The sequence below is a fragment of the Streptomyces sp. NPDC001351 genome (genome assembly GCF_042896045.1).
Taxonomy (GTDB): domain Bacteria; phylum Actinomycetota; class Actinomycetes; order Streptomycetales; family Streptomycetaceae; genus Streptomyces.
Genome location: NZ_JBIAWS010000024.1, coordinates 57672 through 108838, shown reverse-complemented (window position 1 = coordinate 108838; position 51167 = coordinate 57672). Strand labels below are relative to the sequence as shown.

At 69.6% G+C, this 51167-nt stretch carries 45 protein-coding genes and 5 pseudogenes (1 of these 50 only partly in view); 25 read left to right on the top strand and 25 right to left on the bottom strand.

Annotation, left to right across the window (positions count from 1 at the left end; all coding sequences use genetic code 11):
• Window positions 1-129: 129 nt before the first annotated feature.
• Both ACFY1U_RS48460 and ACFY1U_RS48455 read right to left on the bottom strand, forming a co-directional pair.
• Window positions 130-3144 (bottom strand): hypothetical protein, encoded by a 3015-nt coding sequence (locus ACFY1U_RS48460; protein ID WP_390700492.1) that lies wholly within the window; start codon window positions 3142-3144, stop codon window positions 130-132.
• A gap of 682 nt (window positions 3145-3826) precedes the next feature.
• Window positions 3827-4876, bottom strand: coding sequence for a sigma-70 family RNA polymerase sigma factor (locus ACFY1U_RS48455; RefSeq protein ID WP_390700491.1), 1050 nt, complete (start codon window positions 4874-4876; stop codon window positions 3827-3829).
• A 55-nt stretch (window positions 4877-4931) separates the two neighbouring features.
• Between ACFY1U_RS48455 and ACFY1U_RS48450 the strand changes: the two genes are divergently transcribed.
• Both ACFY1U_RS48450 and ACFY1U_RS48445 read left to right on the top strand, forming a co-directional pair.
• Window positions 4932-5273: a VOC family protein gene (locus ACFY1U_RS48450; RefSeq protein ID WP_390700490.1), complete on the top strand. Its 342-nt coding sequence runs from the start codon at window positions 4932-4934 to the stop codon at window positions 5271-5273.
• Window positions 5274-5318: 45 nt separating this feature from the next.
• Window positions 5319-5966: a maleylpyruvate isomerase family mycothiol-dependent enzyme gene (locus ACFY1U_RS48445; protein ID WP_390700489.1), complete on the top strand. Its 648-nt coding sequence runs from the start codon at window positions 5319-5321 to the stop codon at window positions 5964-5966.
• Between the two features lie 89 nt (window positions 5967-6055).
• Here ACFY1U_RS48445 and ACFY1U_RS48440 read toward each other — a convergent pair.
• Window positions 6056-6403, bottom strand: a pseudogene (locus tag ACFY1U_RS48440) (transposase); the annotation flags it as partial.
• 179 nt (window positions 6404-6582) lie between these two features.
• Window positions 6583-7671 (bottom strand): hypothetical protein, encoded by a 1089-nt coding sequence (locus ACFY1U_RS48435; RefSeq protein WP_390700488.1) that lies wholly within the window; start codon window positions 7669-7671, stop codon window positions 6583-6585.
• Window positions 7672-8201: 530 nt separating this feature from the next.
• On the opposite strand from ACFY1U_RS48435, the gene ACFY1U_RS48430 reads away from it, so the two are divergent.
• The 6 genes and pseudogenes from ACFY1U_RS48430 to ACFY1U_RS48405 all read left to right on the top strand — a co-directional run bounded on the left by ACFY1U_RS48430 (window position 8202) and on the right by ACFY1U_RS48405 (window position 14959).
• Window positions 8202-10643 (top strand): glycosyltransferase family 39 protein, encoded by a 2442-nt coding sequence (locus tag ACFY1U_RS48430; protein ID WP_390700487.1) that lies wholly within the window; start codon window positions 8202-8204, stop codon window positions 10641-10643.
• A complete protein-coding gene (locus tag ACFY1U_RS48425) occupies window positions 10594-11019 on the top strand; it encodes a hypothetical protein (RefSeq protein WP_390700486.1) in 426 nt (141 codons plus the stop codon). The genes ACFY1U_RS48430 and ACFY1U_RS48425 overlap by 50 nt, the downstream gene beginning before the upstream one ends.
• A gap of 321 nt (window positions 11020-11340) precedes the next feature.
• Complete coding sequence (locus tag ACFY1U_RS48420) at window positions 11341-11799, top strand: hypothetical protein (RefSeq protein WP_390700485.1); 459 nt, start codon at window positions 11341-11343, stop codon at window positions 11797-11799.
• A 324-nt stretch (window positions 11800-12123) separates the two neighbouring features.
• A pseudogene (locus tag ACFY1U_RS48415) lies at window positions 12124-12342 on the top strand (hypothetical protein); the annotation flags it as partial.
• A gap of 170 nt (window positions 12343-12512) precedes the next feature.
• Window positions 12513-13634 carry a DUF5937 family protein gene (locus ACFY1U_RS48410; RefSeq protein WP_390700484.1) on the top strand — a complete coding sequence of 374 codons (1122 nt, stop codon included), beginning with the start codon at window positions 12513-12515 and terminating at the stop codon, window positions 13632-13634.
• A 56-nt stretch (window positions 13635-13690) separates the two neighbouring features.
• Entirely contained in the window at window positions 13691-14959 is a 1269-nt protein-coding gene (locus ACFY1U_RS48405) for an MFS transporter (protein ID WP_390700483.1), read from the top strand.
• A gap of 618 nt (window positions 14960-15577) precedes the next feature.
• On the opposite strand, the gene ACFY1U_RS48400 is transcribed toward ACFY1U_RS48405, so the two are convergent.
• The 4 genes from ACFY1U_RS48400 to ACFY1U_RS48385 all read right to left on the bottom strand — a co-directional run bounded on the left by ACFY1U_RS48400 (window position 15578) and on the right by ACFY1U_RS48385 (window position 19023).
• Window positions 15578-16756: an NAD(P)/FAD-dependent oxidoreductase gene (locus ACFY1U_RS48400; RefSeq protein WP_390700482.1), complete on the bottom strand. Its 1179-nt coding sequence runs from the start codon at window positions 16754-16756 to the stop codon at window positions 15578-15580.
• Window positions 16753-16950, bottom strand: coding sequence for a ferredoxin (locus tag ACFY1U_RS48395; protein ID WP_390700481.1), 198 nt, complete (start codon window positions 16948-16950; stop codon window positions 16753-16755). The genes ACFY1U_RS48400 and ACFY1U_RS48395 overlap by 4 nt, the downstream gene beginning before the upstream one ends.
• A 42-nt stretch (window positions 16951-16992) precedes the next feature.
• Window positions 16993-18177: a cytochrome P450 gene (locus ACFY1U_RS48390; RefSeq protein WP_390700480.1), complete on the bottom strand. Its 1185-nt coding sequence runs from the start codon at window positions 18175-18177 to the stop codon at window positions 16993-16995.
• A gap of 564 nt (window positions 18178-18741) precedes the next feature.
• Entirely contained in the window at window positions 18742-19023 is a 282-nt protein-coding gene (locus ACFY1U_RS48385) for a hypothetical protein (RefSeq protein WP_390700479.1), read from the bottom strand.
• Between the two features lie 60 nt (window positions 19024-19083).
• Between ACFY1U_RS48385 and ACFY1U_RS48380 the strand changes: the two are divergent.
• Window positions 19084-19182 (top strand): annotated as a pseudogene (locus ACFY1U_RS48380) (IS5/IS1182 family transposase); the annotation flags it as partial.
• 537 nt (window positions 19183-19719) lie between these two features.
• On the opposite strand, the gene ACFY1U_RS48375 reads toward ACFY1U_RS48380, so the two are convergent.
• Window positions 19720-20712: a PhnD/SsuA/transferrin family substrate-binding protein gene (locus ACFY1U_RS48375; RefSeq protein ID WP_390700478.1), complete on the bottom strand. Its 993-nt coding sequence runs from the start codon at window positions 20710-20712 to the stop codon at window positions 19720-19722.
• Between the two features lie 124 nt (window positions 20713-20836).
• Here ACFY1U_RS48375 and ACFY1U_RS48370 point away from each other — a divergent pair, with 124 nt between their 5' ends.
• Window positions 20837-21454: a TetR/AcrR family transcriptional regulator gene (locus tag ACFY1U_RS48370; protein WP_390700477.1), complete on the top strand. Its 618-nt coding sequence runs from the start codon at window positions 20837-20839 to the stop codon at window positions 21452-21454.
• A gap of 482 nt (window positions 21455-21936) precedes the next feature.
• Here the strand turns inward: ACFY1U_RS48370 and ACFY1U_RS48365 are convergent, their stop codons facing one another.
• The 8 genes and pseudogenes from ACFY1U_RS48365 to ACFY1U_RS48330 form a co-directional block, all read right to left on the bottom strand.
• Complete coding sequence (locus tag ACFY1U_RS48365) at window positions 21937-22077, bottom strand: hypothetical protein (protein ID WP_390700476.1); 141 nt, start codon at window positions 22075-22077, stop codon at window positions 21937-21939.
• A gap of 393 nt (window positions 22078-22470) precedes the next feature.
• Window positions 22471-23667, bottom strand: coding sequence for a MalY/PatB family protein (locus ACFY1U_RS48360; RefSeq protein WP_390700475.1), 1197 nt, complete (start codon window positions 23665-23667; stop codon window positions 22471-22473).
• Entirely contained in the window at window positions 23664-24131 is a 468-nt protein-coding gene (locus ACFY1U_RS48355; protein ID WP_390700474.1) for a DinB family protein, read from the bottom strand. Before ACFY1U_RS48355 ends, ACFY1U_RS48360 begins: the two co-directional genes overlap by 4 nt.
• Window positions 24132-24736: 605 nt before the next feature.
• Complete coding sequence (locus ACFY1U_RS48350; protein WP_390700473.1) at window positions 24737-25306, bottom strand: CGNR zinc finger domain-containing protein; 570 nt, start codon at window positions 25304-25306, stop codon at window positions 24737-24739.
• Between the two features lie 296 nt (window positions 25307-25602).
• Window positions 25603-25701 (bottom strand): annotated as a pseudogene (locus tag ACFY1U_RS48345) (PQQ-binding-like beta-propeller repeat protein); the annotation flags it as partial.
• A gap of 200 nt (window positions 25702-25901) precedes the next feature.
• Window positions 25902-27377 carry a glycosyltransferase family 39 protein gene (locus ACFY1U_RS48340; RefSeq protein WP_390700472.1) on the bottom strand — a complete coding sequence of 492 codons (1476 nt, stop codon included), beginning with the start codon at window positions 27375-27377 and terminating at the stop codon, window positions 25902-25904.
• Window positions 27378-27880: 503 nt separating this feature from the next.
• A complete protein-coding gene (locus tag ACFY1U_RS48335; protein ID WP_390700471.1) occupies window positions 27881-28219 on the bottom strand; it encodes a DUF664 domain-containing protein in 339 nt (112 codons plus the stop codon).
• Between the two features lie 56 nt (window positions 28220-28275).
• On the bottom strand, window positions 28276-28710 hold the full coding sequence (locus tag ACFY1U_RS48330) for an Rrf2 family transcriptional regulator (protein WP_390700470.1): 435 nt from the start codon (window positions 28708-28710) through the stop codon (window positions 28276-28278).
• A 129-nt stretch (window positions 28711-28839) separates the two neighbouring features.
• Between ACFY1U_RS48330 and ACFY1U_RS48325 the strand changes: the two genes are divergently transcribed.
• The 3 genes from ACFY1U_RS48325 (at window position 28840) to ACFY1U_RS48315 (ending at window position 30437) form a co-directional block, all read left to right on the top strand.
• Window positions 28840-29595, top strand: a complete 756-nt coding sequence (locus tag ACFY1U_RS48325) for an SDR family NAD(P)-dependent oxidoreductase (protein WP_390700469.1) — start codon at window positions 28840-28842, stop codon at window positions 29593-29595.
• 189 nt (window positions 29596-29784) lie between these two features.
• Window positions 29785-29955, top strand: a complete 171-nt coding sequence (locus tag ACFY1U_RS48320; RefSeq protein ID WP_390700468.1) for a DUF1737 domain-containing protein — start codon at window positions 29785-29787, stop codon at window positions 29953-29955.
• A gap of 359 nt (window positions 29956-30314) precedes the next feature.
• A complete protein-coding gene (locus ACFY1U_RS48315; RefSeq protein ID WP_390700467.1) occupies window positions 30315-30437 on the top strand; it encodes a hypothetical protein in 123 nt (40 codons plus the stop codon).
• A gap of 64 nt (window positions 30438-30501) precedes the next feature.
• Here ACFY1U_RS48315 and ACFY1U_RS48310 read toward each other — a convergent pair whose 3' ends face one another.
• Complete coding sequence (locus ACFY1U_RS48310; protein ID WP_390700466.1) at window positions 30502-32079, bottom strand: peptidase S53; 1578 nt, start codon at window positions 32077-32079, stop codon at window positions 30502-30504.
• A gap of 78 nt (window positions 32080-32157) precedes the next feature.
• The gene (locus ACFY1U_RS48305) at window positions 32158-33492 is read right to left on the bottom strand and encodes an alkaline phosphatase family protein (RefSeq protein ID WP_390700465.1); all 1335 of its coding nucleotides are present in this window, start codon (window positions 33490-33492) and stop codon (window positions 32158-32160) included.
• Between the two features lie 434 nt (window positions 33493-33926).
• Here ACFY1U_RS48305 and ACFY1U_RS48300 point away from each other — a divergent pair.
• Window positions 33927-34176, top strand: a pseudogene (locus ACFY1U_RS48300) (decarboxylase); the annotation flags it as partial.
• 104 nt (window positions 34177-34280) lie between these two features.
• On the opposite strand, the gene ACFY1U_RS48295 reads toward ACFY1U_RS48300, so the two are convergent.
• On the bottom strand, window positions 34281-35411 hold the full coding sequence (locus ACFY1U_RS48295) for an FAD-dependent oxidoreductase (RefSeq protein WP_390700464.1): 1131 nt from the start codon (window positions 35409-35411) through the stop codon (window positions 34281-34283).
• Between the two features lie 121 nt (window positions 35412-35532).
• Between ACFY1U_RS48295 and ACFY1U_RS48290 the strand changes: the two genes are divergently transcribed.
• Window positions 35533-36147, top strand: a complete 615-nt coding sequence (locus ACFY1U_RS48290) for a TetR family transcriptional regulator (protein WP_390700463.1) — start codon at window positions 35533-35535, stop codon at window positions 36145-36147.
• A 301-nt stretch (window positions 36148-36448) separates the two neighbouring features.
• Here the strand turns inward: ACFY1U_RS48290 and ACFY1U_RS48285 are convergent, their stop codons facing one another.
• Together ACFY1U_RS48285 and ACFY1U_RS48280 are read right to left on the bottom strand one after the other, a co-directional pair.
• A complete protein-coding gene (locus tag ACFY1U_RS48285) occupies window positions 36449-37648 on the bottom strand; it encodes an RNA-guided endonuclease InsQ/TnpB family protein (RefSeq protein ID WP_390700497.1) in 1200 nt (399 codons plus the stop codon).
• A 179-nt stretch (window positions 37649-37827) separates the two neighbouring features.
• Entirely contained in the window at window positions 37828-38703 is an 876-nt protein-coding gene (locus ACFY1U_RS48280) for a LysR family transcriptional regulator (protein ID WP_390700462.1), read from the bottom strand.
• A 122-nt stretch (window positions 38704-38825) separates the two neighbouring features.
• Here ACFY1U_RS48280 and ACFY1U_RS48275 point away from each other — a divergent pair, with 122 nt between their 5' ends.
• Window positions 38826-39824, top strand: coding sequence for an NADP-dependent oxidoreductase (locus ACFY1U_RS48275; protein ID WP_390700461.1), 999 nt, complete (start codon window positions 38826-38828; stop codon window positions 39822-39824).
• Window positions 39821-40222: a nuclear transport factor 2 family protein gene (locus ACFY1U_RS48270; RefSeq protein WP_390700460.1), complete on the top strand. Its 402-nt coding sequence runs from the start codon at window positions 39821-39823 to the stop codon at window positions 40220-40222. The genes ACFY1U_RS48275 and ACFY1U_RS48270 overlap by 4 nt, the downstream gene beginning before the upstream one ends.
• 161 nt (window positions 40223-40383) lie before the next feature.
• On the opposite strand, the gene ACFY1U_RS48265 is transcribed toward ACFY1U_RS48270, so the two are convergent.
• The 3 genes from ACFY1U_RS48265 to ACFY1U_RS48255 form a co-directional block, all read right to left on the bottom strand.
• A complete protein-coding gene (locus tag ACFY1U_RS48265; protein ID WP_390700459.1) occupies window positions 40384-41025 on the bottom strand; it encodes a Rid family hydrolase in 642 nt (213 codons plus the stop codon).
• Window positions 41022-42632 (bottom strand): flavin monoamine oxidase family protein, encoded by a 1611-nt coding sequence (locus ACFY1U_RS48260; protein WP_390700458.1) that lies wholly within the window; start codon window positions 42630-42632, stop codon window positions 41022-41024. The genes ACFY1U_RS48265 and ACFY1U_RS48260 overlap by 4 nt, the downstream gene beginning before the upstream one ends.
• A gap of 589 nt (window positions 42633-43221) precedes the next feature.
• Window positions 43222-43860: a helix-turn-helix domain-containing protein gene (locus ACFY1U_RS48255; RefSeq protein WP_390700457.1), complete on the bottom strand. Its 639-nt coding sequence runs from the start codon at window positions 43858-43860 to the stop codon at window positions 43222-43224.
• 137 nt (window positions 43861-43997) lie between these two features.
• On the opposite strand from ACFY1U_RS48255, the gene ACFY1U_RS48250 reads away from it, so the two are divergent.
• From ACFY1U_RS48250 to ACFY1U_RS48215, 8 genes are all read left to right on the top strand, one after another.
• A complete protein-coding gene (locus ACFY1U_RS48250; RefSeq protein ID WP_390700456.1) occupies window positions 43998-44519 on the top strand; it encodes a flavin reductase family protein in 522 nt (173 codons plus the stop codon).
• Window positions 44516-45400 (top strand): MBL fold metallo-hydrolase, encoded by an 885-nt coding sequence (locus ACFY1U_RS48245; protein WP_390700455.1) that lies wholly within the window; start codon window positions 44516-44518, stop codon window positions 45398-45400. Before ACFY1U_RS48250 ends, ACFY1U_RS48245 begins: the two co-directional genes overlap by 4 nt.
• 1 nt (window position 45401) lies before the next feature.
• Window positions 45402-46607 (top strand): amidohydrolase family protein, encoded by a 1206-nt coding sequence (locus tag ACFY1U_RS48240; protein WP_390700454.1) that lies wholly within the window; start codon window positions 45402-45404, stop codon window positions 46605-46607.
• 120 nt (window positions 46608-46727) lie between these two features.
• Entirely contained in the window at window positions 46728-47486 is a 759-nt protein-coding gene (locus ACFY1U_RS48235; RefSeq protein WP_390700453.1) for an ABC transporter ATP-binding protein, read from the top strand.
• Window positions 47483-48358 (top strand): ABC transporter permease, encoded by an 876-nt coding sequence (locus ACFY1U_RS48230; RefSeq protein ID WP_390700452.1) that lies wholly within the window; start codon window positions 47483-47485, stop codon window positions 48356-48358. The genes ACFY1U_RS48235 and ACFY1U_RS48230 overlap by 4 nt, the downstream gene beginning before the upstream one ends.
• A 53-nt stretch (window positions 48359-48411) precedes the next feature.
• Window positions 48412-49587 carry a hypothetical protein gene (locus tag ACFY1U_RS48225; RefSeq protein WP_390700451.1) on the top strand — a complete coding sequence of 392 codons (1176 nt, stop codon included), beginning with the start codon at window positions 48412-48414 and terminating at the stop codon, window positions 49585-49587.
• Entirely contained in the window at window positions 49584-50969 is a 1386-nt protein-coding gene (locus ACFY1U_RS48220; RefSeq protein ID WP_390700450.1) for an FAD-binding oxidoreductase, read from the top strand. Before ACFY1U_RS48225 ends, ACFY1U_RS48220 begins: the two co-directional genes overlap by 4 nt.
• On the top strand, window positions 50966-51167 hold the start of the coding sequence (locus ACFY1U_RS48215) for a creatininase family protein (RefSeq protein WP_390700449.1). The gene runs 584 nt beyond the window's last position; 202 of the gene's 786 nt are visible here — the first part of the coding sequence; it begins with the start codon at window positions 50966-50968; its stop codon lies off the right edge, out of view. The genes ACFY1U_RS48220 and ACFY1U_RS48215 overlap by 4 nt, the downstream gene beginning before the upstream one ends.

The window sequence follows — 51167 nt, the reverse complement described above, 5'->3', positions numbered from 1 at the left end:
GCGGGGGGGGGGCCCCCCCGCGGCCGCCCCCCCCCCCCCCCCGGGGGGGGGCCCGGGGGGGGGGGGGCGCCGGGGGCGGGGGGGGGCCCGGCCGGGGGCGCCCCGCGGCGCCCGGTGGCCGCCGCGTGGTCACCCCACGTCGAACCGGTCGATCACCAGAAAGCTGCCTCCTGTCTTGGTGAGGGTGAGGGTGTGCCGTCCGGCCGGCAGCCCGCTCACGGAGTACACGGTCTGCTGGGCCTGGCGGCCCGCGGAGGACGCGTCGACGGTGCCCTTGGAGGCGCCGTCCAGGGAGACCGCGATGGTGCCCTCGTCGGAGTTGGTCTCGGTGACGAGGTTGATTGCGGTGCCGGTGAAGGTGACGGTGGCCGAGTCGCCGTTCGTGGTGGCGGCGTGGACGTCGTCCTGGTAGTCGCCCAGACCCCGGTTGGGGTAGTAGTGCCAGGACCCGCCGGTGTAAGCGATGGAGACGGCGGTGTCGTTGGCGGCGCGGGTCACCTCGAAGCCGTCCAGAGTGGCCCAGGTACCACTGCGCTTGACGAACTGGACGGTGTGGCTGCCCGCGCTCAGTCCGCTGGTGCTGTAGATGACCACCTGGGCCCGGCGGGTGGTGGCGCTGGTGTCGACCAGGCCCTTGGAGGTGCCGTCGATGAAGACTTCGACCTGTCCCTGGTCGGTGTTCTTCTCGCCGACGACCGAGACACCGGTGCCGGTGAACGTCAGCGAGGCGGTGTCGCCGTTGGTCTTCGTGGCGTGCACGGCGTCCTCGTAGTCGCCCACGCCGCGGTTGCCGTTCGCCGTCCAGCTGCCGGTGTAGGAGATCGCGGTGTCGTCGTCGTCGATCCAGCCGGTCAGCGGCTGGTGCGCGGCGTCGGGGCCGGCCGCCGCGATGATGTCCCGGGCGGCGGAGGGCCAGGCGCCGCCGGAGACGATCGTGGCCTGGTTGAAGGTGATGTTGGTGCCGCTGTTCCTGTAGTTGGTGGTGTCGGAGTAGTTGTCGTGGATGTTGATGTCGTGGATGGTCGGCGTCCACATGCCGATCCAGTTGCCGCCGACGATGCGGGAGACGTTGTCGTGGGTGTTCCAGTACGAGCTGCCCTCGTCCTGGTACAGCATGTTGTTGGTGTGGTTGCCGACCTCGACGAGGTTGCCCGCGAGCACGGACGTGGTGGAGCCGTCGCCGTTGCCCTGGCCGCCGTTGGTGTAGATGGGGCCGCCGTCATAGAGGACGTTCATCACGTCGTGCACGTGGTTGTTCAGGACCTGGTTGCCGCCTGCGTAGATGGTGCCGTGTGCGCAGGTGTGCAGGCCCTGGGCGGACTGCATGGAGCACGGTGAGGCGTAGCCCCAGCCCCAGCCGACCGACATGCCGGAGTAGGAGGTGTGGCCGATGTCGTTGTGCGAGATGGTGAGGCCGCGCGTGTAGCCCGCCCAGATGCCGACCGCGTCGGAGTAATCCCGGCCGACGTCGGAGATCCCGTTCTGGGTGACGGTGTCGCCGGTGGTCATGCGGTGGGTGTCGGTGAGGTAGTAGTCGTCCACCTCGCCCACGGAGACGCCGCCACCGGAGGTGTCGTGGATGAAATTCCCGGTGATCGTGGAGTCCTGGGTGCCGTCGGCGAGGTCGATGCCGGTGCCGCCGGTGTGCGCTATCTCGTCGCCGGTGAAGGTGATGTCGGATCCGCGGTGGACCTGGACTGCGGCGGGGATGCGGATGGGGGCGTTGTTGCTGCTGGGGTCCCACAGCACGCCGGCCTGGTTGTCGATGTAGCCGGCCGTGGAGGGCAGCGTCCAGGTGGTGTAGGCGAAAGTCAGGCCCTGGAACGTGATGTCGTGCGCGGGCGTGATCGCGTCCGGCACCACGGTGAAGCCGTCCAGGAGCATCGACGTCCCGCCCGTCTTGACCAGCTTGATGGTGTGCCGGCCCTTGGCGAGGCCGCTGACGGAGGCGACGACCTGCTGGGCGAGCCGCGAGGAGCCGGAGGCGGACACGCTCTGGACCTTGGCGCCGTCGACGTTGACGTCGATGCCGCCCTCGTCGCTGTTGGTCTCCGAGAGCACGTCGATCCCGGTCCCGGTGAAGGTGTAGCTCACCGAGTCGCCGTTGGTCGTGGTGGCGTGTACGTCGTTGGAGAGGTCACCCAGGTTGCGCCCGCTGGAGGAGCTCCAGGAGCCGGTGTAGGTGATGGCCGGGTCCGTGTCGTTGACCGGGGCGAGGTGGCCGGGAGCGCCGCTGACGTTCAGCAGCGTTTCGGTGGTGGGCAGTTCCACGTCGGCGGTGCTGAGGTCCTCACCGCTGCGCGGCTTGTAGTACAGGAAGCCCGCCGAGCCGTCGAGGTAGAACTCGCCCGGGGCATCGAGCAGTTGGTAGGCGTTCTCCACATAGGTGATCGAGCTCAGCTTCGGCAGTCCGGCGCCGTTGAAGGGGAAGCCCCGGTTGGGCACGGAGGTGTTGTTGTTCCGGAAACAGGCCGGGTCGACGTTGAGGCTGGACCCGCCGCCGCTGGGCGCGGTGATGCTCGTCAGCGGGCAGCGCATCTGCTTCCAGGCGTTGTTGTTCACGATCTCCACCGAGGAGGCGTTGGTGAACGACGTGTAGGAGGAGTCGCTCGTGGTGAAGCTGGACCCGGAGAGAGTGAAACCCGAGGGGTTCAGCGGACCGCGTGCGCGCTGGGCGCGTACTCCGTCGACGAACAGCTGCCTGCTCTGCGTGCCGGCTGGCACGGCGGCGCGGTAGATGTTCTTGCCGCTGTCGAACACGGAGAACCCGCTGACCTTCGTCGCCCCGCTGAGGACGGGCTTCTCACTCGGGTAGGCGGAGTAGACCACCTTGTGGCCGTTGCGCCCCGAGTCGGACGCGCCCAGGGCGAACGCCTGGGACCGGCGGTAGGTACCGCCGCGCAGATAGACGTCGATGTCGGCGGCCATTGCGGGGGCGAGGTCCGCCACCTTGCCCTTGACGCCGTCCAGGCTGCACGGCGCGCTCAGTGAGCAGGTGCTGCCGGTACCGGAGGGTGAGGCGTACAGCACGGTCGGCGTGGCGGCGTAGGCCGGGCTGGGCACGGCGATTGCTGCGCATATGAGCGCTGCCAGCGTGCCGAGCACACCGGAGAGGCCGGCGGCTCTGGGACGGAACAACGACATTGATGCTCCTTCGAGGAGGTGTGAGGACACCCAGGGATGCGGACCCTGCCGCCACAACGACGGCGACCGCCTGCCACCCGAGCCCGCAATTGCCTTCGGGAGAGATGGAGAGATCCGATGTCCCTTGACGGACTTTCGCTGAAAGTTGGAGTGGAGAACGGAACAGGGGAAGTTGACCTATGAGACATCGGATCTATGGTCTGCGAGGAGGCTACGGCGACGACCCACCACGGGCAATAGGGAGGAACCGGGGAGTTGAGTCCTTGCCCGGCGCGCGGCGGCCGACCGAAAGCGGTGACGGCGAGGCCCTATGAAGGGTGTTCCTTTCGTCGTCGTGGCTGTGCTGCGTTCACGTCCTTGCGAGCACTGCCGGTGCATCACCGAGTTCAGCGGGTCGGGCATTGCAGGGACAGCCGGTTGCGCCACCCTGATAAATAGCCGCACCGCAGGTCACGGGGACAACTGCGGGCACTGACCAAAGAACGCGCCCCACGTTTGCTCTTCTGGCGCGGACGCGCGTAGCTTCGCGGGCGGCAGCACCGCGTCCACGGGGGAGGTGGGGTGGGGGAGGGGGCTGTTGATGGCGGGTCGTCGGGAAAGCCCACTGGATCCGAGCGCGGGGCGCAGTCAACCGCCGTCTGGGCCGTAGCCACACCCCGGGGGCCCCGGGGCTGACGTTGGCTCAAGCCCACTTTGTCTGCAGCCCGAACCGCCGCACGTGCTCCGCGCCCAGGAACGAGGTGAGGCCTTCGACGAGTTCGTCGCGCAGGGTCAGCACAGTGATGGACCACGCGAGGTGCGGGTCCGACCGGCTCGCGCCGACGTAGAAGGCCACCGCCGGTTGGCCGTTCGCCGAGGTGAGGTGGTAGCGCCAGCTCGGGCAGCGGGTGAGCGGGACCTCAACGGCGAAGTCCATGACGGCGGCCCGGCCCCGGTACCACTGGGCCAGCGGCGGCATCGACCAGGCGACATCCTCGGTGAGCAGGGCGACCAGGGCGTCGGCGTCGCCGCGTTCCAGGGCGGTGGCGAAGGCGGTGACGGTCTGGCGGACCCGGGCGTCGCCGAGCTTGCGCAGGGTCTGCTGCTGCGAGCGCGCCGGGACCCGCTCGGCGAGCAGGCGGCGGGCGCGGGCCAGGGCGGAGTTCACCGAGGTGGTGGAGGTGTCCATCATGGTGGCGATCTCGGCGGCGGAGAAGCCGAGCACGTCGAACAGGAGCAGCGCGGCCCGCTGGTTGCCGGACAGGTGCTGCATGGCCGCGACGAAGGCGAGTTCGACGGCCTCGCGCTGTTCGTACCGCGCGGCTGGTCCGGCCGGGCCGGCGGGCAGGCCCGCGTCGGGGTAGGGGCCCAGCCAGGCGACCTCGGTCAGCGGGGTGGCGTCGATGACCGCGTGGTCGCTGGCCGGACCGAGGTCGATGGGCATCGCCCGCCTGCCGCGCCGGTCGACGGCGTCCAGGCAGGTGCGGGTGGCCACGGTGTACAGCCAGGCACGCAGTGAACTGCGCCCCTCGAAGCGGTCCAGGCCCCGCCAGGCCCGCAGCAGCGCCTCCTGCAGTGCATCGTCCGCGTCGTGGGTCGCCCCGAGCATCCGGTAGCAGTGCGCGTGCAGCTCCCGGCGCAGCGGCGCCACCAGGCGGGTGAACGCGGCGTCGTCCCCCGCGCGCGCCCTGGCCAGGTCGCCCGTCGCGGATCCCGCCGAAATTTCCTCGCCCACGAGCGACGATTCTGCCACCACTCCGGGAGTCACCTTCTTCGACCGATCGTTTCGACACCCCGAGGAGACCCCGATGAGCAGTGCCGCCTGGTTCGACATCTCCACTCCCGACGCGCTGCGCGCCCGCCGCTTCTACCAGGAGCTGTTCGGCTGGCCGGTCCACGTGCTGGACGACACCTACGCCTTGGTCGGCGACGAGGACGGCCGACCGACCGGCGGGGTCGGGCAGGCGGGCCCGGACAGCCCGTACACCGGGCTCGTCGCTTACTTCCCGGTCGACGACGTCGATGCCGCGCTCACCCTGGCCGAGCGGCTCGGCGCCACCCGCGTCCTCGCTCCGACCGACACGCCCGCCAGCCGCATCGCCGTCTTCACCGATCTCGACGGCAACCACGTCGGCCTGATCAGCCGCTGACCGGCCCCCTGCCCGCCCGAACCACCGCACAGGAGCATCACCCCCATGACGACACCCGCCACCGGAACCTGGCCACTGATCCACACCGAGCGGACCGCCCTGGCCGCCGACCTCGCGCAGCTGGCCGACCATCAGTGGGCCACCCCGTCGCTGTGCGAGGGGCTCACCGTTCGCGAGGTGCTCGCGCACCTGACTGCGGGGGCCGGCCTCAACCCGGTGCGGTGGATGGCGGGCGTGATCCGCTGCCGCTTCGACTTCGACAAGCAGGTCGCCATGCGGCTGGCCGAACAGCTGGGCGCCACCCCGGCCGAGACGCTCGAGCGGTTCCGCCGAGTGGCCACCCGAACGACGAAGCCGATCCCCTCGACCGTGGCCATGCTCGGCGAGACCATCGTGCACGGCGAGGACATCCGCCGACCGCTGGGCATCGAACGCGGCTACCCCGTCCGCACGTTGGCCACCCTGGCCAACTACTACCAGCGCACCGATCTGCCCGTCTTCACCAAGACCCGCATCCGAGGACTGTGCCTGACCGCCACCGACAGCCCCTTCACCACCGGCGAGGGGCCACGCGTGTCCGGCACGACTCTGGCCCTGGTCATGGCGATGGCCGGTCGCGCGTGCTACCTCGATGCGCTTGATGGAGACGGAGTTGCCATCCTTCGCGAGCGCCAGGCGCAACCACGGGCATGACGCCCCTTATCAAGGTGTGAAGCTCAATGCCGCCGCCCCGTCCCTGGCGGCGGCACCCTGAACCGACGGTTCGTCAGCCAGGGTGAAGCGGTCGGTCTGGCCGAAGAGGCCGGCGTGGGGGCGGCCGCAAGAACCGCTCGCGCGTGTGCGGAGTCGAGTCCCAGTTTGCCCGGTCCGTGGTAGGCGCTGAGGGCGGCCGGGTAGTACTCGCGCAGGTGGGAGCGGGGCCGGTTGACCATCTGTTGCCGATCCCAGATCGCGTCCTGGTGGGCGCGGGCGAGGACAGCAACGGCTTGCCCGGCTTCGCTGTCTGCGGGCAGCGGGCGATGGGCGTGCCGGTCGGTTGGAAGAATGTTGGCCAGTACCCGGGCGTCAGCGGCGTCGGACTTGGCCCTGGAGACGCTGCCGCGGTCGCGGTAGCGGGCGGCGGCCAAGGGGACGCGGAGACAGCGACAGGGGATGATGGAGGAACGAACACGGCACCCTCGTGGATCTTGCAGCGTAGAGAACTCCGATCCAGAGGTGCCGTGTTCACCCGCTTCCGGGGCCCCTTGCCGCGATCAACCACTCCAAGGGGGGCGAGCCGGGCAGACACCGGGCTCTGGACTGAGAACGGTCAGGAGGGCCACAGTGAGGTCAGTTGGTCCTTGAAGTACACGTTGGCCTCGAACGAGTCGGGGCTGGTGCTGGTGATCTTGTCCGAGAAACCGAAGGCAAGTCGCGGGCCACTGGAGGTCCGCCAGACGGCTATGCCCTGGGGTTCGCGTCCGGGCAAGGAGGCGCCAGCCGTCGTATGGAATTTCCAGCGGTACGCACTTCCGGGATCGTTCATGTCGATGCAGATGATGTACGAGGGCGGGGTGGAATCGCTGCTCGAGGGTGGTCCGCCGAAGAGGAGGTAGGCGTATTGCCCGTATGCGGTGATGCCCTGGAACAGGTCGCTGTCGGTCAGCCCGAGTTCGGCGTTGGTGGGAATCGCCCGCTCCAGCAGGCGCTTGGAAATAACTCCCGAGGACACCACCTCGGACAGGTCGAAGAGCGCCAGACGCCAGGGGGTCGTCGTGCCCATGTACCGAATGAGAAGCCGGTTGTTGTAGGGATCGATCGCCGGACGGGGACAGTCGACGAAGGTCGCGACGTCGACCGTGAACACCTTGAGATACTGCCCGCCGGGATTGAAGTAGTCCAGGTCGCCGCCGTCCTTGTACTTGAATCGGGCAATCTTGTGACTGTTCGGCGGCACAGGCGGCGTGACATGGGGATTCGCGCTCTCCCAGTCGCCTGCCACCCAGATGTAGGGAGATCCGTCGGTGTCGGGCTCGACTCCGATGGACGAGCCGTGGTCGAACGCGTGAATCGCCATGGCTCCGAGCACATTGCCCGAGAGGTCGGTCCTCGACACCCACAGGTCGCCGGTGTCACTGCCCACTTTGGTCTGCACGAAGTAGATGTGCCCGTAGACGTGATCGTAGGCGAACGACTGCATCGCCCAGTAAGGCTGGTGAAGCGTCTGCCGCTGGACGGGATTATCGCCGGTTCCGTCGAGTTTGAAATGCAGGGTCGGATCCACAACGGCGTTGGCCGTACCCGCGGCTGACAGGGAGAGTCCGCCGGTCGCGGCGGCGACGGTCAACGCCGCGCTGCCACGAAGGAATGCGCGCCGGTTCGTACGGTGCGGGCCGCTCTCGTGGGCTATGTCGCTCACATCATCACGCTCCAGGTCGCCTCAGAGATTTTGATCAAACTAGCAGTCAGATCGCGGTGAAAGGAGTGATGAGACTGAACTCGTGAGGGGCGCGGGGGCAGGGCCCCGGTGTGTGCCCGGCTCGTCCCCGGCTTGGAGTGGTTGATCGTGGCAACGGGCCCCGGAAGCGGGTGAACACGGCACCTGTGGATCGGAGTTCTCTGCGCTGCAAGATCCACGAGGGTGCCGAGCCCGCACCAACCGCCCCTGCGTCCTCACCCTCTACCGCATCACATGATCAAACCGGACCATCCAGGCACTCGCCGGGGCCCGGGGGCAGGCGCCGGACGCTGATCTTTCCGTGAATTCCCTGTGCATTAGCTGTGCATCTGCTCTACGTGCCGAAATGTTCGAGGGGTGATGATGGGGGCCATGCAGATTAAAGGCAGCCCCAGGGTGTTTTCAAAGCTTCTTCTTGTTCCGGTGAGAAGTTCCTTGAATGTGGCCGCTTTGGCTTAGGGGACCCTTGCGAGTGACGAATACTGCCGAACATGGCTACAACAGTCCTCGACCCGACCGTCCCCACCGGCGCGATCCGACGCGCGCCATGGAGATCGCCGGTGGGCCAACCGGCGTATGCACGGCCCGCTCTTCTGGTCATCACTATGCTCGCCGCCGCGCTCTACGCGTGGGGGATCGACCACAGTCAGTACCACACGTTCTACGCGAACGCCGCGCGCAGCATGACCGAAAACTGGAAGGCATTCTTCTATGGTTCCTTCGACCCGGGCAATACCATCACACTGGATAAATTGCCTGGATTCCTCTGGCCGCAAGCCATTTCAGCTCGCATTTTCGGGTTTCACCCCTGGGCGCTGACGCTTCCTCAGGTAATGGAGGGAGTGGCCAGCCTCCTGGTGCTCCACCGGGTGGTCCACCGCTGGGGCGGGATCAACGCGGCGCTGATCGCCAGCACGGCGTTCCTGGTCACGCCGGTCGCCGTGGGCCTGTTCCGCACCGCGGTGGAGGATCCGCTGTTCACGCTCTGCGTGCTGCTGGCCGCGGAGGCCACGCAACGCGCCGCGGAGGCAGGCCGGTTGCGGCCGCTGGTCATGGCGGGAGTATGGGTCGGCATCGGCTTCCAGTCCAAGATGCTGGAGGCGTGGGCGGTGCTGCCCGCGCTGGCGCTGGTGTACCTGATCTCGGCGCCGATCGCGCTGCGCAAGCGGCTGGCGCACATCGCAGTGTCCGCCGTCGTGATGGCCGCGGTCTCCTGCTCCTGGATGCTCGCCGTCACCCTCACGCCGGCCAAGGACCGGCCCTATGTGGACGGAACCACGAACAACTCCGCTTTCAGCATGGTCGTGGGCTACAACTTCCTGAACCGCTTCTCGTCGCTGGGGATCAGTGCCGCCTCCACCGGCAGCATCAGCGCCACCCAGGGCGGCGGCCGGCACGGCGCGTCAGGCGCCCTGGGGGCGGGCCAGAATGCGGGCGGACGGTACGGCGTGGCCCAGAACGGTGGCCAGTCCGGAGCGACCGCGCCCAGCCGGCCCGGCACGGCTGGGACGGGACAGTACTCGGGTGCGGTCCACCGCGGTTCCGGGGCTCACCACCGCAGTACGCAAGGCGGCTTCGGCGGTGCCTCCGGTTCCGACTCCGCCCTGGGGCAGCGCTTCGGTTCCGCTTCCGCTTCCGTTTCCGGACAGTGGGCTGGAAGTGCCGCTCAGCAGGGGGCTGGGCAGCAGTCGGCCGACGGGCACGGTGGCCTGCAGGGCCGTGGCGGCGGAGGCGGCGGTTGGGGCGGTGACCAGAACGGCTGGTCGAAGATGTTCGGCTCGCCGCTCGCCTCGCAGACCGGCTGGCTCTACCCCCTGGCCGTCATCGCCATCGCCTGCGGCTTGTGGTGGCGCCGCAGCAAGCCCCGCACGGACCGGATCCGGATCGGCTTCGTCATGTGGGGCACCTGGCTGGCCACGTACTTCCTGGTCTTCAGCGCGGGCAGCGTCGGCGGCCACACGTACTACATGGGTGTGATCGCGGTGCCGCTGGCGGCGCTCGCCGGTGGCGGTATGACGCTGCTGTGGCACGCGTACCGGGCCGGTGGCCGCCGCGCCTGGGTGCTGCCCAGTGCGGTCGCCGCGACGGCCGCGTGGGGTGCGTACATAGCCAGTGGGTTCCCGACCTTCCTGCCGTGGCTGACGCCCGCCGTGGGCGTGCTCGCCGTGGCCGCCATCGTGCTGCTCGTCCTCGCCCGCACCGGCGTCCGGTCCGGCGGGCGGCTCGCCCTCGCCGGTCTCGCCGCGTCGCTGGCGGCGATGCTGTTCGCGCCCAGCGCATGGGCGGTGCAGGTGTTCAACCCGTCGTACGGCAGCTCCGGCATGGGCTCGGTCGGTCCGTCCGGCGGCAGAGGCGGCGGGGGAGGGGGCCACGGCCAGCCGAAGCCGGCGACCGGCCGGATGGGCCAGCCGCCGTGGGACGGCGCTCTCGGCAACAGCACGGCGCACGGTGGCGGCATGGGCGGCTTCGGCGACAGCGGCGGCCAACTGACCACACAGCAGCAGAAGTTGCTTGACTACACCACCGCCCACCGCGGTTCCGCGCAGTACGTCTTCGCCGCCACAAGCTGGAGCGGTGCCTCGCCGTACATCCTCGCCAAGGGCGCCGACGTGCTCCCGCTGGGCGGCTTCACCGGCAGGGTGCCGTTCCCCACGCAGAGTCAGTTCCAGCAGTTGGTGAACTCGGCCAAGCTCAAGTACGTACTGGTCAGCGAGGGCAGCCGGGGCATGGGCGCGACGTTCGGCGACAGCTCCTCCGGTACGACCAGCACCACCCAGATCACCGAATGGGTCAAGTCCAACTGCACCGTGGTACCGGCCTCGGCCTACGGCGGAACGCAGTCGTCGGCGGCGGCCACCAACGGGTTCCCCGGACCCGGTAGGGGTGAGGCCGCCGCGACCCAGACCCTGTACCAGTGCGGCACCACCCGTTGACCGGGCCGGCAGCTGGTCCCGGGCTTGCGAGCAAGAGGGTGATCCGGCTGGCGGACCACTTTTTGTCGGGCCGCAGCCGCTCGATCCGTTCGACGGCATCAGGGGTGGGGCGGCGTTCCCCGAGCCTTCGGCGTCCCTCGATGTTCACCTGGCGCAACTCCGAGCAGCAGCACGCGGACCCGCTGTCGCCCACGACAAGCTCGGCCTGCCGGGCGTCGCCTCGTCCTTCGGCTTCGACGACCTCATCGAGGACGCGGACGGCTGTCTGTTCGCCAGGGCGGTGCTGGGCGGCAAGACCATCGTCGACGCCGTGAAGGACCATTACAACGGCAGTGGCGGCCTGACCCGCTTCAACGACTGGTTCACGGGGCGCTGAGGCAACGCCTCGGACTGCCAGGACTCCGCCCGCAACGCCCTCACCGCGCTTGACTGAACCCTCTCGGTCGCCCAGGCGTACCTCGTCACCGGCGCAGGGGCGGTACTCCCGTCCGACTACCAGGACCTGCCGGGCGGCTACGACAAGCTCAGAGACTTCGAGCAGGGCTTCGTCGACGCACTGCTCGCCCGCATGGGAACGGAGAAGCGGAACCTGTCCGTGTACAAGGAGAACCACGCGCGCTACCTGAAGGCGGCGCGCGCCCGCTGAAGAAGCTGAACACAGCAGAGAGCCAGGCAGAAGGCATGAGGGCATGAGGGCATGAAGGCACTAGGACTCCTCACGGTCATCGCCGTACTCGGCGCATGGCTGGTGTGGAACGCGTGGAACGTGTTCCGCCTCGTCACCGGCGTACGGGACGGCTCGTGGCGGCGCCCCATGTGGTGGACGAGTCTGTGCTCCGTCGCGCTCTTCGTCGGCGTCGCCGCATGGGTCCGAGGCCTGTTCGCCACCGGCCTGGACATCCGCAAGACCTGCCTCTTCGTCCACCACGAGCGCTACGACGAGGCGTACCGGCGTACCCACGCCGCCGAATTCGACAAGATTTTCCCGCTGCACAACATGTGCAACGCGCACGCGGACCTGGTCCTCGCTTGGGTCAACCCGACGACCGGGGTCTGCGGAGTCTTCGCACTGGTCGCGGCTGCGGTCCTTTTGTGGTTCGTGACCGCACACGCCATCAGACTTTCCCAACCTGCGAGAAAGGAGCACCAGTTATGACTTCGACTGGTCTGTCACGAGGTCGCTTCATCGGGGCCTTCCTTCGTGGGCCCGCCGCGTCCCGGGGCTACGGAGACGCCGTGGCCGAACGCCTCGCGAACCTCGCTTGATGGGGCAGCCGACGCGTCGGCGACGCTTGAGGGTCTTTTCGTTCCGGCTGCTCCTTTCTGCCCCCAATACGCTCCCGGGCGCTGCCTCTCGCCGCCTGGCGGGGCGACCGAGGTCGCCCACGTCGCCGACGATCCGCACGTCCTCCTCGAAGGTGAGGCGCTCGACGGGGGCGCCGTCGGGCAGCCATGCGCTCGGCGGGCATGGCCTCACGGTTTCTTCGGCAAGCACGCGCATGCAGACGAGGTGGCGATCCGGCGCGCCCACGGGCTGGCCGCGATGGAGAGCCTCTTCCTGATGCTCATGGGGAACAACGGAGATCGGGGCCTGCCCGGCGGCAAGCCGCACTGGGGACGCGCAGGGCGGGCGGCACTCGGTCGTGTTCTGAAGGCGTGTGAGGCACACTTCTGTAAACCTGTTCTCGATCTTGGGTGAGAGCCATGCCGCAGCCTGACTTCGGCGTTGACCAGCCCCGGTGGCGTCGTGGCGCCGCCGACCGGTGGTGCTGACCAAGGTGGGAGGACGGGCAGCCGCTCCCCGGTGAAGGCGTCCGGCGGCGCGGCGTGCCTCGCGTCGTGGACGCCGTGCGGCAAGGATGGCGGGTCATGACGATCGTGTTCCGGGTCCCCGCCGGCGGTGCGGAGCGGGTGGGGTTCGCCTACTCGCCGACGATGGAGGCCGTACTGAGTCTCCATGTGCTGGTGGAGCCCAAGCACCACCCCGTGCAGCACGGCTGGGTGCGTGCGATGCGCAAGCTGTCCCCGGCGCTGAAGCGGGAGATCGAGGCGTTCTCCTACGCGGTGCGCTCGTATTTCCCCGAGTTCCTCTTTCCGCAGCCGACCGGCCGACTGGCGGACTTCGAAGACGAACTGGCCGGCCTGCGCGGGGCGGATCCGGAGCTGGTCCGCCTGGAGTTCGCCGTCCCCCTGCTCACGCCATGGCCGGGCGGCGGCGAGGGCAGAGATCCGCAGGTGCTTGACGAACCGGAGGTACGCCGCCTGCTGCGGGAGCGAGTCGCCAGGGAAAGCGACGAATCGATGGCCGCGATGCTCCTCGACGACCCCCGCGCGCTGCTCGAACGGTTCCTGAGCATGCTGGAGCGCTACTGGCGGGAGGCCTTCGAGGAGGAATGGGCACGGCTCGAACCCGAACTCGCCGCCGGCGTCAGTGAGGCCGGACGTCAGATCGAGGAACGCGGCCTGTACGGGATGCTGCGCGGGCTGTGGCCGGAAGTGCGCAGCGATCCGCGCGCCGAACGCTTCTGGCTGGAGCGACCGCACGACCACGAGGTCGCCATCGGCCCGGACGACACACTCGTGCTCGCCCCCAGCGCCTATGTGTGGCCGCACGTACGCGTCAACTGCGACGGTCCCTGGCCCCTCGGGCTCGTCTTCCCCCTCTCTTCGATCGTCCGGGAAGCCCGCCCGAGGATTCCGCCGACCAGACTCGTCGGCACGCTCCGCGCGCTCGCCGACGACACCCGGCTGCGCGCCCTCAGGCTGCTCGCCGAACGCCCGCGCAGCACGCAAGAGTTGGCCCCGCTCGTCGGCGTCAGCGAGGCCGCCCTGTCCAAGCACCTGCGGGTGCTGGCGGACGCGGGCCTGCTGGAGCGCCGCCGCGAGGGCTATTACGTCCTGTACCGGCTCGCGCCCGGACAGGTGACGGGCCTGACCCCCAGCCTGGAAGGCTTCCTGCACGGCGACGGCGAGGTGACCGAGGACGACTGATTAGCCATCTGACTAATAAGTGGATCAGACTCGTGACGGGATCCGACAGTGGCGGCATGTCACTGCTGAGGGACCGCAACTTCCTGCTTCTCTTCGCCGGCCAGGGCGTCTCACGCTTCGGCGACGGCCTGTACACCGCCGCGACCGCGTGGCTGGCCTGGTCACTGACGAAGGACCCCACGGCTGTCGCCGTGGTGAGTGTCTCCGCGTTCGCGCCCGCGTTCGTGGCCACCTTCGTTGCCGCCTCGTATGCCGACCGCTGCGACCGCCGGAAGCTGATGATCGCCACCGACCTGGCCCGTCTCGCCGTGGTGGCCGTGGCTTTCGTCCTGCTCTCTCTCCACCTGCTGAACCTGGCCCTGCTCGTGGCGACTACGGCACTGCTGGCGCTGATCGGTGCACCGTTCGCCCCGGCCCGCAACGCCATCGTCACGCAGATCGTGCCGGACGACCGCCTCCAGCAGGCCAACGGACTGCTGCAAGTCGCCTTCCGTGCCGCCTTCTTCGTCGGCCCGCTCATGCTCGCGCCGCTGCTGGCCTTCGGCTCCCTGCAGTCGGCGCTGGCGGTCAACGGCCTGACCTTCCTGGGCTCGGCGGCCGCCGTGGCCGCCATCCGCGTGACCCGCCCCGCTCCGAGCGGCGGTCAGACGGGGCTGTGGTCCGATCTCGGCGCCGGGCTCAGGGCCGTGCGGGCCGCCCCCGACGTACTCGTGGTCATCGTGACCTTCGTGCTCGCCCTCGCCCTGACCAACGGATTCCTGACCGTCGGGCTGGTCGCGGTCGTGGGACAGGGCGGCCGGTACGGCCTGCTGCTCGGCGTCGCCGGGGTCGCCGAAGTGGTGGGCGCCCTGCTCCTGGCCGGTCTGCGCATCCGCCGACTCGCCCTGGCCGCGGTGCTGGCGTGGGCCCTGCTCGGGATCTTCCGGGCCCCGCTGGGAACGGTCACCTCCCCTGCTGTGGCGGCGGTTCTGCTGACCGCCACGGGGCTGGCCTCGGCCCTCACGGACATTCCCCTGATCGCACTGGTGCAGCAGCGCATACCGAGCCACCATCTGGCGAAGGCGCTCGGCCTGTGGGAGGCAGGGGTGGCAGGAGCCCTGGCGATCTCCCCCTTTGTCGCCTCGACCACCATCACCCTCGCCGGAGCCGCGAACGCCTTCCTGCTTTCGGGATCCGCCGTTGTCGTCCTGGCCGTGACCGCCGCGCTCGCCCTCGCATGCGCCGGGCCAAGGCAGCCAGGTCAGGAGCTCTTCGTCACGGCGGACGGCACGGCAAGCGTCGCGGGGCCGGACGAGACAGCGGTGATCACGGCTAAGCCGGAATGACTGCGCCGATCACCGCTGTGCGCGGTCAGCTCAGGCCACTGTTACCGCAGCCTGATACGCGGGCGAGACTGGCGATCTGATCTACCGTCATGTCGCTCGTGCAGAGCAGCTTCGTCGCAGCGCCATCCGCCGGACACCCAGACAAGCGAGCGGTGTCGCCATCGACTCGCCGGCAAGTGTGAGCCGATCCGCCCTGCGACGACCGTCCTGAGCTGGTCCTGCCTCCGGCGGGAAGCGGCGACACCGAATACGGACTGTCCGCCGTCTTCAGCCAGGACCCGCCCGCGGCCCTGCAGATCGCGCAGCGCATCCGGTCCGGGATACGCACATCGACCACCGTCGAAGAAGAACCCCAGATGCCGTTCGGCGGTGGGAGCCGGCGGATGGGGACGCTCCCGATCCCGTGCTGCTCTCGAGGAAGCAGCCGGACTGCGCTGGATCACCGTCCAGTCCGGCGCCTGCCACTACCCCGTCTGACCCATGGACCAGGTACGTCGGCCACCGCGACACCGAGGTTCCGGCTGTACGCCGGACCCGGGTGTCGGGCACATTGCTCGTCAACACCGGAGCACCGTTGCCCAGCGCCACGAGCGACCAAGGCCTTTCACTTCCTGCATGTCACGTTGTTCGCGGGCTCTGCCGAGCTGGTGTACGCGTGGACGTGACGGCCAAGTCCCGTAGCGCGGTGACGGATTTGCGCAGTCCGTAGGCGACCACCGTCGCCGTTCCGTCGGCATGGGTCCAGGTCAGCAGCGCGCGTCCCTCGGCCACGCTGCCCTGCAGTGTCGTCGGTTCGCCGATGAGCGGCAGACGGCCGACGACCTTGACAGCGAGATCGGCGACCGCGGTCCAGAAGTAGTCGTCCTGTGATGGTCCGTCGGGACAGAGGCCGAGGGCGGAGGCCGCCGCGGTCCTGCCCTGGGCGACGGCGTTGGACCAGAAGGGCGAGCGACGGTCGGGCCGGGTGCCGTCGCCACGGAGGTAGGTGACGTCACCGGCGGCGAACACGCCGGGCACGGTGGTGGCGCAGGCGTCGTCGATGCCGACCCCGAGGCGGTCGGCGAGGCCCGTCCCGGCCAGCCAGTCCACGCAGGGCACCTCTCCGGCGCAGGTGACTACGAGGTCCGCGGTGAGCTCGGTGCCGTCAGGAAGCGCCACGCCGTTCACGGGGTGGCCGATCAGGGCGGCCAAGCCGGTCGCCTGTACGAAGTGGATTCCGTACGCCGCAGCGCGTGCGGTGATCGCGGTGGACAGGTGACCGCCGAGGATGCGCTCCAGCGGCGGGTCGACGTCCACGACGGTGACCGGGATGCCACGGGCGGCGCAGGCGCTGGCCACCTCCATGCCGAGGAAGCCTGCGCCGACCACGATCGCCGATCCGGCGTCCGCCAGGCGGGCGCGAAGCAGGCGGGCGTCGTCCAGGGTGCGCAGGACGAGTTCGCCCCGCTGCCCGGGGGCTGCGAGCCGTCGGGCGTTCGCCCCGGTGGCGACGATCAGCGCGTCGTAGCCGACCTGCCGGCCGTCGGCGGTCGTCACGACGCGGCGCCGGATGTCGGCCCCGACGGCCGCCGAGCGGATGACGTCGATGCCGAGCCCGTCGAGGGCCGGCCCCAGGGCGTGGTCGGCGGCCGGATCCTTCAGAACCGCCTTGGACAGCGGCGGGCGGGAGTAGGCGCCGTGCTCCTCGGCGCCGATGATCGTGACGGGCCCGGTGTGGCCGAGGGTGCGAAGGTGGCGCGCGGCGGTGGTGCCGGCGAGTGACTCGCCGACGACGAGCACCGAGCACGGTGCCGTCACGACAGGACTCGCAGGGCGGCGACCGGGCAGGCGTTGACGGCCGCGCGGGCGGCGGACTGATGTGCGTCGGGGACTTCGGTGCCGTCGAAGTGGTAGGTGAGTTCGGCGTCGTCGTCCAGGCTGAAGATGTCGGGAGCCTGGTCGGCGCACAGGCCGTGGCCTTCGCAGCGTGGATAGTCGACGGAGATCTTCATGGTGGGGTCCTCAACGGTCCTCGAAGGGGGCGTGCGGCGGGGTCAGGCGGGGATGAGTTCGAGCGGCAGGCGCTCGAGGCGGTGGATGACGTTGTTCAGCGCCCACTCAGGTGTGCCGACGGGCTCTATGCGGTCGACACGCGCGACCAGGGCGCTGAGCAGTGCGGAGGTCTCCAGGCGGGCCAGGCCCTGGCCGGCGCAGCCGTGGGTGCCCTGTCCGAAGCCGAGTTGGCGGGCGGCGTCGCGGCGGATGTCGAAGGTGTCCGGGTCGTCCCACTCCAGCGGGTCGCGGTTGGCGGAGCCGTAGAGAACCAGCACCCGGGAGCCCTTGGGGAGGGGGACACCCGCGAGTTCCGTGTCGCGGGCGGCGGTCCGGGAGAAGCCTCGGATCGGCGACTCGTAGCGGACGATCTCGTTGACCGCTTTCGGGACGAGGTCGGGGTCCGTCTTCAGCAGGTGCCACTGTTCGGGGTGGGTGGCGAACAGGTGCAGGGCGCTGGAGATGGCGCTGATCGTGGTGTCCAGGGACGGCGCCAGGTAGTCGATCATCATCGTGGCGCACTCGGCCGGCATGATCCGGCCCTCGTCGCTGGCGCGCAGCAGGTCGTGGCCCATGCTGCCGTCCAGGACGGACCGGTCCCGTACGACACCGCGCGCGTAGCGCATCATGCCCAGGGACGCCGGAAGTGTGCGTACCGCCTGGCAGTTGAGCGGGCCCAGCGCGTCGAAGGTGGCGCCGGCCCAGCGCAGCAGGTGCTCGCGGCCCTGCTGGGGCCAGCCGACCAGGTCGGGGACGACGGACATCGGCAGGGCCGTGGCGACCTCGACGGCATCCACCCTCCGGCGGGCGACGGCGGCGGCGACCACGGAGGCCGCCTGTTTCTCGACTGTGTCCTTCATCGTGCGCAGCGCCCTGGGGGTGAGGCGGTGCGCGAGGAGGGAGCGGCGGCGGGCGTGGTCGTCGCCGTCACTGAACAGGGTGGTGCCCTGGCCCACACGGTTGGCGACGGGGTTGAGGGCGACGCCGTCCGAGGAGGCGAAGGTCTCGTCGTCCAGCAGCACCTGCTTGCATTCGGCGTAGCGCGGCAGGGCGTAGACCTTGTGCCTGCTCAGCCAGACCACGGGGCCGAGGTCACGCAGCGCGGCGTAATGCGGATAGGTGTCACGGATGGCCGAGGCCGAGTACAGATCGGGGTGGTAGACGGGGATCTCCGTACGCATGGGCATGAACAGCCCTCCTGAAGGAGCCGTGAGAGAGCGGAGTCGGGACGTGCGGGCCCAAGCGCAGGCGTGAATCCCCGCGCCCATCCCGTGGCGCAGCCCGGTGATGACGCCCACCCGCCGTCCGCTGAAGCAACACGGCGGCACCGGCCAGGGCACCCGGCACCGCAAGGCCGACACCAGGTGTCTCCGAGCAACGCTGCCGTAATGAGGAAATAATCAAGCCTGACGGAATGCTCCGTCAAGAGCCATGGCAGAGAAGCACGCTGAGCTCATCAAGACCGCGGCGCTCCCTCTTGCCGTCCGTGGCCGGGGGCCGGTCGGCAGCCCTGGCCGGGTGATCGGCCCACGCGAACCGCCCGGCAACTGCGTCAGGACGAGGCGCAAGTCGCACAACGCCCACCCGGCTCGAAGAACCGCAGGCCAGCCCCACGTCACGAGCCTGGGAAGACCGTGAAACGAATCGAACCCTCACCGAACACGTGCGCCTGAAACAGCAGCGAGGTTAGTGATCAAGCCAAGTGTTGTCCCCCAACGCCGGCTCGTCCCCGGCGTCTGCTGTGACTGCGCTCAGTCCAGAGCAGCGATCACCGCTTCAGACACCATCACTCCCGCCTCCTGGATCCGCTGACGCATGGTCCCTTCGTACAGCCAGGCGCAAGCCTCGATCGCCGGGAAGAGTTCGGCGAGGATCAACGCCGCGCGCTTCGGTACGTGGTTTTCTTCCCTCCACGCCGTTCCGCAGCGATCGATCTCCTCCTGCAGCTGAAGGAGCGCCTGCTCATCGAACCCCTCGTTCATACGCAGGGGGATCACGAAACGATCCGCCGCCTCTTCCAGACGACCGATCAAGTCTGTCTCCAAATGTGCCTCCGTCTCGGGCAGTTCGCAGCGCGGTGGGACGATCTTCTCGTGGCTGCTGTGATCACGGCGTCACAGCCGTCCTGGACAGGCCTGTTCACCGGGCTGAGCCCGCGCTGCTTCGGCGAACTGGTGACCGCTCTGCGCCGCGCCCGGTAGGACAGCATGACGGTGCCGGTCACCGCGACATTCAATGCGCCGATGCCGGCGCTGTGGAGCACTCGTCGCCTGCTCACTCCGCTGGCTCCGTCGTCTCCCTCACGGGGCTCGCCCGGTGGCCGGGACGTCGCTGAAGGGTCAGCGGTGGACATGGCCTGCACTCCGGATTGCCGCCACGGCACTCGACGCGCGTGCGGTCCGACTCCGCCCGGCGCGGGCCCCGTTCCACAGGGCCACCCGGTCCAGACCCGTGGACCGTACGGACCCCGTTGCCTCGTGGGGCGTCTTCGTCGTACGACGCGTGTCCCGCCCATGGGCCTGTGCCCCTGCACCTGGTGCCGTTCGGCCCTGGAGGGAGGAGGGGCGGCTTGCGGGCCGGGAACTTGCGAGTCAGGCAGGGTGTGACGCGCGCGGTTCAGGTACATGGCCGGCTCACGCCAGTCGTCGGCCGGAGCATCAAGGACTCCTGACGTGGCGGATGGATCGTCCTGCCAGGCAGCCTCCCCCGACACGTCGTTGCCGCTTGACTCAGGTGTCGAGGAGTTCCGGCACGAAGATGTCCTCGCACGTCAGCCGGCGCTTCGACAGGCCCTGCTCGTGGTGGTAGCGCAAGAAGGTGTCGATGGCCTTGCGGTTCGCGCCGATCCCGTAGGGCCACCAGTCGTCGCCGAGCAGCCGACGGTTCTCCTCGAAAAGCGCGCTGAACCACGGCGTGATGACGCCCATGTGCTGCTTGGCGGCGTCCTCGAGGTACTTGCGCTGGGCGAGTGCCTTGGCTTGTGTGAAGGCGTCGTAGACGGCCCGTGCGAGGCCCCGCCGATGGGCCAGTTCCCTGCGGATCGCGACGATGTGCATCGGGGGGAAGATCCCGGTGCGGCGGTAGTAGTCGCGCTCCACGGCCTCGTAGTCGGGAAACAGACGGGCGACCTTCGGGGAGCCGTCCAGCACCGCCTGCGGTACGTCGACGGAGATCAGTGCGTCGATCTCGCCGGATTCGAGCATGGCACCCAGGGTCTGGCCGTCCTCCGCGTGGCGCACGTCGACGCCGTCCGGGACGGGCTGCGGGACCCAGTCGAAGGCGGGGATGGGGTGGTTGGTGCCGCCGATGACCCAGCGGCACTGGTCGGGGGTCACGCCGTACTCGTCGGCCAGGATGCCCTTCGGCCAGATCCCGGCGTCGTGGCCGTAGAGAGCGAACTCGCCGACGGTCTTGCCGACGAGGTCCTGCGGCTTCTCGATCCCGCTGGCGGTGTTCACGAAGATCGCCGAGTGGCGGAAGTTGCGGTTCGGCAGGATCGGCAGCGCCAGGAACGGTGCATCGTCGAGGTCGAAGGTGCGCAGGAAGTAGGTGAGACCGAACTCGGCAAGGTCGTAGTGCCCCTCAATGGTGCGGCGGAAGATGTCCGACACGAGGGGTGCCGTCTCGAACGTCGCGTCCACGCCGTCGACCGTGACCCGGCCGTCGAGCAGTGCCTCGGTGTGCTCGTAGGCGTAGACGCCGATGCTCAGCTGCATGTTCATCAGTGGACCTCCTCTCGGGGTTCGCGGGAAGGCCCGCTTCCGTAAATGATCATTCACTTTTATGATGGTCCCGGAGTAGTCTCGCCGTCAAGATGAATGTTCATTCACGATGAAGGGGGCAGCCATGCCGCGCCTCACAGCCGAGCGCCGCGAGGCCAAGCGCGCCGAGATCGTCGCGGCGGCCCGCCGCTGCTTCTCCCGCGACGGGTTCCACCAGACCTCGATGCCGGACATCGCCACGGAGGCAGGCGTCTCGGCCGGCGCGCCCTACCGCTACTTCGCGAGTAAGGAGGAGATCATCCTCGCTATTGCGGGCGACGCGTTCCAGCTGATCTTCGAACCGGTTGAGCGGCTGGCCGAGGGCACAGACGCCCCGTCCGTCGCGGAGCTGGTGGCCGCCGCGCTCGACACGATCAGCGGCGAGACGGTGCAGGACGCGGCGGGGCACACGGTCGCAGTCGACGAGTTGCTGCGATGCGTCGTGCAGGCGTGGTCGGAGGTGCTGCGCAATGACGAGGTGCGTGGCCCGGCTGCGGAGGGCTTCGAGAAGGTCCGCGCCAGTATCGCCGACGCGCTGCGACGCGGCCGGGCCGCGGGCGCGGTGCCCGCCGCGATGGACCCGGACCGTGGAGCCCGCTTGGTGATGGGGCTGTTGCACGGATTCCTGCTCCAGCGAGTGGCCTTCGGACTCACGGACACCACCGGCTTCGCAGACGACCTGCACGCCGGGCTGAACCTGTGATGGGCGATGACTGCGCCACGTCGGCGCCGTCGGCTGAGGCAGCAAGACACGAGGGCTATGGACGCGAGTTTCGTTCTCGCGTTCACAGCCACCCGCAGGGAACGGGGGAGGGGGGCTCGGTGGTCGGGGCGTAGCACGCGTCGTCGATACGGGGGCTTCACGGACGTGGTCGATGCCCGGGGTACGAGCGCCAGGCGCTGTCCGGGCGCTCGGGCGTCCGAAACCAACAGGGATCAAAGGCAGGCTCTGAGCTTGTCGCCGCTTGATGGCAGAAAAGACCTGGCCGCCCGGAGCCCGTGACGGTCACAACCGCTCATTGGGATAAGCGACTTGATCGCTGTGTAGGACAACGTCGGCAGGACCGCCCGCGGGACCGCAGAACCACGCTGGGCGGAGGCGGCTGTGCTCAGGATCTGGGCCGGAGTCACATCGGCAAGGAACATCATCTCTGCGTGGTACTCGACGGCTGTGGCGACCAACGGTTATCCCGCCGGGTCGGTGACGACGAGCCCGAGCTGGAACTCATCCGGGAGGTACTCGCCCTCGCTCGACCAGGGTGAGGTGCTGGGGGCGGTGGACACGAACCGCGGCAGTGCGGTCCTGCTCGTCGGGCTCGTGCTCAAGCACGGACAGCCGATGGTCTGCCTCACCGGCCTGGCCATCCACCGTGCCTCAGCCGGCTACCGCGGCCAGGGCCAGACCGATGCCGAGGATGCCTGCGGCATCGGCAGATCAATCGGCTGTGTGAACAGCTGCTGGAGATCTTCCCCGCCTTGGAGCGTGCGCTGCCCCGGAAAACCCGGGGCTGGTCGTGGGTGGGCATGAGGCAGGGGAGTCGGCTCCTCCGGAGGGTTACCGAACACCGGGAGGACCCGCGATCTGCGTCAGGGTGGGAAACCTCATGTGTTCCATGAGGCTGGCGGTGGAAGGCCGTTGACCTGCGCAGGCGGCCGGGTCAACGGCGTCACTTGGACCGGCCGGAGGTTGAACTCAAACTCAGACGCCTAGGGTGCGGTTCACTGTCCTGCGCCGTCTGCGAGGGCGCGGGTGAGGCCCGTGAGGATGTCCTCGAGGACGGCTTGGGAAGTGGCGAAGTTCACCCGCAGGAACGCGTCAGCGCCGGGGCCGAAGGGGGTGCCCCCGTCCAGCAGGACGTTGCCCGCCTTCAACACCCTTTCGGTGGGCGGTTCATCGAGGTCGAGCGGCCGGGTGTCGATCCAGGCCAGGTAGGTGGCCTCCGGCGGGTGGTGACGCAGGCGCGGCATCAGGGCGCGCAGCACCTCGGAGAGCCGTCGGCGGTTTCGGTCCAGGACGGTGAGCAGATCGCGCTGCCACGCATCGCCGTCGCGCCATGCGGCTTCGGTCGCGACGACTCCGAGCGGCGACACGGTGCCGTACAGGTCCGGCGGTTGTGCGTCACGCAGTGCCAGGAGCCGGTCCGGGCCGTAGTGGGTGACGGCGCAGCGGATGGCGGCGAGGTTGAAGGCCTTGGTGGCGGACGTCAGTGTCACCGTCCGCTGCGCCGCATCGGACGAGAGGCTCGCGAAGGGGATGTGCTGATGCGGGGCGTAGGTCAATTCGGCGTGAATCTCGTCGCTGACCACCAGCAGATCGTGCCGGCGGGCGATGGCTGCGACTTCCTCCAGCTCCTGCCGGGTCAGGACACGACCTGTCGGATTGTGCGGGTTGACCAGGACGAGCACCTTGCACGCCGCATGCCTGACTGCCGCGTCCAGGGCGGCGAAGTCCATGCGCCAGCCCTCGTCGGTGTCCTTCATCGGAATGGGCACGGCCCGTCGCCCCATCGTCTCCAACGTGGCGAGGAACGGCGGGTAGTTGGGTGTCTGGATGGCGACCGCGTCCCCTTCGCTGGTCGCCAGGTGCAGGATCAGCTGCAGGCACTGGATCAGGTCGGTCTGCTCACGGACCCGCTCCGCCGTGGCCGCCCACCCGTAGCGCTCGGTCATCCGGCGGGCGAATGCCGTGCGCAGCGGGCTGCCGTGAGGCCAGTCGGGGTAGCCGAGGTCACGTCGGTCGGCGGCGTCGTGCAGGGCGGTGACCACGGCCGGCGGGATGGGGAAGTCCATATCCGCCACCCAGGCGGGCAGCACGTCCGGTCCTGGGCGGTGCCACTTGACACTGCCGCGGCCGCGCAGCCAGTCGCGGTCGAGATCATCGAAACCGGCTACCAACCGGGATGTCTCGGAGGTCATGAGGAGACTCCCTGCTTGAGCAGATCCCGGGTGATCTGAATCTGGCCGTGGTGCTGAGCGAGTTCTTCGAGCACGTGCAACTGGACCCCCTCCACGCTCAGCGGCCGGTCCGGTCCCTCGAAGTCGGGCGGCGGGGTGTTGCGCGGGGCCGCCGCCGGGGACACCGTGGCGAGGTCGGCCTCCAGGCGCTCGAACAGGTCATTGACGTGGCGGCGCAGGAACTGGACATCTCCCTTCGCGGTGAACTCCGCGGCGCGCTCACGGTCAACGGTCCGACCGGCGATGATGTGCCCGGTCCAGTAGTCGGCGACTGCCGCGCAGTGGTACGTGATGGCGTAGACGGAGTTCGCACCGGGAAGCGGCGGTCGGGCGTTGCCCAGGTCATCACCCAGGTCGTCCAGCGCGCCGAGCATTCCGTCGAGAGCGCGGCGCAGGAAATACAGGTACTCGTTCTGGTCTTGCACGGCGGTCCTCACTGATGGGGAGGGACGACGCGTCGGTCGCTGCAACAGGGATCCTGTAACCCTCATATGCGGTTACCGATCCACCGTAACGCGCCCCCGTGTAACCCGTCAATGCGGTAGCGACGCCTGTGGGGGCGGAGAAGACCCCTGCTATGCAGCACCCCGTCGAAGATCGCGACACCAGGTGCTGGGCGCTCCGCTTTTATTTGCAACCCTATTGACAGGTTACGTGCTCGGTGGGACGGGGAGCCGCAATCCCGCTCCCCCCTCAAGCGGGCCCTGAGGACCCATGAACGAGAACCGCGCCCCGGCAGTCCGGGCGACAAGATCCCTCACCGAGCACCACGGAATCGACGGGATCGACAACAGCAGCCGACACGCGAGTAAGGGAGCGAGAGCCCGTAAGACCTCCGGCGCCATCCGCCCAGCGGCATCGACGGCCTGCACCGGGCTCCGTGCCGCTGGGGGTTCGCCTCACCCTCGGCGTAGGACGAGGGGGCTCGTCTGAACTCTTGCAGCCCAGACGACCCGGTCGGCGCGGTCCTCGGGCAGGCCGCGCCCTTCCTCGGAAGGAATCGGCTGGAGACGAGCAGGTGTTGCCGTGCTCACTCGGCCGCGGACTCCTGCTTCTTCCGCTTCCGGTGCCGAGCGACCTTCTCTCGGTTCCCGCACTCCGCCATCCCGCACCACCGTCGGGCACCAGCATGAGAGAGATCGACGAAGAGGCGCGTGCACTCCGGATTGGCGCACTCCTTCATGCGCCGGAAGTGGGCGGAACTCACCAGATCCACCGCGTCGCGTGCCGCCGCACCGAGGATCTCGTCGATACCGCCCGCTCGCGTCAGACGGCCGGATTCATCGAGTTGATGCTTGGGCAGCGGCAGCCGAGCGGCCTCGTTCACTTCAGCCAGGGCGTTCCTGGCGTCGGCAGACTCCGAAGGGGGCCAGGAACCGACGAGCGTGTAGATCGCCTCGCGAAGACGACGGACCCGATCCAGTGCGCGCGCGTCCAAGGGGCTGGGGTCATCCACGAGCTCCGCCTGGCGAACCCAGCGCCGCAGGTCGTCCGGAGAGTTCAGCAACTCCGTGCCAAGACTCCGTCGCCACAACTTGGTGCCCACCAGATCGAGACACAGTCGGCCACTCACAAAAACAAACCCACCCACATGTTCCATATTGACAGGTTACTTTTCCTCTGTCGATATCGAGCGTCTCATGGAGTCGTCATCTAACGCGGGCGAACAAACCCCCGATTGACCTGGTATGACATCGCAGTGACTCCTCAACCGGGGAACGGCCTACCACAGGCGGCGAAGATCGTCTGTAACCACGTAGGAGGAGTAACACAAGAAGTAGGGGGCGGTCCACCAGGGTCCGCACCGGCGGGATGGAGGAGTACTGCCGTCCCAGGCGGAGGCCGAGTACAGGGTGTTCACCGCCGGCGCTCCTCCCTCCCGAACACGGTCGCGCACTAGGAGTCGAGGGCGAAGAACCGGTCCTGGCCCGCGACGTAGACGGTATCGTCGACCACGGCGGCCGCGCTCATGGACCCCGCGTCGAGCCGGGTCCACCGAACGGTGCCGTCAGCCTTGCCCCGGGCGCCAGTTTCTGCGCCGGAGACGCTTTCTGTTCGTCATGCGATCTCACCGCCGACTCGGGTGCGGGGCCGGACACCCTGGGCGGAGTCAACGTGCTGTGGGTGGTCACCCGGTGCCACGACCGGCGTGCACGCAGGTCCGCCGGTGCGACCTGAAAGCGGTGCCGGTCCGGTCAGTCGTAGTGGAGGAAGCGGTGCCACAGCGTGTGCCACGGCTTCACCGGGGCGTGGCAGAGGTAGACGGCGCGTTGCTGTTCCTCGCCGTCGATGCGGTAGCCGCTGTCCAGCCGGCCCTCGATACGGCAGTCGGCGAACTGGGCGGACAGCCAGGCCCGGTCGTCGTAGCCGACGACGACGGCGGTACGGGCGGAGTCGGGCGGGGTGCCCAGGTTGCGAAGGGCGTTCTGGCCGCTGTAGAGCGCCTGCGAGGGAATGCCGTGGGCGGCGCCGTAACGGTCGAGGGCGCCGTACTCGCCGTAGTTGCCGGTGATGATGATCGCGCCCGGGCGGTAGACGGCGGCGATCTGGGAGACGTAGCGCGGCCAGCCGATCTCGTCCCCGAGGCCCTGGTTGGCGTCGGCGAGACGCAGGCTCTGCTGGCTGTGGAGAGAGAGCACCGGTAGGGCGAACGCCACCGAGGTCGCCAGGTTGAGGCCGAGGAGCAGCGCGAACAGCACCCGGCTGTGCCGCTGCTCGGCCAGCGCCCGCGCCACCGGCACGGAACCCACGGCATGCAGGGTCAGCACCAGGCCCATGGCGTAGTAGGGCTGTGCGGCGACGGCGCAGAGCAGCACCAGCAGCAGAAGATATCCGGCGCCGAAGGCGCGCACGGGTCGCAGCACCGGATCGCGCAGCACCCGCAACAGGCCCGCCACAGTGATGTACGACAGGGGCAGGCCGACCGTCAGGAAGAGGAACGGGATGTTCAGCACGCCGCCCAGGGCGCCCTTGTCCGTGCGGAGTGCGCCGGCCATGGTCAGCACCGGGAAGTGGTGGGTGACCTGGTAGACGAGGTTCGGTGCGCCGATCAGCGCGGCCAGCCCCATCCCCGCCCACGGCCACCGCGAGAACAGCACCCGGCGCGGTCCGACCGCGAGCAGGCCGGCGGCCAGCGCGGTCAGGAGCAGCACAACCAGCAGCTTGTTGTACAGACCCACGCCGACCACCGCGCCGACGGCGAGCCACCACCTCGGCCGGTCACGCAGCAGAGCCCGGAGGGCGAACAACGCGACGGCCAGCCACACGACCATGTCCAGCGATGTGGTCACGAACAGGTGACCGAAGGTCAGTACAAGCGTCCCCGAGGAGGCCGTGGCCGCCAGCGTCTGGGCGCCGGGCCCGCCGCCGGTCTCCCGGGCGACCAGCGCACACAGGTACGCCACCGCGCCCGCCGCCAGGACCGCCGGGACCCGGAGCCCGCGTACGGTGTCCCCGAACAGGGCGATCGACGCGCGGGTGAGCAGCGGAGTGGCGGGCGGCTGGTCGACGTACCCCCATGCGGGATGGCGGCCCAGTACCCGGAAGTACAACTCGTCCCGGTGATAGCCGTATCGCGAGGCGGTCATCAGCAGCACCGCCATCACCGCGAACGCCACCACACCGACCGGGAGCCGGGCGAACGCATGACGCTGCGGGCCGGTGTCCGTCACGGCGCGACCGTAGCCGCGCACCACACGGGTACGGAAGCCGTATGCCGTAAGTGGTATGACGCTACGTCAGTTGCCGTTCGGTGCCGCTCGGCCGACGGGCATATTGCCCGGCGTGTCACCGTCGTCGGTGAAGCGGCGGGTACCGGGGAGAGGGCAGCGAGGTCGGGCAGGCGGGGTGTTCGTGGCCGTCACCGCGGCTGCATCGGCCCGGGGCGGGTGCGTCCGGCCTGTTCGGCCGGCTGCCGACAGTGCTTCCGCTCACCACGGGACAGCAGCACGAGCAGACTGGCGCGGGCCGTGGCCCCGGGCTCAACTCGTCCGAACCGGCCCGCGATCCGACCCATGGCCTGGTCGAACAGCCCTCGCCAGTGGGCGGGGGCGAGGCCACGGCTGGCGGCTGCCGCGCAGTCCGCGTCAGTCCACCCAGCCTTCGATGATCACGTGGTGGTCGTTTGTTCCGCAGGCGGCTTCGACGCGAGGAGCGGGAAGCTGAACCGGGATTTCTAGGTCAGGACCAGCCAGCGGCGGCCGTCGATCAGCTCTCGGGCCGCGTCGAGGTGGCCGGCGTGGCACGCAGTTTCGGCGATGACATGCAGCAGGACGTCGCGCAGGGTGTGCAGGTGCGGTTCACCGAACAGGTCGCGGGGCCACCAGGCCAATGCGGCGTCGGCAGGGGTGGCGGTGATGATGGCATCGGCGAGTTCTGTCTCCTGCCGGTATCGGTCGAGCACGTCGTTGGTCGGCACCTCCGGGGCCACCTTCCACGCTTCGTCGCCGCTCGTCAGGCCGCGGATGACCTCCTCATCCCCGGCGACGACCGCGCCGAACCAGAACCGCTCCACATCTAGCGCCTGGGCTTAGATGGGGATCTTGGTGATGTCAGGGCGCAACGGGGAGGTTAGCGAGGTGCCGCGAGTACGTCCCGGAGTACGTTCGCGAGCGTGACGCGGGCCAGCTCGTGTCTCAGGGTCTCCTCGATTCCCTCGTAGATGCTCTGCATTGCCGGCTGGATGCCGTGACCCACCACGCATTCCTGGTCCGGGGTGGTGCGGTGCATTGCGAACAGCGGGCCGGGTTCCACTGCCTCGTACACGTCGAGCAGGGTCATCGACTCCAGCTCGCGTGCCAGCGACCAGCCCGCGCCCACGCCCCGCCGGGACTCCACGAGCCCGGCCCTGCGCAGCTCGCCGAGCAGCCGTCTGATCACCACGGGGTTGGTGTTCGCGCTGGTCGCGATCTGCTCGGAGGTGGCGACCTCATGGCCCTGGCGCTGGTAGAGGCCGATCCAGGCCAGTGCGTGGGCGGCGATGGTCAGTCTGCTGTTGGCGCTCATGGACTCCTCCTATCGGCCTCGGCCGCAACGCTTCATGTTACGGCAGTCGTAACAGTGAAGGTTGCAACATGCTGTCGTAACAATTAATGTTGCGACTGTCGGAAAGGATCAATCAATGAGGTGAGAAGAATGAGCAAGCCACTCACGGGCAAGGTCGCCCTGGTCACCGGGGGATCGCGCGGACTGGGAGCCGCGACCCTACGGCTGCTGGCCGAGCAGGGCGCCGACGTCGCCTTCACCTATGTCAGCTCCGAGAAGCAGGCGCAGGCCGTCGTCGACGAGGTGCACGGCACGGGAGCCAAGGCCGTCGCCTTCAAGTCCGACCAGGCGGACACGAGCCGGGCGCCGGCGCTGATCGACGACGTGGTCGCGCACTTCGGCGGCCTGGACATCCTCGTCAACAACGCGGCGATCTCGGTGGAGCAGGGCCGCACGGTGGACGACCCGGACGCCGACACCGCCGCACTGGACCGGATGCACGCCACCAACTACCTCGGCGTGATCGCCGTCATCCGGGCCGCCTCCCGAGTGCTGCGCACGGGCGGCCGCATCATCACGGTGAGTTCCGGACTGGGCTCCCGGGTCGGCGTCCCGGGCGTTGCCGACTACTCGGCTACCAAGTCAGGCATCGAGAGGTACACCATGGGGGTCGCACGGGACCTCGGGCCCCGCGACATCACGGCCAACGTCGTGGAAGCCGGGCTGATGGACAGCGGCATGCAACCGCCGGACCCCGACACCCTCAAGGCCCTGCTCAGCTCGCTGTCCCTGCAACGCATGGGGCACCCCGACGAAATCGCCGCGGCGATCGCCTTCCTGGCGAGCCCCGCCGCGTCGTACGTCACGGGCGCGGTGCTGGACGCCCACGGCGGCTACAACGCCTGAACCCGAATCCCTGCCGCGCGCCCCGAAGGACATCGCGTCTTCGGGGCGCGCACCGCCAACGACCCGCGTGTGCGTGGACACGCCTCAAGAAGCCCGGATCGTGATCGTGTTACGTGCTCTTATGCCCTTGGGAGCGATTGAGCTGGGGGTGCTCATCGAGAGCCGGAGCCGGCCTGAGATCCGTCACTCGTGAGCACACCACCAGACGGGTTGCCCGTCTACCGAGTCCTGACCGGACCGGACGACGCCACGTTCTGCCACAGGGTGAGCGAGGCGATCGGCCTCGGTTACGAGCTGTACGAAGGCCCCGCCGTCACCTTCAACGGTGAGAACGTCATCGCCGCTCAGGCGCCGATCTAACGACCCCGTGCACGGTTGACCGCAGCTCGCCGAGAGTTGCGGTCCTGGCAGTGGGCACGCTTGAACGCGGCGGGATAGAGCGGCGTTCTGCTGGTGTGAGAGCAGTGCAGCGATGGCTTGGACGATGTCGCTCATGTGCTCGCGACGGCCAAGGTGGCGGGCAAGGGCCCCAGTTCTTCAAGTGCGCGATGCCATGCTCGACGCGGATACGCCGTGAAGAATGCGCTCTGCGCTGGAGTTCGTGCCGCTCCTCGTACCAAGCGGGAGCGTTCTTCTTGAACTTGCGGTGTGGTGGTGTGACCACCCGTCCGCAGGTCTGGGCACCCATGCCCTGGTAGCCGGCGTCCGCGAGGATCTCCATGATGGCAATCGCCGACATGGTGATCACCGACGTCACCTCGCTCGGCAGCAGCGGGCACCTGTGGAACTCGCAGACCCAGACCGGCCTGGGCAACGACGGCTGCGGCACCATCACCGGCTAGGGGCCGTGCGGCGGGAAGGGCGGCGTCGCCAGCCTTCCCGCCGACGGTCCGACGGTGGTGCCGCTCAGCTGCCCGTGGTGGTGCGCAGGCGGGCGAGGAGCGCCGTGCCGTCCGGGGTGCCCAGGCCGGTGCAGGGGTCCCAGCCGGGGGCGGCCTTGTAGCCGACGTTGTTCCCCTTGGTGATGTCGTGGAAGCCGGGCGCCGTGTGGCCGGGGGTGGTGCCGGCGTACAGCAGCGGCTGGAGCAGGCCCAGGCGGTGGCCGAGGGCCTCGGTGAGCCGGCAGGTGAGGGCTGCCCACAGCGGGGCGACCGCGCTGGTGCCGCCGACGACTTGTTGCTGCCCGTCGACGAGGACCCGGTAGCCGGTGCCGGGGTCGGCGTCGCCGGCCACGTCCGGCACCCCGCGTCCCGTGCCGCCCCCGCGGCGGTTCGGGACGCCCGCCCCGGACTGCCAGGAGGGCAGCGGGAACACGTCGCTGACACCGCCGCCGGTCCCGGTGCCGTTGCTGTGCCAGACGGTCTCGGAGGTGAGGGTGCCGGTGGCCGTGTCGCCGATCAGCCGGGTGCCGCCGCAGGCCAGCGCGAACGGGCTGGAGGCGGGGAAGTCGGTGTGAACATGGTGGTCCTGGGCGCCGTCCGTGGCGAGGTTGTCGCCTGAGGCCGCGCAGACGGTGACACCGAGGGCGGCGGCGTCGGCCAGGGCCTGGTCGAACAGGTCGCGGCCCTGGGCGGTCCAGGCGTCCTCGTTGGCGCCCCAGCTGATGCTGACCGCGGCCGGAGTCGGGGTGGCGTGGACGGCGGTGGTCAGCGCGTCGACGAATCCCTGGTCGGTGTTCGGGGCGAAGTAGACAAGCTGCCGGGCGGCGGGCGCCAGCGCGCCGGCGACCTGGATGTCGAGCAGTACCTCGCCGTCGGCGCCGTCGGGGTTTCCCTCCGGGCTGTTGCCGCCGCCGTCGACGCCCACCGCGGTGACGCTGGGGGCGGGGCTGATGCCGAGGCTCCTGAAGTACTGGTCGAGGTCTCCGGTGGTGAAACCGCCGCCGAGTTCGATGATCGCCAGCACCTGGCCGGTGCCGGAGGTGCCCGCCGGGAAGTTGTAGAAGACGCCGAGTTCCGGGGGAGCGTAGGAGGTCTCGGCGGCGGCCTCGTGGCGGCGCACATAGGGGCGTGCCTGGGGGCGGTCGTCCAGGCCGAGGACGCCGACGACGATGCCTTCCCAGTCGGCGAGGATGTCCAGCGCGCCGGTGCGCTGCCGGTGCCGTACGAGCGCACCGGTGTGCGGGTCCGGGCTCTCCACCTGCTGCAGTGCCTGCGGGTCCACGACGTGGCGCAGCTGGCCGAGCGTGCCGGCGATCTTGATGCGGCGGGCGCCCTCGTGTGCTTCGGTCACCTGCAGGCCATGCTCCTCGGCGGTGCGACGGACCAGGTCGACGTCCTTCGGGTCCGCGCCGTACCGCTCGGCCAGTTCCTGTGGGGTCACCGTGTCGGTGCCCTCGACCAGGTCCTGCGGGATCGGTGCGCGGCGGCGCAGGACGAGGGTGATCTCGAGGGGCTCGGAGTCCTCCACCGGGCCGATGACGTGCGCATCCGGGACCGGTGCGCGCAGGCTGGCGGCAAGGGGGAGCTTGTGCGTGGATGCCATCTGAGGATCTCTTTTCTCTCTCCGCCGCGGCTTTCCCCCCGGACCTCGGGCCGGCCCGGGGCACTGCGCGGCGCTCTGTCAGGTGCGGGGGATGAGGTGGCGGGCGACGAGGGCGGCGTGCACCTGCTCCAGGTGCGAGATCTCGTGCCGGGCCGGGTTGCTGCCGGTGGAGACGGGGACCGTGACGCCGGCGAGCGGGTCGTCGGTCCTGGCCTGCGTGCGCGTGAGCACCGCGCCGATGCCGGGGGCGGCGCCGTCGCGGGCGGTGAGCGCGGGGAGGTTCCAGCGCTGCTCGACCGTCTTGAGGACGGAGGTGTGGTCCAGCGGGGTGCTGCCGTCGGGCACGCGGAAGACGGTGCCGGGCTCGATGAGCGGGGAGACCAGCACTGTGGGCACTCGCACGCCGAAGCGGGTGAAGTCGAAGCCGAACTGTCCCGCCGAACCGTCCGGCGGGAGAGCCCCGTTCGGTGGGGGGACGTGGTCGTAGCAGCCGCCGTGCTCGTCGTAGGTGACGATCAGCAGTGTGCTCGTCCAGGCCGGTCCGTCGCGCAGGGCCCGGTACACGTCGTGGATGAGCTGTTCGCCCAGGGCGACGTCGTAGTTGGGGTGCTGGCTGTTGCCGGTGGAGCGCCAGCTGGGCTCCAGGAAGGTGAACGCGGGCAAAGTGCCGCCCGCGGCGGCGGCCCTGAAATCGGAGAACAGCCCGAAGTGCGAGGCCGGTGCGTGCACCGTGTCGGGGAAGTTCCCCCGGGTCAGCGGCTGTTTGTCGTAGCCGTACACCGCCCAGTCGATGCCGTGCTCGGAGAGCATTCCGAAGACGCTGGGGGTGGCGAAGGTGTGGGTGGCGTCGTCCATGTGGCCCAGGCTGGTGGCCGCGCACGCGAACGCCCGGTTGGGCAGGGTCTCGGTCGGCGCCGAGCAGAACCAGTGGTCGGCCACCGCGAACCCTCGCGCCAGCCCCGACAGTACGGGCAGTGCCTGCGGGGTGAAGCAGCCCATGATGTCCGCCGCGGTGGTCCCGGGATACACCGGGCGGTGCTGAGCCGCGCGCAGGACCAGGGTGTCGGCGTAGTCGGTGACGAAGCCGTCGTTCGTCGCCGCGGGTGCCGGTGTGCCGGGCGTGGGGGTGCCTAACAGCTGCCTGTTGGTGGACGCGTAGCCCTCGCCCGGGTTCGCGCCGGGCATGAAGTAGGCGTGCGGGGCGGTGCCGTCGATCCGGAACACCGTGACCTGCCCGCCGTGCCCGTCCGGGTTCGACTCGGTGCCGGTCAGGCCCTCGTACGGCTGCTGCGACGGTGAGACGTTGCCCTCGTCGGCGTAGAGCCAGCCGAGCATGTGGTCGAACGAGCGGTTCTCCAGCATCAGCACGACCAGGTGCTCGATCGCGCCCAACTGCCCTGCGTCTTCCGGCATGACACGCCTCCCCCGAGGGCCGGCCCGGTACGGCGGTGTCCTGACCCCTCGCCGCACCGGGCCGCAAACCAGTCCCCACCACAATCCCACGAACCAGAGCGATCCGGGGTGTTTCCGACGAACCCGGGCGCCTGAGAATCCCTGTGTACGACAGGCCGGCCGCCGCGCGGCAGGGGTGTCAGACCCGGCGATTACGCTGCCGTTCGCCGCGGCATCAGCCGATGGTGTGCCGGTCTCCAGTCCGACGAGGTCGTCGGCGGCGAGGAGCCCTGCCCGGCTGCGCAACAGGTCAGCCAGGTACGCCTCGAGGTCGGGCCGGTAGGAGACATCGGTGCGGAAGTGGTCACAGCCCACACAGCGGAACCGGATCGGGCAGCCGTGTCCGAAGGCCGTGGCGTTCGAGGGGTGCTGGCAGACACCGTAGGGGACGCTGAGACCTCGACACCCTCGCCGCCCAGGGGCGTCCTCGAACGCGTCAGTGGCGGGCCCGCACCCTGCTGCTGCGGCGAGGAGCCGCCCTTCGCGCTGCGCGCCCACGAGGCGGTCGGCGCCAAACGCCGGATCGCCGCCGAGATCTCCGCGCTCGTCGCCGACGGCGAGAGCGTCCTGCTGGACAGCGGCACCACCTGCCTGGAGGTCGCCCGTCTCCTGTGTGAGCGGCCCGTCACCGTGATGCGCCTGTCCCAGGCGTCGCTGTGCGCACTGCTGAACCTGCTCTGGGACACCGGCCACCACGTGCTGGCCTTCAAGGAGACGACGGCCTGAAAGGGCGCTGAACACCGTTTGCACTACCGGTAGTTGAGCTCGGCAAGTTCGGCGGCGAGCTTCTTGGGCAGGGCCGTGTGGCCGAGCAGGGGGAGCACGGTGTTGCGTGTCCCGCGTGCGATCGGGTTGCGCGTGGTGGCGACACAGGTCATCCGGTGGGTGAAGGCGACCACCCGCTGGGCCACGGGGCGGCGTTGCGCCTCGTAGCCGTCGAGCTGCCCGGATGCCAGCGCCCGGCCGAGGGCGTAGCCGTCCTGGATGCCCGTGTTCATTCCCTGGCCGCCGGCGGGGCTGTGGACATGGGCGGCGTCGCCGGCCAGCAGCAGGCGCCCCGCGCGGTAGCGGTCGGCCACCCGGTGGTGCACCCGGAACCGTGACGACCAGGCCAGGCCGGTGACCTTGGCCTGGCCGGGGGCGCGCTCGTCCAGTAGGCGCTGGACGAAGGCGAGGCCCGGTGTGGCGGGCGCGTCGTCCACGGTGGCGACGACCCGGTAGTGGCCGCCTGGGAGCGGGGCGACGACGGTGAGGCCCGCGGTGCCGAAGGTGAGCGAGACCTCGCTGGGGCCGGGGGACCAGTCCATCAGGACGTCGGCGAGGACGAAGGACTCGGCGTAGGCACTGCCGGTGAAACCGATGCCCGCCGCTTGGCGCACGGTGCTGTGCATGCCGTCGGCGCCGACGGCATACGCGGCGCGCAGCGTCTGGCCGGTCGTCATGGTGAGTGTCACGCCGTCCTCGTCCTGGACGACGGAGGCGACCTCGTAGGGGCGGTGTACGTCGCCGCCGAGCGCGCGCAGCCGGTCCAGCAGCACGTTTTCGGTCTCGTACTGAGGGACCATGAGCGTGTACGGGTGAGGTGTGGGCAGCCTGTCGAACGGCACGGTCAGCAGCCTGCGGGCGCCGTCGCGGACGGCGAATCGCGTGACCTGGACGCCTCGCGCGATCAGCTCCTCGGAGGCTCCCAGCTCGTCCAGGACCTCTAGGGTGCGGGCATGGACGACGGCGGCACGCGAGGTGTTCGCCCCCTCGGCCAGCCGTTCCAGGACGACGAAGTCGAAGCCGGCCGAGGCGAGCGTGACGGCGAGCGCGAGCCCGGTCGGGCCGCCGCCCACGATGGCGACCTCCGTACGGTCAGGGAGTGCAGTGGGGTTCATGTCTCTTTCCTCCAGGGCGCGAGTCAACGGCTGTTGGCCAACGCTTGTTGGCCAACGCTCGTTGACATGATGCGTGGCTTCGCACTGGAAAGTCAACATGCGTTGGCCTACAGTCGTTGACATGACGCAACCCGCCGGGATCACCAGCACCGATCGGCGTTCGGATCGCACCAAGGCCGCGATCCTGCGCGCCGCACGCGAACGATTCGCAGCCCAGGGCTACGAGCGCACCACCATCCGAGCCGTGGCCTCCGACGCCGGCATCGACCCCTCGATGGTCATGCGCTACTTCGGAAACAAGGCCCAGCTCTTCGACGCGACACTCACCATCGACCTGCGCCTGCCCGATCTCACGGGCGTCCCGGCGGACAAGCTCGCCCAAGCCCTGGTGCGGCACTTCCTCGAACGCTGGGAGGGCGACCCGGCCGATGACGCGCTGCTCGTCCTGATGCGGTCGGCGGTCACCAACGAACAGGCCGCGGCGCGGATGCACGAGATCTTCGCGGCGCAGGTCGCACCGACGCTTGCCGCCGCCCTGGGCCCAGAGGCCGTCGCACAGCGCGCGGGCCTGGTCTCCGCGCAACTCCTCGGCCTTGGGCTCACCCGCTATCTGCTGCGCCTCCCTGCAGTGACCACCCTGACACCGGACGAGATCGAAAGAGGGCTGGCCCCGGCCATCCAGGCCGTACTCGACCCCGAGCAGGGCCGCTCTCTCACCGTCACGGGTGGGCAATAGCCCCCGAGTTCCGCGTTCGTCCCCCAGGTCCTGGCACCGCTGAGAGTGCCAGGATCTGGGCCTGGTACCGGCTCTGGCCGTAGTACGCGATCTGCGCGAGTACCGGGCGCCGGTGAACGAGGGGGAGCTCTCCGAGTTCGAGACCGATGTGTTGGCGGAGTTCGTTCCGGCCAGGGCTTCGGCCCATCTGGTCGACGGCACGATGCGCAGCGACGCCAAGCACCTGGAGCTGATCCGGGACTGGTTCGGCCGTCCGCTGTGGGAGGTGACTACTCCCCCTCGTAGACGAGGGGGCTTCTCGTCAAGCTGGTTGGGCTTGGCGACGGGCCAGCCCGGCCCGCAGAACGTTGGAAGCCCCCACGGTGTCGGCGTGCGCGTGGTGGCCGCAGCTGACGCAGTGGAACTTCTCCTGGGTGGGCCGGTTCTCCTTGGCGGTGTGCCCGCATGCGGGGCATCGCCGGGAGGTGTTGCGGGGGTCCACAGCCATCACTTCCCGTCCGGCGCATTCTGCCTTGGCGGTGAGGATCTGGAGGAACACCCCCCATCCGGCATCGGCGATCGAGCGGTTGAGTCCGGCCTTCGCCCCGGCCCCGTTGGGCAGGAAACCGCCTGGCTGTTCGGGGTCCGGCTTTGATGCCGGGCTCTTGTTCATGTTGCGGATGGTGAGGTCTTCGTGCGCGATGAAGTCGTGCTCACGCACGAGGGCAAGAGCGGTCTTGTGGGCGTGGTCCAGGCGCTGACGGCGCACCTTGCGGTGCAGGCGGGCGACAGTGTCCACGGCCTTGCGGCGCCGCTTGCTGCCGCGCTTGCACCGGGACAGGGCCTGCTGTGCGGCTTCGAGATCGGCGGCGGCCTTGTGGCCGTAGCGGGGATTGGGTACGAACTCGCCGCCCGAGTCCGCGAGGAAGTTGGCTATGCCCATATCGACGCCGACCACGGAGCCGGTTGGCGGCAGCGGCTCGGGGGCGGTCTGCTCGGCGGTCAGGATGACGTACCAGCGGCGCCCTTCCCGCTTCACGCTGACTGTCTTGACCTTTCCGGCCACCGGCCGGTGCTGCTTGACCTTGACATGCCCGACGCCCTGAAAACGTACGCGGGTTGGCCGGTCGTGCGGCGTACTGTCCCAGCGGCAGCCGTCCCCGTCCTTGGGGAAGTCCACCGTGTCGAACCGCAGCCCCGAGCGGAACCTCGGATACCCCGGCGCCTCGCCTGCCTTGACACGGCGGAAGAACGCGGCGAACGCCTTGTCCAGGCGGCGCAAGGTCGCCTGCTGCGAGCTGAACGACCAGCGACCCTGACGCTCCGGATCGAAGGCCCGGATGTCCTTGAGCTGCCCGGACTGCTGCCCGTACCGGACCGTCGTCTTCGAGACGTGCTGGTACGCGGACCGCCGCTCCTCCAACGCACCGTTGTAGAGGGAACAGTGATCCCGCAGCATCTCGCCGAGCGACTGGGCCTGACGGACGGTCGGGTACATCAGGAACTTGTACGCACGGATCAACGGGATCACCCCCTCCAACTGTTGTGATCACCCTAGTGCGGGCCACTGACAACGGCGGTCCGCCTCACGGCGACTCGCCGCTCCTTGCCCTGCTCCGCAGGAGCTTCGTTTCACCCCCCACGTGAAGGTGGGGGTACCCACGAAGGAGACAGGATGGTCATCGCCAGGCCTGGTCCCCGTCAGGATGGCGGGGCGGTCAGGACGGCCTTGGCGGCTAGCCGGAGATTCCTGATCATCGGATTCGGGTCGCCCTTGCGGCTGACCAGGACGACCCTGCTGGGGGGCGCGCCCTCGATCGGGACGGTGACGAGGTCGGGACGCAGTGAGCTGCGCCGATCTCCGACCGGTAGGACGGCGATCGCCCTGCCGCTCGCGACGAGTTCGAGCTTGTCCTCGTAGCTCTCGATCGGCGGCACGCCGGCCCCGAGGATCCGGTAGGAAGCCCAGTCTGCGGTCTCGAAAGTGCACGGCGCTGCCTCTTCGTCGGCCAGTTCTTCCGCGGTCACCGACGCGCGGTCGGCCAAGGGGTGACCGCGGGGGACCACGAGCATCCGGGGCTCCTCGTACAGTGGGGTGGTGTTTACGTCCTCGGCGGCGAGCGGCAGCGGGGTCCGCGCGATCAGGGCGTCGACGCGCTTGTCGGACAGCGCCCCGACGTCGCGGCAGTTCAGATGCCGGGTGGCGATCTCGGCGCTCGGGTGCCGGTGGCGCAGTTCCCGTACCGCGGCAGTGATCACCAGATCTTCGACGTAGCCGATGGTGATGCGTTCGGTCTGGGTTTGTTCACGCACGGCCAGCTCGGCCTGGCGGGCGGCCTGCAGCAAGGCTTGGGCCCGGGGGAGGAATGTCTGGCCGGCCGGAGTGAGCCGGGTGCCCTGGGATGTGCGGTCCAGCAGTCGTGTGCCGAGATATTTCTCGAGCCGTTGGATCTGGCGGCTCAGCGCCGGCTGGGCCACGTGCAGGTCGGCGGCGGCCCGGCCGAAGTGCTGGTGCGTCGCCACCACGGTGAAGTAGCGCACGAGCCGCAGTTCCAGGTCCTGTCCGAGATCGTTCACCCTTGCAGGGTACGTGTCATGCCGTTTCGGAATGACCCGGTTGCCGAACCGGTCTTGGACGGCCATGCCGTCCTGGATCTTGACTGAAGGAGCAACGTCTCCCCGAGAAAGCGACAGGCGCGATGAAGGCAATCCAGTTCCACGAAGCAGGCGGGCCGGAAGTTCTGCGGTACGACGAGGTGCCGGTCCCCGAGATCGGCCCGGGTGAGGTGCTCGTCCGGGTGCACGCGGCGGGCATCAACCCGCCGGACTGGTACCTGCGTGAGGGGATGAAGGTCATGCCGGCCGAGATGAGGCCGGCGCTGGAGTTCCCCCTGATCCCCGGAACGGACGTGTCGGGCGTGGTTCAGGCGGTCGCTCCGGACGTGCGGGGGTTCGCAGTCGGTGACGAGGTCTTCGGCATGCTGCGGTTCCCCGGATTCGACGGCCGGACGTACGCCGAGTACGTGGCCGCGCCGGCTTCGGACCTGGCTCACAAGCCGGCCGGTATCGACCACGTGCAGGCGGCCGGGGCGCCGATGGCCGTGCTGACGGCCTGGCAGTACCTGGTTGATCTCGGCCACGACGTGCCGTCTCCCTTCACCGGCCAGGTGCACCAGCCGGTGCCGATCACGCCAGGGATGACCGTGCTGGTCAACGGGGCCGCCGGTGGAGTGGGCCACTTCGCGGTGCAGCTGGCGAAATGGAAGGGGGCACACGTCATCGCGGTGGCCTCAAGCCGGCACGAGCAGTTCCTGCGCAAGCTCGGCGCCGACGAGTTCATCGACTACACCACGACGCAGGCCGCGGACGTGGTCAGCGACGTCGACCTGGTGATCGACACCGTCGGTGGCCCGGACAGCTCACGCTTCCTGACCGTGCTCAAGCGCGGCGGCACCATGCTTCCGGTGTTCTTCGCCCAGTACGACCCCGAAGAGACGGCGCGTCTGGACATCACCGTCTCCAACATTCAGGTACGTTCCAACGGCCCCCAGCTCGCCGAGATCGGACGACTGTTCGACGAGGGTAAACTCCAGGTCGGGGTGGACAGCACCTACCCGCTGTCCGAAGCGGGCCGCGCACACACGCGGGCCGCGCAGGGCCACATCCAAGGCAAGATCGTGCTGACGGTGGCCTCGTGATCGCCGAACCCCAGCAGGCCGTTGCGCACTACGCCCACGCCCTGGACGAGCTGAATGTGCCCGAGCTGGAAGCGGTCCTGACCGAAGACACCACCTGGACCTTCACGATGCCCGGACAGCGGGTGCTCGGCCCGGTCGCCGGACGCGCGGCGGTGCTCGAGTTCATCCGTGACGGGCACACGGCCCAGACCGGAAGGGTGCGGCACCACCTGGGCAACGTCGTGGTCACGGCGACGGACGCCGCCACCGCCGAGGTGCGGGCCTATCTGCTGCAGACGAGGAACACCGGCGAGAGCATCCAGATGATCTCGACCGGCGTCTACACGTTCGGCCTGCGCCGGTCCGACGGTGAGTGGCGGATCGCCGAGCTCACCCTGACGCTGGACAACGCCGTGTAGAGCGAGGCCCTGCAGCGCGTGTGGGTGCCGCGCGTGGCCTCGAACCGTCGTTGGGGGCGGGCCGCCGCCAAGGTACTCGGCGGTGGCGGTGAGGTCGCCTCGGGCCGGGCCCGTTCGCGGGCCCGGCCCTTGGCTGCAGACGGTCTGCGGACGTGTGCCCTTCAGTGCTTCTTGTACGCGGCGGTGACCTCGACCTCCACCAGCCAGCCCTTGACCGCCAGTGACGCGACCTCCATCGTGGCGCGCGCCGGACGGGCCTTGTTGGCGACCAGCGGAGCCTTGGGGGCGGAGGTGCCCATCGGGACCGGGACCACTTCCTTGGAGGTGAGGTCGATGTTGGCGAAGTACTGGCGGTACGCGCGGTTCCAGCCCGCGTAGTCGGCGGTGTCGGAGCCGGGCGGTTTCATGAGGTAGCACTTCATCGTGATGACGTCGGCCGGGGTCAGGCCCGCTGCTTCGAGGTTGGTCTTGATGTTGCGCAGGACGACGAGTGCCTGGGCTTCGGTGACGGTGACTCCCGTGGCGCCCTGAGTGAGGGCCGGGTCGGTGTAGAGCTCGGGTGAGTCGGCCGGCGCGGAGGGGTTGAGCGCGGTCGGGCCGAGGCCGCTGCTCTGGTAGAGCGCCACCTCTCCGCCGGTTGCCACTCCGGTGGCGATGGCCGGGTTGGACTGGCCTTCGGGCAGCATGACGCGGATCTCTTGGGAGCCGGGCCACCAGCCCTTGGCCTCGGCGAGTGCGGTGCCGCCGGTGAGGAGCGAGGCGGTCAGGGCCGTACCGATCACCACCTTCGTACGTCGCTTCATGCGGCCATCACCCTTGCGTGGATGTCGGTCACGACCTTGCGGGCCGAGCTGAACGCGCCGTGCTGCCAGGCGATGACATGGCTGAGCCAGTCGCCGGCGAAGTAGACGTGCCCGGCCGGCTGGTTGAGCAGCTTGTATTCGGGACCGGTCTGCGAGGGCCAGCCCACCCAGCCGGCCTCGATGTGAGGCGTGCGATGCCAGGCCACGCTGAAGGAGCGATCGAGTTCGGTGCGGTACTTGTCACCGTGGATCTTCACACCCCGGCTCACCGCCCGCGCGACGCGCTGGGCATGCGGAAGATCGCTGTACGTGACAGCGTTGTCACCGAAGTTGTAGTAGCCGATGAGCGTGCCGCGGCGGCCCTGGTAGCCGTACGAGGGGTACCAGATGGTCGACAGGTCGGTGTCGGTCGGTGTGATGCCACCGTAGATGTGCTCGTCCGTCTCCCACCAGCGGCTGCGGTACTCGAGCCCGACCTTGCCGACGGGCGTCGGGACGGCGTACTTGAGCGCGGCGGTGATGTCGGCCCCCAGGTTGTGCTTGAGGCGGGCCATGACCATCGGCGGCATGGCCGCGACGACGAAGTCGGCGCGCTGGGTGCCGGTGCGGCCGCCGGTGTCCTTGTAGGTGACCTCGGCACCGTCCGGCAGGTCCTTGACCTCCAGCATTGTGGCGCCATAGGTGATGCGGTGCTGGCCGATCGCCTTGGCCAGGGCGTACGGGATCGAGTCCATGCCGCCCACCGGCTGGAACATCAGCATGGCCTGGTCGTAGCCGAATTCGAAGGCGAAGCGCTGCCCCACGCCGCTGGCGACGACGTCCGACAACGACGGCACCGGGCCAAGGACTGTGCCCTCCTCGAAGGCCGCGCCCGGTTCGACGGAGTAGCCTCGCCGGTCGGTGCCGGTGTAGGCGTAGCCGTCGGCCTTGCCTTTGATGGCGCCGAAACTCTGCAGGAAGGCGATCAGTTGCTCCTTGTCCTGCGCGGTGAGCCGTGCGTCAAGGGCGCCCTGGTCGGTGGCCTTGGCCAGCAGTTCGGAGATGTAGCCGTAGACGTCGGCCTTCGCCGTGCGCCAGCGCATGGGCTTTCCCGCGAGGGCGGCACTGTTCTCGTGGTAGATGTACGCGTTGGCGTTCTGGTTGGTGAACACCTGGAGTTCGACGCCGAGTTCGCGGCAGTACTCGAGAGTGACGTGGGACTGCGGCAGCCGGGCCGGGCCCGCGTTCATGTACTGGCCTTTGGTGAACGACGCCGTCTGCGTACGTCCGTCGAGGTCGGTCAGTTTCGTGCCGCCGCGGACCGTCCAGTTGCGGCCCCCGGGACGGTCGTTCGCCTCCAGGATCCGGCAGTCGTAACCGGCCTTGCCCAGCTCGTACGCCGTGGCCAGGCCGGCTATGCCGCCGCCCAGCACGAGCACCCTCTTGCCGGCGCGCCCGGTGAGCGTGAAGTCGCTTCGCTGGGGCGACCGGTACTCGTCCGCCCGCACGTCTGGCACCGGGGCGAGCCCGAGTGCGCCCATCGCCGAGTACAGGACTCCGGCACCGCCCGCGGCGCCGACGGAGCTCAGGAAGTTGCGGCGGGATGTGGGGGATTGCTCTGCAGCCATCAATTCCTCCTCGTCCGCACCCCGGGGGCGCGCGCCGTCCGGGGAGCGGTCGTTCGGTCAACCCGGTCACGTGGGGGGCGAGTTGCTGAGGAGACCGGAGGTGCGTCGCCATGAGCCTCCGTCAGGACTGTTACGGCGCCATGCCACTGACGTAACCGGTCCGAGCCGTGAGCGGCGAGCCAGGAGGAAAGGGTGGGCGGGGCAGAGCGGCAACGACCGGGAGCCTGCCGGCCGCAGGGGAAACCCGTTTCATCGATGGGGTCGCACCCTGGCCGACTGTGAAGGGGAGGCCAGGGCCACCGAGCTCGTGGGCACCGGGACCGAGGCAATGCCCAGGGGGAAGTGGTGTGCGGCTGTCGATGCGGCCACGTCCCGTCCGACGTCGTTGATGTGCGGCGCCTCGCCGCGATGACGCGACAGAATCAGACGAGGAGCATGTGGAGCGGCAGCTGCTGAGAGTCTTGAGCTCCAGCATCTCGAGCGATGGGATCGGTGCCAGTGAGCACCCAGGGCTCAAGCGGCCGTTCGGCCACAATCATCGCCTGTACGTGTTCGCGGGGAAGCGCCGGCCGGACGCTCGGCGGTCGGCTCAGGAGTGATGGTCGGACGGTGTCGCGTTCTGGACGGTGAGGAGCCGCACCAGAGAGCCGTCGCCGACCGCGCGCCAGCGGTGCGGAGTGGCTCCCGGGTAGCAGATGCTGTCTCCCGGGCGGAGTACGTGGGATTCGGGCCCGTCGGCGCCCCGCAGTTCGATCTCGATCTCGCCTGCCACGACGTAGACGAACTCGTCGCCGGGGTGGTCGTAGTACTCCTCGAACCGTTCGGCCGCACCGATGTGCTCCACGGGGTGGACGGAGAAGGCGGGGGCGCCGAGCATGCGTGCCGTGCCGCCGGGCCTGGCCACGTTCAGGCCCTCGCCGGAGCGTACGACGTGGGCCGAACCGGCGGGGGCGTCGGGATGCGGCACCGCCGCCGTGGCCATGAGGGCCTGTTGGGTGGTGCCGAGGGCGCGGGCGATGCGGTGCAGGGACGGCATGCTCGGGCGGGTGAGCCCGCGCTCCAGCTGGCTGAGGAACGGATGGGACAGCGCGGCACGCTCGGCGAGCTGGACGAGGGTCAGGCCTCGCTCCTTGCGCAATTTCCGGATCGCGCCGCCGAGTTCGGCGCGCAGCAGTGCGTCGGTGTCCCCGGTGGCGGGCGACGTGCTGTGGGCGGGTTGGGCCGGCATGGCAGGAATCCTAAAGGGTCGGGGGCGGCGGGCCGGGAGGGGCCGGGGGAGTGCCGCGAGGGGGTTTACGCCCGTGAAACACCCGGCCCCTACGCTGAATGTTGATGGCACGAACATTCTAGCTTCAGGGAGCCCTCATGGCCGCGGCCACCTCCGACCGTTCCGTTGTCTCCCCGCCGGATTCCGTCTTCCTCGACGCCATGGCAGCCCTCGCCGGGGGCGTGTGCGTCGTCACCGCCCTGACGGCCGAAGGGCGCCCGGTGGGCTTCACCAGTACCGCCGTGATGAGCCTGAGCCGCGCGCCGCAGCTGCTCGCCATCGGGGTGGGGCGCAGCGGCCGTTCGCTGCCCGCGCTGCTCGACGGCCGCAGGTTCGCGCTGAACATCCTGCACTCCGGGGGCGAACACGTCTCCCGGCGGTTCGCCGACCGCACCGGGGACCGGTTCGCGGACCTGGAGTGGTCGGCCGAGGAGCACGGCGGGCTGCCGCTGCTGCTCGCCCACAGCTCGTACGCGGTGCTGTGCCGCGTCGTGCGCGACCTCCCGGCCGGCGACCACCACCTGCTCGTCGCGGCCGTGGACGACGTGGTGACCGGAACCGGCGGACCGACCGCCCTCGTGCACCACGACCGGCGCTACCACGCGCTCGGCGCCGCGTGAGCGGCCCCGCCTGGTTCCAGGTCGCCGAGACCGGGCCGGGCGCCTTCGTGATCGCCGAGCCGGGCCACGTCAACAGCTATCTCGTGCTCGGCGACGACATGGCACTGCTCTACGACACGGGCATGGGCATCGCCGACATCGGCGAGCAGGTCCGACGGCTGACCCGCCTGCCCCTGTTGGTCGTCAACTCGCACCACCACTTCGACCACCGCGGCGGCAACGCCTCCCTTGTCGCGCACGCCGAGGACATCGCCGTACACGTCGAGGGAGCCGCACTCCACACGGATCCCGCTCCGCGCGAGTGGCTGGAGGCGTACGGGCACGTCGCGCACGACCTGAGGAAACGGTACGAGGAGTTCCATGCCGTGGACGCCGGCGGGTTCTTCCTGACCGACTCCCGCGTCGAGGTGCGGCCGGTGCCCGACCTGGCCGACTGGCGGATCGAGGCCGTACGCCCCACCCGGCTGCTGCGTGAGGGAGACGTCCTCGACCTGGGCGGCCGCAGCCTCCAGGTGTTGCACACGCCCGGGCACTCACCGGACGGCATCTGCCTCTGGGAGTCGGAGACCGGGCTGCTGCTGGCCGGTGACACCCTCATCAGCGGCACCCTCTTCGCCCATGTGCCCGGCGCCGACGTGAGCGCTTTCGCCGCCTCGACCCGTCGACTCGCCGAACTGCCCGTCACCACCGCGCTGCTGGGCCACAACCTGCGGCACCGGGAGTCGGCGGACTTCGTGGCCCGGGTGGCCGGCGCCTTCGCGGCCGTACGGGACGGCCACACCCGCCCGTACACCTCCACCGACATGTTCGGCGCCCCCGTACGCCGTCATGACTTCGACGGTTTCGCGGTGCTCACCGCGCCGCACGGAACGGAGCGCTGACGTGCCCACTTTGCTGCTGCGCGGTGCACAGGTGCCCGGGGGAGAGGTCCGTGACGTCCTCCTCGATCCGGACAGCGGGCTCGTCGCCCAGGTGGCCCCGCCCGGTGCGCTTCCTCCCGCCTCGGACGAACTCGACCTGAGCGGCTGGCTGCTGCTGCCCGCCGGCGCCGAACCGCACGCACACCTGGACAAGGCCCTGACCTGGGACCTGACGGGCGCCCCGGCGGGAGACCTGCTCGCCGCCATCGACGCCTGGCGCGCGTATGCCGTGCGCGTCACCGAGGACGACGTCTTCCGGCGGGCCAAGGCGACGGCCGACGAACTGTGCGCGAACGGCGTGACCGCGATCAGGACCCACGTGGACCTCCTCACCGCGGGCGGTGATCCGCTGCGGAGTCTGCGTGCCCTGCTGCGGTTGCGCAGGCAACTCCGGGGACGTGTGCGCCTCCAGATCGCCGTCCTGCACGTCGACGCACCGGAGGAACTCCTGCACGAGGCCCTCGACCTCGGCGCGGACCTGCTGGGCGACTGCCCGCACCTGTCCACCGACCCCTCGGAGTCCGTGCGCCGCACCCTGCGCATCGCTGCCGAGCACCACGTCGGCGTCGACCTGCACGCCGACGAGACGCTTGACCCGGGTGCGGGGGATCTGCGCCTGCTCGCGCGGGCCGTCCGCGAGCAGGGCTTCGCCCTCGGTGTCACCGCGAGCCACTGCGTCAGCCTCGGCACGGTGGCGCCGGACGAGGCGGCCCGCACCGCCAAGGAGGTCGCCGCCGCCGGGATCGGCGTGGTCACCCTCCCGCTGACGAACCTCTACCTCCAGGGCCGCGCCCGCACCTCGTGCACTCCGCGCGGACTGACCGCGGTGCGTGCGCTGCTGGACGCGGGCGTGCCGGTCGCGGCCGGTGGCGACAACGTCCGGGACCCGTTCAACCCCGTGGGCCGGGCCGATCCCCTGGAGACCGCGTCCCTGCTGGTCACGGCCGGTCATCTCACCCCGGGCGAGGCGCTGCACGCGGTCACCGCGGGCGCCCGCGCGGTCCTCGGGCTCCCGGCGGCCGGACCGTACGAGGGTGCGGTCGCCGACCTCCTGGCGGTGCGCGCACGGTCCGTCTCGGAGGTGCTCGGTGCGTCCTGCCCCGAGCGGCTCGTCTTCGCCGGCGGGCGCCTCGTCAGCCGTACATCGGTGGTCCGCGAGCTTTTCTGAACCGGGCCGCTCGCGCTGAACGGGACCGTTTCGGCGAACAGATACGGCCAGGACACTGGCCGGAAACAATCAATGTTCATGCTATCAACATTCCTGACTGTGGCACTGAAGGGAGCTGATGTGCCGACCATCGCCGAGGAGACGCTCGACGCGGCGCTGCGATTCGAGAGCGTCGACAAGCACTTCGCCAATGGGACCACCGCCCTCACCGGACTCGAACTCTCCATCGCCCCGGGCGAGTTCGTCGCGGTCGTCGGCCCCTCGGGCTGCGGCAAGTCCACCCTGCTCCGCCTCGCCTCCGGTCTGGACACCGCCACCGGCGGCACGGTCCACGCCCCCGTCGACTTCGTCGGCTACGTCTTCCAGGACCCCACCCTGCTGCCCTGGCGCACCGTCCTCGCCAACGTCGAGTTGCCCGCCGAACTCGCCGGGACGGCGAAGGCCGACCGCCGCGCACGAGCCCTGGACGCCCTGCGGCTGGTGGGTCTGGAAGGCGCCGAGAGGCAGCTGCCGGGACAGCTCTCCGGCGGCATGCGCATGCGGGTCTCCCTGGCCCGCGCCCTCATGACCCGGCCGTCCCTGTTCCTGCTCGACGAACCCTTCGGCGCCCTCGACGAGATGACCCGCCTGCGCATGCAGGAAGAGCTCCAGCGCATCTACGCCGAGACCGGCTTCGCCGCCCTGTTCATCACCCACTCGGTGACCGAGGCGGTCTTCCTGGCGAGCCGGGTCGTGGTGATGTCGGCGCGGCCCGGCCGGATCACCGCCTCCTTCGACGCCCCCTTCCCCCATCCCCGTCCGGCCGAGCTGCGCTACGACCCCGAGTTCGGCCGCATCGCCGGCGAGGTCTCCGCGGCTCTGCGAGGAGGTTTCCAGTGAGCGCCGACATCACCGCCCGCGCCGAAGTGACCGTACCCGCAGCGGATGTGACGACGACCGAACCGGCGCCGCCGGCCCGTCGGCGCCGCATCCGGCCCGCCGCGGTGCTCACCCCGCTCGGCTCACTCGGTGCGGCCATCGGCATCTGGTACGCCGTGAGCTATCTGCTGCTCAGCCCCGCCCGGCGCTTTCTCGTCCCGCCGCCCGACCAGGTCCTCACCGTGTCGTTCCTCGACTGGACCCACCTGCAGCCGATGCTGCGGGCGCTGTGGCTCACCGCCCAGGTCGCGCTCGTCGGCCTGCTCATCGCCTCCGCGCTGGGCGTGACGGCGGCGGTGCTGATGAGCAGGGCGCGCTGGCTGGAACGCTCCCTGTACCCGTATGCGGTCATCCTGCAGACCGTGCCGATCCTCGCGATCGTGCCGCTGATCGGCCTCTGGTTCGGCTTCGGCTTCACCAGCCGGGTGGTCGTCTGCGTCCTGATCGCCCTCTTCCCGATGATCGCCAACACCCTGTTCGGCATCCAGTCGGTCGACCGCACCCACCACGACCTGTTCACCCTCCAACGGGCGAGCCGCTGGGCCCGCCTGCGCAAGCTCGAGCTGCCCGCCGCCCTTCCCTCGGTCTTCACCGGTCTGCGTACCTCCTCCGGCCTGTCCGTGATCGGCGCGATCGTCGGAGACATGTTCTTCAAGCAGGGCGAACCCGGCATCGGGACCCTGCTCGACGTCTACCGCTCCCGGCTGCAGTCCGAGGACCTCTTCGCGGCGATCATCCTCGCCTCCTTCTTCGGTGTCGCGGTCTTCGCCCTGTTCACCCTCGTCGCCCGGCTCGCCGTCGGCTCCTGGCACGCCTCGGCCGACCGGCCGTAGACCCGCCACCCGGCCCTTCCCTCATCTCCCCCCGTCCCTCAGGGAGTTCAGCCATGCCCACATCCGTCGGACGCGTCGCCGTCGCGGGCGTTTCCTCCGCATTCCTCCTGGTCTCCGTCACCGCTTGCGGCGGTGGTTCCACGGCCGCCACCGGTTCCGCCGACAAGCTCCCGGCCGCCCCCGCCGCCCAGCGCCTGGCCGGCGTCTGCCCGAAGACGGTCGTCGTCCAGGTCGACTGGGAGCCCGAGGCCGAACACGGCCCGCTCTATCACCTCGTCGGCCCCGGCTACAGCGTCGACAGCGACAAGAAGCGGGTCACCGGCCCGCTGGTCATCGGTGGCAAGGACACCGGCGTCGACATCCAGATCAGGGCCGGCGGCTCCGCCATCGGCTACCAGAGCGTCCCCTCGCAGATGTACGTCGACAAGAGCATCACCCTCGGCACGGTCACCACCGACGTGGCCATCTCGGCCTCCGCCAAGCAGCCGGTCACGGCCGTGGCGGCGCTGATGAAGAAGAGCCCGCAGGTTTTGATGTGGGACCCCGCGACCCACCCCGACTGGAAGTCGATCGCCGACATCGGCAAGACGAACGCCAAGGTCGTCTACGTGGACGGCAGCACCTATGCCTCGCTGCTGGTCTCCAAGGGACTCATCAAGAAGAGCCAGCTGGACGGGAGTTACGACGGCGCGCCCGCCCGCTTCGTCGCCAACCCCGGCATCGCCCAGCAGGGCTTCGCCACCGCCGAGCCATACATCTACCAGCACGAGGTGGCCGCCTGGAAGAAGCCGATCAAGTACCAGCTGCTCTCCGACGTCGGCTTCACCGTCTACCCGGAGCCCCTGTCCGTGCGCAGCGGCGAACTGACGTCACTGAGCCCCTGCCTGAAGAAACTCGTCCCCGTCCTGCAGCAGTCCGCCGCCGACTTCGCGGCCGAGCCGTCGAGCACCGTCAAGCTCATCAGCGACCTGGTCCAGCAGTACAACACCGGCTGGGTCTACTCCGAGGGCACCGGCGCCTTCGCCGCACAGCAGATGGTCAAGCTCGGCATCCTCGGGAACGAATCCGACGGCAGCGTCGGCGGCTTCGACATGAAGCGCGTCGCCTCGGTCCTGAAGACCTTCACCCCGCTCGTCGAGCAGAGCGGCGCCAAGGTCGAACCGGGCCTGACGGCGCAGGACCTGGCGACCGACGAGTTCACCGACCCCTCGATCGGACTGAAGCGATGACGACCACCGACCTGACCGCCCGCACCGAACTCGTCGCCGACCAAAACTGCAGGTCTGCCAGCGGTGCGACGGGCCGTCAGCCGACCCCCGGCATCGAGGAGTTCTGCGCCGAAGCCGCCGCACTCCTCGGCCCCGACGGCGTCATCCGCGACCCCGCCGCACGGGAGAAGGCCTCCTGCGACTGGGCCCATATGTCGCCCATCCTCGCGGCGAAACTCCCCGCGGGCCACGCCGAGGCCGTCCTGCGCCCCACCGCGCACGAGCAGATCCCCGGCCTCCTCGCCCTGGCCCACCAGCACCGCATCCCCCTCACCCCGCGCGGCAAGGGCACCGGCAACTACGGCCAGGCGATCCCGCTGTACGACGGTGTGGTGCTCGATCTCACCGGCTGCGGCCGCATCCTCGACGCGGGCGACGGCTGGATCCGCGCCGAGGCCGGGGCAAAGATGTCCGACCTGGAGGCCCACGCCCGCACCCTCGGCCAGGAGCTGTGGATGTTCCCCTCCACCTTCGGCACCACGCTCGGCGGCTTCCTCTCCGGCGGCAGCGGCGGCACCGGCTCCCTCGTGCACAAGACCAACAGCGACGGCTTCGTACGGGAGTTGACGGTGGCGCCCTGCACGACCGACGCCACCCCCTTCACCGTCCAGGACGCGGACGCGCTGCCGTACATCCACGCCTACGGCACCACCGGCATCATCACCACCGCCACCGTACGGCTCCAACGGGCCCGCACCTGGACGGGGTTGTTCGCCGCCTTCCCCGACTGGACCTCCGCCACCGCCGCGCTCGAGGCACTCGTCCACCTCGAACCGGCGCCGCGCCTGGCCTCGTTGGACGAGGCCGGCCTCGTCCGCGTCTTCCCGCCCGATCCCGCACTGGCCCCCACGGCCCTGAACCTGCGCGCGATCCTCGAGGAGGAGGCCGCCGACCAGGCACGGGAGATCGTCAGCTCGTACGGCGGAGAAGTCCTCGACGTCCGGCCCGCGCCGGACGGCCCCGCCCTGATCAGCTCGCTGTCCTTCAACCACCCCACCTACCACCTGATGAAGGCCGAAGAGGGCTGGTTCCACCTGGAGATCCGCGGCGACGTCCTGCTCGGCGACACCACCGAGATCAAGCAGGTCTTCCCGGACACCCTGCTTCACCTGGAAGGCATGCGCTCGGGCACGGTCGGCATGCTGATGGCCCGCTACCAGGGCGAGCAGAGCGTCTACGACGGCATCGCCGCCCTGGAGACCCTGGGCGTCGGCGTGCACAGCCCGCACAACTGGCACGTCGACCGCCGCCTGGACCTGGTCCGGGACACGGCCCGCACCGCCGACCCGCTCGGCCTGCTCAACCCCGGCAAGATTCCCGCCCCTTCGCAGGAGACGCCGTGACCTTCACCCGCTTCATCGACCTCAGCGGCCCGGAGATCGAACGGTTCGGCGCGGACACCGTCGCCGTGCTGCCCGTCGGCGCGATCGAACAGCACGGCCCCCATCTGCCGGTCGCCACCGACCACTACATGGCCGAGGCCGTCGCCGAAGGCGCCGCCCGGCTGGCGGGGGAGAGCTGCGACATCACGCTGCTGCCGG

Coding starts and splice junctions, on each gene's coding strand:
- ACFY1U_RS48460 (WP_390700492.1), bottom strand. CDS start 3,144: ATGTCGTTGTTCCGTCCCAGAGCCGCCGGCCTCTCCGGTGTGCTCGGC.
- ACFY1U_RS48450 (WP_390700490.1), top strand. CDS start 4,932: ATGAGCAGTGCCGCCTGGTTCGACATCTCCACTCCCGACGCGCTGCGC.
- ACFY1U_RS48445 (WP_390700489.1), top strand. CDS start 5,319: ATGACGACACCCGCCACCGGAACCTGGCCACTGATCCACACCGAGCGG.
- ACFY1U_RS48430 (WP_390700487.1), top strand. CDS start 8,202: ATGGCTACAACAGTCCTCGACCCGACCGTCCCCACCGGCGCGATCCGA.
- ACFY1U_RS48420 (WP_390700485.1), top strand. CDS start 11,341: ATGAAGGCACTAGGACTCCTCACGGTCATCGCCGTACTCGGCGCATGG.
- ACFY1U_RS48410 (WP_390700484.1), top strand. CDS start 12,513: ATGACGATCGTGTTCCGGGTCCCCGCCGGCGGTGCGGAGCGGGTGGGG.
- ACFY1U_RS48405 (WP_390700483.1), top strand. CDS start 13,691: ATGTCACTGCTGAGGGACCGCAACTTCCTGCTTCTCTTCGCCGGCCAG.
- ACFY1U_RS48395 (WP_390700481.1), bottom strand. CDS start 16,950: ATGAAGATCTCCGTCGACTATCCACGCTGCGAAGGCCACGGCCTGTGC.
- ACFY1U_RS48390 (WP_390700480.1), bottom strand. CDS start 18,177: ATGCCCATGCGTACGGAGATCCCCGTCTACCACCCCGATCTGTACTCG.
- ACFY1U_RS48375 (WP_390700478.1), bottom strand. CDS start 20,712: ATGAACATGCAGCTGAGCATCGGCGTCTACGCCTACGAGCACACCGAG.
- ACFY1U_RS48370 (WP_390700477.1), top strand. CDS start 20,837: ATGCCGCGCCTCACAGCCGAGCGCCGCGAGGCCAAGCGCGCCGAGATC.
- ACFY1U_RS48360 (WP_390700475.1), bottom strand. CDS start 23,667: ATGACCTCCGAGACATCCCGGTTGGTAGCCGGTTTCGATGATCTCGAC.
- ACFY1U_RS48350 (WP_390700473.1), bottom strand. CDS start 25,306: ATGGAACATGTGGGTGGGTTTGTTTTTGTGAGTGGCCGACTGTGTCTC.
- ACFY1U_RS48330 (WP_390700470.1), bottom strand. CDS start 28,710: ATGAGCGCCAACAGCAGACTGACCATCGCCGCCCACGCACTGGCCTGG.
- ACFY1U_RS48325 (WP_390700469.1), top strand. CDS start 28,840: ATGAGCAAGCCACTCACGGGCAAGGTCGCCCTGGTCACCGGGGGATCG.
- ACFY1U_RS48315 (WP_390700467.1), top strand. CDS start 30,315: ATGATGGCAATCGCCGACATGGTGATCACCGACGTCACCTCGCTCGGC.
- ACFY1U_RS48310 (WP_390700466.1), bottom strand. CDS start 32,079: ATGGCATCCACGCACAAGCTCCCCCTTGCCGCCAGCCTGCGCGCACCG.
- ACFY1U_RS48305 (WP_390700465.1), bottom strand. CDS start 33,492: ATGCCGGAAGACGCAGGGCAGTTGGGCGCGATCGAGCACCTGGTCGTG.
- ACFY1U_RS48295 (WP_390700464.1), bottom strand. CDS start 35,411: ATGAACCCCACTGCACTCCCTGACCGTACGGAGGTCGCCATCGTGGGC.
- ACFY1U_RS48290 (WP_390700463.1), top strand. CDS start 35,533: ATGACGCAACCCGCCGGGATCACCAGCACCGATCGGCGTTCGGATCGC.
- ACFY1U_RS48275 (WP_390700461.1), top strand. CDS start 38,826: ATGAAGGCAATCCAGTTCCACGAAGCAGGCGGGCCGGAAGTTCTGCGG.
- ACFY1U_RS48265 (WP_390700459.1), bottom strand. CDS start 41,025: ATGAAGCGACGTACGAAGGTGGTGATCGGTACGGCCCTGACCGCCTCG.
- ACFY1U_RS48260 (WP_390700458.1), bottom strand. CDS start 42,632: ATGGCTGCAGAGCAATCCCCCACATCCCGCCGCAACTTCCTGAGCTCC.
- ACFY1U_RS48255 (WP_390700457.1), bottom strand. CDS start 43,860: ATGCCGGCCCAACCCGCCCACAGCACGTCGCCCGCCACCGGGGACACC.
- ACFY1U_RS48250 (WP_390700456.1), top strand. CDS start 43,998: ATGGCCGCGGCCACCTCCGACCGTTCCGTTGTCTCCCCGCCGGATTCC.
- ACFY1U_RS48225 (WP_390700451.1), top strand. CDS start 48,412: ATGCCCACATCCGTCGGACGCGTCGCCGTCGCGGGCGTTTCCTCCGCA.
- ACFY1U_RS48220 (WP_390700450.1), top strand. CDS start 49,584: ATGACGACCACCGACCTGACCGCCCGCACCGAACTCGTCGCCGACCAA.